This is a genomic window from Actinoplanes lutulentus, assembly GCF_003259845.1.
Classification (GTDB): domain Bacteria; phylum Actinomycetota; class Actinomycetes; order Mycobacteriales; family Micromonosporaceae; genus Actinoplanes; species Actinoplanes lutulentus.
This window is the reverse complement of the sequence record NZ_QLMJ01000018.1, coordinates 57,672-115,342: the sequence shown is the minus strand read 5'-3', so window position 1 is coordinate 115,342 and position 57,671 is coordinate 57,672. Positions and strand designations below refer to the sequence as shown.

Here is a 57,671-nt window from a genome sequence, read left to right as displayed (position 1 = left end):
GGCTTCGCGTGGCGTCACGGCTTCTCGTGGCGTTGGGGCTTTTCGTGGCTTCAGGGTGCGCGTTTTGCGGCGGGTTGTTCTGTGGCTGCTCGTCGAGTCCTTTGAGCAACCATTCGCGCACCGTGGCCATGGGTTTGTCCTTCCGATTTCCTCCTCAAGATCCTTCATCGGGAAGGGCGGTAATGCTCGCCGCCAGGCGTTAATAAAACGTGAAAGTAGTGCTGGGGCTGGGGCTGGGGCTGGGGCTGGGGCTGGTGGTGCTGGGGTTTAGGTCACTCGGTAGCCGACTCCCGGGAGCGTGGTTATCAGCGGCGGGTTGCCGAGTTTGCGCCGCACCCGGCCGATCGTCACGGCGACCGTGTTGGTGAATTGGTCGGCGTGCTCGTCCCAGACCTTTTCGAGCAGAGTCTCGGCGCTGATGAACCCGGGGCTGGCCCGCATCAGCTCCTCCAGCAGCGCGAACTCCTTGACCGATAACCCGAGGTGCCGCCCGTCGCGAACCGCCGTCCGGCGCACCGGATCCAGCTCGATCCCGGCGACGCACAGCACCCGTGGACGCGCGTCCGGCCGGCGTCGGGCGAGCGCCTGGATCCGCAGGATCAGCTCGGGGAAGTGGAACGGTTTCGACAGGTAGTCGTCAGCACCCAGCGTGAGCCCACTGACCCGGTCGCCGGGCGCGCTCGCGGCGGTGAGCATCAGCACCATCGGCCGGTCCGCCCGCTCGGTGATCTGGAGGCAGAGCGTGTCGCCGTGCAGCCCGGGCAGGTCTCGATCCAGGACGACGACGTCATAGGGCGCGAGGCCGACCTTTGTCGCGGCGGCCAGTCCGTCGTGCGCCACGTCGACGGCCATGCCGCTGTCGGTGAGGCCTTCGACGACCACCTCGGCCAGAGCGTGGTCGTCCTCGACGACGAGCACTCTCATGACGCCGCCAGAGTGACCGCGACCCGAAGCCCGCCGGTGGGCCGGGCGGTCAGGTTGAGCCGGCCGCCGTGCGCGGCGGCCACGGCAGCCACGATGGACAGACCGAGGCCGGAGGAGCCGCTGCTCCTGATCGCGTGGATGTTGGACCCGCCTGCCCGGTTGGAGCCTGCTTGGTTGGAGCCTGCCCGGTTGGGGACCTCTTGATCGGGACCGTCTTGGTGCGGGCCCTGTCGGTTGGGGCCTTCTCTGCTGTGGGCGGCTGGTTGCGGGGGGACTGTTTGGTTCGGGCTCAGGCGTTCGAAGGGCTGGGCCAGGCGGTCGACGTCGCGCTGGTCGAGGGCTGGGCCGCCGGTCTCGACGATCAGGGTCACCGTGCCGGTGTCGTGCACCCCGGAGGCCCTGATCCACCCGTGCTCCTCGTTGTGGCGGACGGCGTTGTCGATCACGTTCTCCACCAGGCGGGCGAGTAGTGCGGGGCTCCCGTGTGCGGCTGTTTCCGGCGGAACCTCCATGGTGATCATCAGCTGCTTCGCGCGTACCTCTGAAGCTCGCTGGCGCAACGCGGCCGCGACCAATTCGCCGAGGTCGACGGTTTCGGCGTCCGCAAGGACGCCGTGCTGTGCCCGCGCGAGCACGAGGAAACCGTCGAGCAGGTGATCGACCCGGTCGAGCTGGCTGCGGAGGCGGGCGGCGAGCGCCACGGTCGCCGGAGGCGGGTCGGGCTTGGCTGCGGCGACGTCGAGCGAGGCGCGCATGGTCGCGAGGGGAGTGCGGAGCTCGTGGGAGGCGTTGGCGACGAACCGGCGCTGCGCGGCGAAGGAGGCCTCGAGGCGTTCCAGCAGGTCGTCGATGGTGTCGGCGAGGTCCTTCACCTCGTCAGCCGGGCCGGCGACCGCGAGCCGGCGGTCGAGGCTGTCAGCGGTGATGCGGCGCGTGGCGACGGTGATGGAACGCAGTGGCCGCAGCACACGCCCGGCCAGGATGCGGCCCATCACCAGAGAGACCGCCGCCATCATGAGCAGCGCGGTCGCCGAGCTGGTCATCAGCTGGCGGTCCTGCTGGACGGACGGTAGCGGCCCGCCGGCGCCGGTGGGTGCAACGCTGGTGACCTCCACGCCCGAGAGAAGGAAGGCCAGCGCCAGAAGCGTGGCGCCGGAGCCGAGGAACACGCTGGCGTAAAGAACGGTGAACCGTGCGCTCACGGTCCTGCGGCGAAGCCTGCACATGGCAACAGCATGCCTGCGAGGACCTAACAGGGGCATGACAGGTTCGCTTCGGCTGGTGTCATGTCGGGGTGCGTAGAACCGACGGCATGAGAAAGAGGAGCATCGTCGCACTGGTCGCCGCGGTCCTCGCCGTCGTCGTGCCGGGTCTGCTGCTTGCTGGCGGTCCAGGGAGTCCTGGTAGAGAAGGCGCCGGCCCCGGTGTCGCCGACCAGTTCTGGTTTCTGCATCGCGATCTCGGCACCGAGGGAAGCCTCACGGTGCGACTGACCGCGATGACCGGCACGATCACCTATCCGCCTCCGGACCACGACGAGATCGTGTCCGGGCTGGTTCCCTGGGCCAAAGTGGGTCTCATCCTGAAAGACGGGCTGCGACAAGGGTCGCCTTACGCGGCCGTGATGATGACCGGTGACCACGGAGTCCGGTTCCAGCACAACTATCGGCACGACGTCGCGGGCAGACCCGGCGGCGTTTCCGAGCAGGCACCGCGCTGGCTTCGGCTGACCCGCTCAGGTGCGACCGTCACCGGCTCGGAGTCGGTCGACGGGAAGATCTGGGAGACCGTGGGGACTGCGCGCCTCGACGGGCTCCCGGACACCGTCCAGATCGGACTCTTCGCCACGTCACCCGGCGATCTCACGCTGCGCCGGGTCGCTCTTGGCGGGTCCGTCGAGGAGGTCCGCTTCACCCAGGCGGTCGGTGTCTTCGACAACGTGAGTCCCGGTGGCGCCTGGGCGAGTGACCCGGTCGGCGAGATGAACCGGACTGACTGGGAGCGGCTGCGCCATGCTTCCGGTGCGGTCGAGCAGGCCGGTGTCGTCACGGTCAGCGGAGCAGGTGACATCGGGCCGTTCGGCGATGAACCTCTGATCACGGCCCGCCTGGCTCTGATGGGGCTGCCGATCGCGCTGATCATCGTGTTGGTGGTCGGCACGTCGGTGGTGTCGTCGTCCGCCACGGGCGCGGTGGGCCGTCGTCCGCTGCTTGCGATGGCGGCCGCGAGTTTCCTTACCGGACTGATCGCGGTGGGCGTCGTCGTCCCGGTGCCACGAGTGGCGATCGGACTCGGGGTGGCGTTCGCACTGTGCGCGATCCTTGCCGGCCAGCTTCGTGAGCTCTTCGGGCGTCGATGGGCGGCCGTCGTGGTCTCGACGCTGCTGGTTTTCGTGCCCTACGTCGTCACGACGGTTGCCCTGCTGCCGGACCCCGTCGCTCAGTGGCTGCTGCGGGTCACTCCGGCGGCGGGGTTCGCGGCTGGTCAGACGCTCGTTGAGTACCCGCAGGTGACGGCGCACTATGCCCCGTCGGCAGGGTACTTTCCGTTGTCCTGGTGGGCGGGGTTGCTGGTGCTTGGCGCGTACCCCGCTGTCCTTGCCCTGATCGTTCGCCGGCGCCGGGCGGGCCGGTGGGAGCAGCCCCGGATGCCCAGATCCGACCGTTCGCCGAGACGCCATGCGGGTGTGTGACGACCCCTGACGATCGGCCGGCGGCCGGTTGTGATCACCACTCGCCAACTCCTGGACCCCACCAGTACGCCGATATCGGCGCGGGCGGCGTTGCCGGGCGGCCGCGGGGACGCCCCGGTTCGCTCGGCACGTTGCCGCCAGAGCATTGCCGCCAACAGAGCAGGTTTGCAGAGCGGCCTGCAGAGCGGTCCGTATTTTTCCGGACATCGACGAACGTTAAGTGTTGTTGTCAACGCGGGGTGAGCATGGGCAAGGACTTCACATCGGTGGTGGTTGATGGCAGCGTGTCCACATGAGAAGGAGAAGCCCGTTCGTCATAGTGCTCGTCGCGGCTCTCGTGGCGGCCTCGGCGGGACCCGCCGGCGCCCACTCGAAGCCGAGCCTTTCCTACCTGAACCCCGGTGGGCAGGCGCGTCTGGTCGAGAAGGTCCCGGTCAACGTGGTCTTCGTCGGATATGAGCCGTCACAGGTCGCCAAGAGCGATTTCCTCGCCGAGCTGGCGCCGTCCTACGAGCCGGTGGTGCGGTCCCGGCTGTCCTACGGGGTGACCGAGAAGCTCGGCATCACCTACAAGTACGACTACAAACTTAACTACGCCGATACGTCATACGAGAACAAGTTCTTCGGGCAGCTCAGCAAACTGGGCAAGGCAGCGCCGCTGACCGCGTACCAGCAGGCCTACAACGATCAGGCCGGCAACGTGCTGGACATTCCGAACAACACCACGATCGACGCGCCCAGCGTGGAGAAGTGGCTGGCGTTCAACCCGCCCCGGGGCGTGGACACGCGTCGCAACACGGTCTTCTTCGTGAACTGGTACGGGCGTTCCGACTTCAAGCACCACGTCTACACGAAGGCCGGCGAGCCGGACCCGGACACCGGTTACGACTTCGGCGCGAACCGTGACTCCCGCAAGATGATCGCCTGGGGTGGCACGACGGCCGACGACGAGGAGACCGGCCTGGGCGCGACCCGGCGGGTCTGGTTCCACGACCTGTCGGCCGGTCCGGAGTCGTGGACCAGCAACTACGACGTCGACAACCCGGACCTCGACGGTGACGGCGTCGTCGACTACCGGATGCCGCCGACCTGGGAGTACGCGGCCAACGGCTTCCGCTCCCCGGCCGCGCTCGCCGGCGACCTCGGCAAGATCACCCGGTACGTGGCGCTGAACCTGCTCTTCACCACGTCGCCGCTCTACCCGGTGGAGCTGCCGACGCCGGAGCTGCCGAAGTCGCTGAACATCGACGACAACACGTACGAGGGCTGGCCCGGTGTCGACGCCTCCGAGCAGTACGTGACGCCGAGCCTGCTCAAGGCGGAGCTGGCCGAGCTGCGCTGGCGTAACAAGCTCAGCTACGACTCGCAGGATCTGCCCTACGACGCCCAGGCCGAACAGTGTTACCTCGGGCTGCTGACGGACGAGTCCTGCTACCCGGAGAGCGGCTACCCGGCGTTCGCAAACCTGTACCTCTACAACAAGGAGAACCTGGACCGGGCCCTCGACGACCAGGGCAAGGTCGACTACGAGATTCCGCTGTTCAACTACGCGGTCGCCGAGGGCGTCGGGGTGCCGGCGCTCGGGTTCGCCGACGACGACTACACGACCGGTGACCAGTCGTATGTCTTCTCGTTCATCTCCCCGGAGGTGGTCGCCAGCGGATACGGCCTCACCACCACCCAGATCCACGAGGTCGGCCACCACCTGGGCATGAGCCACCCGCACGACGGTTACGACAGCACGACCGGCGTCGATTACGGCCCGGGCGGGGAGTTCTACTTCGTCAACGCCGGCGACGAGAACAACTCGATGATGAGCTACATCGACGTGAACTGGGACTTCAGCCAGTTCGACCGGGACAACAGCGACCGGTTCCTCACGGCCGCCTACTGGGAGGCCGCGAACCGCCTGGCCGCCACGGTGCCTTCCGGCAAGGGCAAGACCTCCTTGCGTACGGCGGACGGCCTGCTCGGATTGTCGTCGAAGGCGTTCGCCGCGCATGAGTACCGGGCGGCATACGCGCTGGCGGAGAAGGCCTACAACACGGTGTCGTCGATTCCGGGCGCGGACCGGGCGTCGGTGGCGAGCACGTTGAAGGCACAGGCCGACGAGGCGCGACGCACCACCGAGCTGCACGACCCGCACGAGTTCATCGACACGCTGGCCCCGGAGAGCCCCCGAAGCCAGCCGTAAGAGCGAGGTCGGCTGTTAGAGCGGGCCAGACGGAAGGCTGGGCCAGCTCTTAGGGCCGGCCAGTCGGAGGGCTGGGCCAGCTCTTAGGGCGGGCCAGTCGGTAAGGGCGCAGGCCAGCCGTTAGAGCGGAGCGAGCGCGGCGAATAGCGATGTTCGCCGCGCCGTTCTCGTTGCCCAAGCCCCAAACGTCGTGATCGTGGTGTGCAAGAGCCACATCTCGGCCGCTCGGCTTCGCCATGTTTGTGGTGGGCGGCCCTGGTCGGGACCCTTTCGACAGGAACCCTTGGGTTCTGCCCGGTGACGTGGTGCCCACGTTTCTCGCCGGCGGTGTCCGGGTGGTCTGCCGGTGTCACTCGTCTCGCCGAACGATCACCGAGGGTGAGCGCCTGGCAAGGGGCGCTGCCGGTTCCGGCCTGATGTTTGGAGACCTGTAGGTGCTCTGGCCCCCACAGGTTTCCACAAAGCCAGATCTCGCCACTGTTGTGGTGGCAGCGCGTGACTACAGAGGCCGCGGATCACCCGAAATCGACACGCCACGGTGGCGGCCACCCGGCTATTCGTGCGTTCGCGGTCGATCGGACGGCCGAACTGCACAAGATCTGAACAACACCTTCCGCCGAGAGCCGGCGCTACCTATCCACAGAATGGCGAAACTCGAGCAGCCGAACGTTGCCAAGATTGCGGACGGAGGGCTTGCGCTGACGTTGCCGCCGGCCGTCGGGGCGGTGCGGGTCCGTCGCTCGCGCGCAGTGGTTGGCGTTGGGGACGGTCTGGCGGAGCGGCTACGCGGAGAGTGGCTGCGCGGAGAGTGGCTGCGCGGAGAGTGGCTGCGCGGAGAGTGGCTGGGCGCGGAAATGATCACAGGGGCCGGTGGGGTCACCGGTTCGCTTCCCATATGGCAAGATCCGTGCCCATGCTCGTCCCCGGTTCCCCATGGCGTTGATCGTTCGGCGCGCTGCCGCCGCCAAAGGTCTGCTGGCTGCCGGAGCGGCGGTCATGTTCATCGCTGCTGTGCTGCTGGCCGGTTTGACCGCTTATGCGGGTGCCGCTGCGGAGGCCGGTGTGCAGGCTGCCGTTGTCGCCGCCGCGCCTGCCGAGCGGTCGGTGCTGGTTCGCGGGGCGGCCGCTGAGGGGCGGGCCGAGAAGATTCGGGCAGCCTACGAAGAGGGTGCGGCCCAGGAACGGGCCGCCCACGGCGAGGCCGACAGCTCGACCGGCAGGCCCGCCTCCGCTGGCACGCCCGCCGTCGACTCGGCCGGCACGCCTTCCGCCAACTCGGCTGGTAGCCCCGGCTCGGCTGGGAAGCCCGGCTCCGCTGGTGTGGCCGGCGGGGGGTGGCGGGTCAGTAGTGCCTCGTACGCGTCGGGTTGGGCTGTTGACGGGGCTGGGGCTGGGGCTACCCCGGATTCGAACGGCCTCGTTTACGCCGACGTGGTCGTGCTTGAGGAACTGCCCGAGCATGCTGATCTGGCCTCGGGGGACTGGCCGGCAGACCAGCCGGGCAAACGAACCGCCGCCCTCGCCGAGCCGGTCGCGGAGCTGCTCGGGCTGACGACCGGCGATACGATGCGGCTGCTGGATCGGCGTACTGATGAGATCGTTCCGGTCACGGTCTCCGGGTTGTGGCGGCCTCGGGACGCTACCGATCCGTACTGGCTGCTGTTGCCGGACGTCTTCTCCGGGCGGCTGCCGCAGACTGCCACGCACGGTCCGATAGTGGTCTCCGGGAAGACGTTTGCCGCTGACTTCGCCGAAGGCGCCTCCGCCGGCTGGCTGGTGCAACCCGAGCTGTTCGGCGCAACCCAAACCGGCGGAACTCAAACCCCTGGAACCCCGACCGGCGCAACCCCGGCCTCCGGAAACCCCGCCGCGACTCTCTCTGGCATGACTATCGAGCGCGTTGGGCGTACCGCAGAGATTGTCGCGGCTGTAGGCGCGCGACTGCCTGAAGTGACCGGTCTGGCCGCGTCCGCGACCATCACCACCGGCATTCCGGTGCTGGCCGAGCGGCTTGATCGCGCCGACCTGGTACGCCGATCCGCCCTGGTCACCCCCGTCCTCCTGCTCGCCGTCCTCGGCGGTTATGCCCTGACCCTGGTCGCGCTCCTGCTGGGTGAGGCCCGGCGTGGGGAGACCGCGCTGCTGCGGGCGCGGGGTGCGTCCCGGAGGCAGCTGGCCGGGTACGCGGCGGCCGAGGCGTTCGTGCTCGTTCTGCCGGCCGCTCTGCTCGCGCCGCCCCTCGCGGTGGCGCTGGTGAGAATCGTCCCGCTGCCGGGAGCGCTGCGTCTGGAACCCGTGCTGACCGGGTCGGTCTGGCTGATCGCGGCGCTCGCGGCGGCCGGCGGCATCCTGGCGCTGACCGTGCCGGCGCTGCGCAAGGCACGTACCTATGTGGCGGAGACCGCGGGGCGTGCCCGGCTGCCGATCTTCCGCCGGGCCGGGATCGACCTGGTCGTGGTCGCTCTGGCGGTCCTCGGCTGGATCCAGCTGCGCCAGTACTCATCCCCGATAGCCGGAGGAACCGGGACAACAGGAGGAACCGGGACAACGGGAGGAGCCATCGCCGGCGTCGACCCGCTTCTTGCCGCCGCACCCACCCTCGGAGTCCTGACCGGCGCGGTTCTCGCCATCCGGCTGTTGCCGCCGATCGCCCGGTTCGCCGCGGCCCGGCTGAACCGGGGCGTGAGCCGTTCCCCGCTGCTCGGCACCTGGCAGGCGGGCCGCCGTGCGCACGCCGGCCCGATGGTCATGCTGGCTCTCGCGGTCGCCGCGGCCACCGTGTCGTGGGCGCTCGCCGACACCGCCCGCGCCTCCATCGACGATCAGGCCGAGCAGACCGTCGGCGCGGACCTGCGGCTCGTGGAGGAGGGCGGCGTCGCGCCGGACAACCGCCTCGCCGAGCTGACCGCGTTGCCGGGGGTGCGTACGGTCGTGCCCGGCTGGCGGGAGTCGATGCCGTTGTCCGCGGGCAGCGACCCGGCGGAGCTGATCGCGCTGGACACGAAAGCGGGCGCCGGGGTGATGCTGGGCCGCGACGACGCGATGGGCGGCCCACCGGCCGAGGTGCTCGCCTGGCTCGCTGCCGAGCGCAAGTCGGAAATCACCGGCAGGACGCTTAAATCGGGGAAAATCGTCACCACGGGCGGGCCGGTCCGCACACTGGCGGTCTTCACCGACGGCCACCGTGTGGACTTGGGCACCAGCGACGACGGCAAACCAGCGACATTCAACGCCGACACAGCCACCGCAACGAGCTCCGGCCCGGCCACCTCTGACCCGGCCACCTCCGACCCGGCCACCCCGAGCCTCGCCGGCTTCCTCGTCGAACCGTTCGCCTCCTCCGACCTGCTCGGCAACCCGATCACCACCACCTGGCGCATCACCGGCCAGGAGGGCGAGTGGCAGTCGGTCACCCGCAGCGGCGGCGGCGCCGCCCCCGACGACGACGGAACCCTGACCGCCACCAGCCGCTTCGCCGTCACCCCGGTGGTGATCCGCGAACCGGTCCCGGTAGCCATGACCCGCGAAGCCATGACCGACCTCAACGCCACCCAGGGCGCCACCGCGTTCCTGTCGATCAACAGCGCCAGCGTCCCGGTCACGGTCGTAGCCGTCGTCGACCGCATCCCCGGCACCACCGGCGGCCCGGCGATCCTCGCCGACCGACCGGCCCTCGACGCCACCCTCTTCACCGCGTACGGCATCGCTCCGCGAACCACCGAATGGTGGATCAAGGGAAATCCCACCGTCGCCGCCAGCGGCCTGGACGTCCTCGACCGCGCCGAGATCGCCGGCTCCGCGGCCCGGGACCCGTTCGGTGCCGGCGCCCGGGTGGCCCTCTTCCTCGCCGCCTTCGGCGCCGTCCTGCTCGCCGCCGCGGGCATCGCCGCCGACTCCCGCGCCACCGCCGGACGCCGCGCCGGTGAACTCGCCGTCCTGCACACCCTCGGCGCCGGCCCGCGCCTGCTCGCCCGATCCCTCGTGGTCGAACAGGCATTCCTCGCCGGCGTCGGCTCCCTCGCCGGCCTCGCCGTCGGACTCCTGGTCGCCGGCGCGATGGCCCCGCTGCTCGTACTCACCCCGACCGCGGTGCGCCCGGTCCCGGAACCGGTTCTGCAGGTCGGCTGGCTGCCCACCGCGGGCAGCGTCGCCCTTCTGGTGGGCGTCGCACTCGCGCTCAGCGCGCTGACCGCGGCCGCCGCGGCGCGCAAGCTGCCTGCCGCGCGATTGCGCTTGGGAGCAGAGCGATGATCATGCAGAGGGTACGCGCGTTCGCCGGCCAATTAGGCCTGCTGGCGGCGCTGGTAGGGCTGGCGGCGTTCCTCTCCGCAGGCCCCGGGCGTCTCGCCAACGGCACCACCGACGAGGGCCTGCGCGCCGACATCGGCGCGTTGATGTCCAGCTCCCGGGACCTGACGTTCACCCTGGCCCGTGACTTCGGGTCGGTGGCCGCGGAAGACCGGGCGTCGCAGCTCGACCCGATCCGCGAGCAGCTGCCGGCCCCGCTGCCCGGGCTGCTCACGCAGAGCTGGTTCGTCACCGAGATCGGCCCGGTCGACGCCACGGTGGGTGGCGAGTACCTCAGAGCCTGCCCGTCGCTGGTCGGCATCCGCCGCCAGACCGGCTCCGACCAGGCCACCCGGATCGTCGAGGGCCGCGCGCCCCGATCCGCCGGCTCGAACGCCGAAGCGATGATCGGCACCGACGAGGCGAAAGCCCTCGGACTCAAGGTGGGCGACGCGGTCACCCTGCACGCCCGGGTCGACGACGCGACGGTACGCATCGTCGGCCGCTACGAGCCCGTCGACGCGACAGCGCCGTTCTGGGCCGACCAGAAACTCGCCCGGGTCGCCTGCCCGTCGATCCTCGAGGACACCCGGTACCGGGCCACCCTGCTCACCGACCCGATCGGCGCCCAGGTGACCGCCGAGAAGGCCGGCGAGTTCAAGCAGCGCTGGCGGTACCGCCTCGACGACCAGCTGCTCACCGCCGACCAGGTCACCGGCCTCACCACGGCCGTCGCCGAGGCCCGCCGGCGCCCGCCCGTCCAGACCGCCCTGCAGAGCGGCGTCGACACCACCCTCGCCGATTTCGACAAGCAGCTGCGTGCCGTCCAGGCCGTTCTCGCCGTGGTCCAGGCCGGCATCCTCGCCACCGTGGCCGGCCTGATCCTGCTCGCCGCGCGTCTGGCCGCCGACCGCCGCCGCACCGAGTACGCGCTGATCCGGGCCCGTGGCGGCTCGGTCGCTGCGATCGCCGGCCGCGCCGCCGCCGAGGCCGCCCTCGTCGTCCTGCCGGCCGCCGCGATCGGCTGGCTGGCCGGTGCCCTGGTGCCGAGCCTGCTGATATCCGGCCGTCCCGACCCGGAGGAACCACTGCTGGTTCTCGGGTTCACGCTGCTCGCGCTTCTCAGCCCGGCGGCACTGGCGGCCGCCGCCGCTCACCGGCCCGACTTCACCGGGCACCGGCAGGACCTGGCCGGCAGCAAGCCGTCGCCCCGGCGGATCACCGGCGAGCTCTTCCTGATCGCCCTCGCCGCCGGCGGCGCCTATCTGGTACGCCGCCGCGGTATCGACGCGGGCGCGGGCGTCGACCCGTACCTGATCGCCGTGCCCGTCCTCCTGTCCGTCGCGGCCTCCCTGATCGCGCTGCGGCTCGTGCCGTTCCCGTTGCGCGCCGCCGGCCGGCTCACCGCCCGGGCCCGCGGCGCGATCGCGTTCCTCGGCCTGGCCGGCGCCGGCCGTGGCGCGCCGATGCGGTCCTGGCCGCTCAGCGTGCTGGTCGTCGCGATCGCCACCGGCATCTTCGCCGGAACCGTCGCCACCACCGTCGGGCACGGCCGGGACCGGGCCGCTGACCTGGCCGTACCCGCCGACGCCGTGGTCACCGGCTTCTCGTTCGCCGTGGACACCCCGGCACGGATCGCCGAGATCGACGGCGTCACCCGGGCCACGCCGCTGCTGCTCGCGTCGGCCGCCGAGGTGCGCAGCGACTCCAGCCCGCTGATCTCGCAGATCCAGGCGATGGTGGTCGACGCGGCCACCTCCGGCCTCGACCTGCCCGCGGAGCTGGTGAACGCGGGCCCCTCCGAGGTCGTCCCGGCGGTCGCCTCCCCGAAGGTCGCCGAGCGGATCGGCGCGGGCGGCAAGATCGACATCCAGGGCCGGCGGTACGTGTTCCGGGTGGCCGCCGTCCGCGACACCGTCCCGGGTCTCGGCACCGGCGTCCGCGAGTTCCTGGTCCTGCCCAGTCAGGCCATGCTGATCCCGGACTTCCAGCCGCTCGTCCCCAACCGCATCCTGGTGGACGGGGACGGCTGGGATCCCGCCGCCGTGCGACGGGTCGCCGACGACGGACAGCGGGCCCAGACGCTGAAGTCCACCGGCAAGGCCGTGGAGGACTTCGAGCTGAACATGCCGGCGACCGTCATGACCCGGGCCGCGTACCGGGAAAGCCTCGACGAACGTGGTGTCGACGGGGTGCTGAGCTTCACGTTCGCCGCCGGGCTGGTCGCCTCGGCCGCGCTCGCCCTGCTCGCCGTCGCGCTCACCGTCCTCGCCGGCGCTCCGGCCCGCGGCCGGACCCTGTCCCGCCTGCGCACCCTCGGGTTGTCCACGGGCCAGGGCCGCGGACTGCTGGTGTTCGAACTCGTACCCCTGCTCGGTGTTGCCGTGCTCGCCGGCGCACTCACCGGTGCCGCGCTGCCGGCGTTGATCGCACCCGCGCTCGGCCTCGACGATTTCACCGCCGGGGTGCCGGCCGAGATCAGCGCCGACCCGTACCTCGCCGCCGGGGTCCTGGTCGTCACGGTTCTCGCCGTGATCGCCGCCCTCGTCGTCGAGGACATCGCCAACCGCCGCCTGCGCCTCGGCACGGTACTGCGGCTCGGAGAGGAGCAGTCCTGATGGACTCTGGCCTGATGGATCTGGCTGAACTGGAGATCAAGGCGGCCGAGAAAGCCGCGGCCCGCGCCGGCGGACAGGACCGGCTCAGCGGGCACATCGTCTGCGACGGGCTGGTGCGCATCTTCCGTACCGAAGGTGTTGAGGTTGTCGCTCTTCAAGGTTTGGATCTTGTCGTCGACCGGGGTGAGTTGCTCGCGGTCGTCGGCGCGTCCGGATCCGGGAAGTCGACAATGCTGAACATCCTGTCCGGCCTCGACGAACCCACCGCCGGGGTGGCGCGGGTTGCCGGATTCGACCTGCTGGGCCTCTCCGCGAAGCGACGCCTCGAATACCGGCGGAAGATCGTCGGGTTCGTCTGGCAGCAGACCGCGCGCAACCTGCTGCCGTATCTCTCCGCCCAGGAGAACGTCTCGCTGCCGATGAAACTGGCCGGGTCGGTCAAGCGGGACCGCGCTCTCGAACTGCTCGACATGGTCGGGCTCGCCGACAAGGCCGGCCGCCGTCCCGATCAGATGAGCGGTGGTGAGCAGCAGCGGTGCGCGGTCGCGGTGGCGCTCGCCAACGACCCCGAGGTGCTCTTCGCCGACGAGCCGACCGGTGAGCTCGACGAGGCCACCGCCGACGAGGTGTTCGGCGCGCTGCGCACCGTCAACGCCGAACTCGGCGTCACCGTCGTGGTGGTCACCCACGACATGAACGTGGCCGGCCAGGTCCGCCGAGCGGTCGCCATCCGGGACGGAAAAACCGCTTCCGAGGTACGCCGATCGGCCCGGATCGCCGCCGACGGCACCGAGGAACACGTGACCGAGGAGTACGCCGTCCTCGACCGGGCCGGTCGCCTGCAACTGCCGGCGGCGTTCGTCGAGGCCCTGAGCCTCCGCGACCGCGTCCGCCTCAACCTGGAACCGGACCACGTCGAAGTCAGACCCAGTGCCTCGGGGGAGCAGGACCGATGAGCGTCGTCGAAGTATCCGGGGTCGGCCGTGCCTTCGGTTCCGGTGACCGGACCGTGCACGCTTTGAGCGACGTCTCCTTCGCCGTCGCGAAGGGTGAGCTCATCGCTGTCCGCGGCCGCTCCGGCGCCGGCAAGACCACCCTGCTGAACCTGATCGGCGGCCTCGATCGCCCGACTGCGGGAACCATCACGGTCGCCGGTCGCCCGGTCACCGGCGCCGGCGAGCAGGAACTGCTCGAACTGCGCCGCGACGTGATCGGTTTCGTCTTCCAGTCGTTCGGCCTGATCCCGATCCTGACCGCCGCCGAGAACGTCAGCATCCCGATGCGCCTGTCCAAACGCCGCCCCGCCGAACGCGACGAGCGGGTGTCGGTCCTCCTCGAACTCGTCGGCCTCGGTGGCCAGGCCGCCCAGCGCCCCGGCGAGCTCTCCGGCGGTCAGCAGCAGCGGGTCGCGGTGGCGCGCGCCCTGGCCAACGACCCCGACCTGCTGATCGCCGACGAACCCACCGGCCAGCTCGACTCGGACACCGGCCGCGCCATCATGGATCTGCTCCGGGCCGTCGTCGACGCTCGTGGCATGACCGCCCTGGTCGCCACCCACGACCCGGCGCTGATGGACCGGGCCGACCGCGTGATCACCCTTCGAGACGGTCGCCTGGCGTAACGCCCTGCGCCCCGCCGCCAGCTCACGATCTCTGAGTGCCGAGCCCAGGACAGACCACGGCCCACGGTGAGCGTTCATCCAGGGGGGATGGGGGCACACGGTGGCGTTGTGTACGGCCTGAACCCACGCCGTGAGCACTCCGCCCGGTGTGTGTCGAGTTGAGGTGCGTATCGAACCTGAAATCGACACGGGCGGGCGGTTCGCTGGGTGTGTGTCGAGTTTGGGGGCGTAGTGAACCCGAAGTCGACACGCGCGTCGGGCCTGCGCGATCTTGGGCCGTTGTTCCTGTCGGGGTGTGGTTCGGGGACCACGATCGCCGCGGGGGCGGGGCGAAGAGGCGATCAGGGCCGAGCGGCCACTGCCAGCGGGATTTCCACTAGCCAGCAGGGCCATCTTGGTCCCGGCGGCTCCGGGCTCCGGGCGCCGGGCTCCGGGCACCGGGTACGGCGCTATGGCGAATGAGGAGAGGCCGCGAAAAGGCGTACCGAAGGAGGAAGGGTGAGGGGCGCGCCTGGCTGGGGCTGGGTGTGACGAAGGCCGCGACCCGTGGAACGGGGCGCGGCCTTCGAGGGGTTTTGCGTCTTGTCAGCCCTTGACGCTGCCGGCGAGGAGGCCTCGCACGAAGTAGCGCTGGAGCAGCAGGAACACCGTCACGGGGACGATGATGGAGACGAAGGCGCCTGCGGAGAGCAGGTGCCAGGCGGTGCCGCGGGTGCCGCTCAGGTTGGACAGCTGGACGGTGATCGGGGAGATCTCCGGGGAGCCGGCGAACGTGAGGGAGACCAGCAGGTCGTTCCACACCCAGAGGAACTGGAAGATGCCGAACGCGGCCAGCGCCGGGGTGAGCAGCGGCAGCAGCACCCGGAAGAAGATCGCCACGTGGCCGGCGCCGTCCATCCGGGCCGCCTCGATCAGGCTGGACGGCACCTCTTTGATGAAGTTGTGCAGGATGTAGATCGCCAGCGGCAGGGCGAACGCCGAGTGGGACAGCCAGAGCGTCCAGAAGGTGTTCGCGATGCCCATGTCGACGTAGAGCGACAGCAGCGGGATCAGGGTGACCTGCAGCGGCACGATCTGCAGAGCGAAGATCGCGATGAACAGGAAGTTCTTACCCTTGAAGTTCATCCACGCGAACGCGTAGGCCGCGAGCGACGCCAGGCACAGCGGGATGATGACCGCCGGCAGGGTGATGACGATCGAGTTCAGGAAGAAGTCGGCCAGGTTGATGTTGTCCGGGTCGAAGACGGCCTGGTAGTTCTCGAACGTGACCTTCGGGTCGGAGAAGAACGTCCACCAGCCGGTCGTCTTGATCGCGCGCTCCGGGCGGAACGAGGAGACCAGCAGACCGAACGTCGGGAGCGTCCAGAGGACCGCGATGATCAGTGCGGCCAGCGACGCCCACGGCGAGGTGAGCTTCTTCTTCGCCGTCGACGCCGCGGAGACCTTCTCCGGGGTGAGCGGTGGCGTGGTGGTGACTGGAGTGACGGTGCTCATCACGCCTCCGAACGGCGAAGCTGCCGGATGTTGTAGACGATGATCGGGATCACGAGGATGAACAGCACGACCGCGAGCGCGGCGCCGAGACCCTGGTTGGCGCTGCGGAAACTCTGGCTGTAGAACTCGTTGGCGATCACGCTCGTGTCGAAACGGCCACCGGTCATCGTCTGCACGATGTCGAAGACCTTGAGCGTACCGATCGCGATGGTCGTCAGGACGACGATCACCGCCGGCCGGATCGCGGGCAGCGTGACGAAGCGGAACATGCCCCACGGTGTGACGCCGTCGAGGCGGGCGGCCTCCACGATGTCGTCCGGGATCGCCTTGATGGCCGCCGAGAGCAGCGTCATCGCGAAACCGGCCTGGATCCAGATCATCACGAGGATGAGCAGGAACGTGTTCAGCGGCGAGTCGATCAGCAGCTGGACCGGCTTGCCGCCGAGCCAGACGATGACCTGGTTGACCAGGCCGATCTGCTTCACGTTGCCCTGGTCGGGGCGGTACTCGTACATGAACTTCCAGATCACCGACGCCGCGACGAACGAGATCGACATCGGCAGGAAGACCAGCGCCTTGGCGACCGACTCGATCCGCGCCTTGTCGACCAGGATGGCGTAGAGCAGGCCCACGCCGGTCGCCAGGAACGGCGTGAAGAGAACCCAGAACGCCGTGTTCCGGAGCACGACCAGCTGCTCCGAGTCGGTGAGGATGAGCTTGTAGTTGTCGATCCCGATGAACGCATCACCTGCGGCGTTGAAGAACGACTCGTAGATGGTGCGAAGACCGGGGTAGAGGAGGCCCACGCTGAGCATCAGCACGACGGGGGCCAGGTACAGGTACGCCACGAAGCTGTCGCGCTTACCCGCGACACGACTGGCGATGAACAGGATCACACCGACGACAGCGGCGAACAGCAGGATCGCCGCGAACATCTGGAACAGCTTGTCGGCGGTAGTGGAGGCGGTGGTGAACACGCGGCCCGTTCCTCCTTGGGCGGTAAACCAAATAAGAGGCTAGCGAAATGTACGGTATTTCGAGACTGCTAGGGCCGGTCGGGATTATGCCCGACCGGCCCCGTGCATTTCAGCTAACTCACTACTGCGGCCAAGCCTTCTCGATGTTGTCCACCGTCGTCTTGGTGTCCTGACCGGTGATCCAGTTGGTCGACTGCTTCCAGAACGCGTTCGAGCCGACTGCGGCGGGCATCATGTCCGAGCCGTCGAAGCGGAAGGTCGCGTTCGGGTCGAGCAGAATGGTCGCCGACAGCTTGTCGATCGGGTTCTTCAGGTTGTTCGTGTCGAGACCCTTGTTGGCGCTGACCCAGCCGGACGAAAGCTTCGCCTTGGCGTTGGCCCAGACATCGCTCGCCAGGTACGTCTGGAAGGCCTTGACCTCCGGACGGTCCGCGAACGCCAGGACGAACTCGCCGCCGCCGAGAACCGGCTTGGAGGAGGCGTCCTGACCCGGGAGGTAGAAGGCGTAGACGTCGCCGTCCTCAGCGACCGTCGTCTCCTTCGGGAAGTTCGCGGCGTAGAAGCTCGCCTGGCGGTGCAGGGAGCACTGGCCGTCCAGGATCGGGAGACCCGCGTCCTGGAAGGTGGTGCTGGCGATGCTCTTGACGTCGCCGAGGCCACCGTTGACGTACTTGTCGTTCTTCAGGTAACCGCCGACCGCGTCGAACGCGGTGACGATCGCCGGGTCGTTGAAGGGGATCTCGTGCTTGACCCACTTGTCGTAGGTCTCCGGGCCCGCGGTGCGGAGCACGAAGTCCTCAACCCAGTCGGTGAGCGGCCAGCCGGTCGCCTCACCCGAGCTGATGCCGGCACACCACGGCTTGCCGCCGTCGGTGACGATCTTGTCGGTCAGGGTCTGCAGGTCCGCCAGGGTGGTGGGGACCGTGTAGCCCTTGTCCTTGAACTCCTGGGGCGAGTACCACACCAGGGACTTCACGTTGGCACCCAGCGGCGCGGCGTAGAACTTGCCGTCGACAGTGCCGTACGCCTTCCAGTCCTCGCCGAACCACTTGTCGACGTTGGCGGACGTCTCGGCCGGGGCCTCGACCGCCTTGCCGGTGGCGACGAGCTGCTGGAGCAGACCCGGCTGGGGCACGAACGCGAGGTCCGGCGGGTTGCCGGCCTTGGCGCGGACCAGGATCTGAGTCTCGAAGGCCTTGTCGCCCTCGTACTTGATGGTGGCGCCGGTGCACTGCTCGAAGGGCTTGTAGGACTCCTTGTGCGGGGTGTCCTCCGGGGTCACGATGCCCGTGTAGATCGTGACCGTCTTACCCTTGATGTCGCCGAACGCCGCGTAGGGCGAGCAGTCGATTGCTGCTGCCGAACTGTCGGTGGTACCGCTATCGGAATCGTCGCTGTCGCCGCAGGCGGCCAGGCTGAAAGCCAGGCCCACGCTGAGGGCACCGGCGAGCGCGACCCGGGATCGCGAACTCCCACGTTGACCGAACATACCGCTCCCTATGTCATATAGCGCCTCCGGCGTCACCGGCCAATTCTGGTGGCGACGCCGCCGTCCGAAGCGCTTCTTGACCAACAGTCAAGAGGTAACCAGCAAGTTGCGCAATGATTTCGTCGTGATCGAGTCGGTAACGATATCGCTGCGACGCCCTGGCACCTTAACCGGTTAAGAAGATTGGCGGAAGAGCCTATCTCTCGACGGTGCTTACATGGACCTTTACCCTGATTTATACCCCACAAACACGGCGGTGAGTCGGTTTTGTTGGAGTTCGGGACTAGGTGCTTAAGCCGCAAAAGAGAACCGCCGCGGAGCCTTCTCGGCTACCGCGGCGGTTCGGGCGTTCTTAGTCGGGGTCAGCCCGCGACGGCCAGGTACTTGTAACCGAGGCGGCGCATGCGGTCGGCGTCGAGCACGTGGCGGCCGTCGAGCAGGATCGGGGAGCGCATCAGGCCGACGAACTTCGACCAGTCCAGTTCGAGGTACTGCGCCCACTCGGTCACCAGCACGACGGCGTCGCAGTCGGCGAACAGCTCGTCGATCGTCGGGCTCAGATACGGCGCCAGCTCCGGCTGCTCGACGCGGAACCGGTCGGTCGCCACCGGGTCGTGCAGCTTCACCCGGGCGCCGCGGGCCAGCAGCGAGTTCGCGATGTCCAGCGCCGGCGCGTCACGCAGGTCGTCGGTGTTCGGCTTGAACGCCAGGCCCAGCAGGCCGATCTTGCGGCCCTTCAGGATGCGCAGCTCGTCCTGGAGGCGCTCCACCGCGATGGCGCGCTGCCGCTGGTTGACGTCGCGGGCCGCCTTCACGATCGGCATCTCGAGGTTGTACTCGGAGGCGGTCGCGATCAGGGCCTTGGTGTCCTTGCCGAAGCAGGAGCCACCCCAGCCGACGCCGGGCTGCAGGAAGCGCGAGCCGATCCGCTGGTCGAGGCCCATGCCGCGGGCCACCTCGGTGATGTCGGCGCCGACCTTCGCGGCGAGCTGGCCGATCTCGTTCGCGTAGCTGATCTTCAGGGCCAGGAACGCGTTGGCGGCGTACTTGATCAGCTCGGCGGAGGCCAGGTCGGTGGAGACCAGCGGGACCGCGTTGACGTCCTCGGGGCGGGACAGGAACGTCGGCGGCGTGAAGGTCTGGTTGATGATCGGGCGGTAGAGGCGGTTGAGCACCTCGAGGCTGCGCGGGTTGTCCGAGCCGATGACGATCCGGTCCGGGTAGAGGGTGTCGGCGATCGCGTTGCCCTCGCGGAGGAACTCCGGGTTGGAGGCGACCGCGAACTCGGTGCCCTCAGGCCGGTTCTCGCCCTGCTCTTTTTGGCGCTGCTTGAACGAGTCGCGCAGGATCGCGTCGACCCAGTTGCCGCTGCCGATCGGGACTGTCGACTTGTTCACCACGACGGTGAAGTCGTGGTCGAGCGCCTGGGCCACGCTCTCGGCCGCGCTGCGCAGGTACCGCAGGTCCGGGCTGCCGTCGGCGGCCGACGGCGTCTGCACCGCCACGAAGACCACGTCGGCGCCGGGGACCCCGTCGGCGTAGGAGGTGGTGAACGTCAGGTTCTGTGCGGCCTCGGCGAGCAGATCCTCCATGCCGGGCTCGTAGATCGGGCACCGGCCGGCGGTGAGCATGTCGACCTTGGCCTGGTCGAGGTCGACACAGGTCACCTCGTGCCCGAGGAAGGCGAGACTCACACCGGTGGTCAAGCCGACATAGCCGGTACCGACAACACAAACCTTCATGCGATCTCCTCCGCCGCTTCTCCGGCCTGCCGCGGCTGAGTCCGGCCCTTATTGGGGGCCGGCCCGTGACCAGGGCCGTCCCGCGGTTACGCCACGTACGCGGGCCGTGGCCCGCCGTCTGGATATCCGGCGGGCCGGCCGGCGTCCTGGACGGTGCCGGCCTGCGTGTTCCGCCGAATGATACACAGGAGAAATCCCGGCGGTTTGTCCACTTGTGAGCCGTAGATCCCACCGAATGTGCGACCCGGAACGGGGGAGTTCCCGAATGTTCGTCCGGCCAACCCGCGGTGGTCGCTGGATGAAGATCAATGGTCACGCTGTGTAGTGATTACGTCTCTGGCTGAGGCGTTCGGCGGGCTTTTCGGCGCTGTCGTCTTTTCGCGCCATGTCAACGCGAGGTTTCCGGCTCTTGACGCGAGGATGACATCGAACGACGCTGCTGGGAGCGCTCCCACATGAACGTCCATCGATGGGTTGGTTTAACTGACGGGTTTGTTTGACCCGCGGGCTCTCGACTTATGGAAGGTCTCGCATGCGAAGGTCCCCCGGCGGAGCAGTGCTCGCCGCCCTCGCGCTCGTGGCCACGGCGGTCACCGTCGTCGTGTCCGGTCCCCCCTTCACCCCCGCCGTTGCGGCTCCCGCCGAGCCTTACACCTGGAAGAACGTCCGGATCGACGGCGGTGGCTTCGTTCCCGGCATCGTCTTCAACCCTGGCGAGCAGAACCTCATCTACGCGCGTACCGACATCGGTGGCGCGTACCGATGGAATCAGTCCGCGCAGAGCTGGACCCCGCTGCTCGACTGGGTCGGTCAGAAGGACTGGGGATACAACGGTGTCCTCAGCATCGCCACCGACCCGGTCGACACCCGCCGTGTCTACGCAGCCGCCGGGATGTACACGAACAGCTGGGACCCGAACAACGGCGCCATCCTGCGCTCCACCGACAAGGGCGCCACCTGGCAGAAGACCGTCCTGCCGTTCAAGGTCGGCGGCAACATGCCCGGCCGGGGCATGGGGGAGCGGCTCGCCGTCGACCCGCGGAACAACCGCAACGTCTACTTCGCGGCCGAAGGCGGCAACGGGCTGTGGCGCAGCACCGATTACGGCGTGACCTGGGCCAAGGTCAGCGCCTTCCCGAACGCCGGTAACTACGTGGCCGACCCGTCGGACACCAGCGGGTACCAGAGCCAGAACCAGGGGCTGAGCTGGGTGACGTTCGACCCGGCCTCCACCAGGGTCTACGTCGGGGTCGCTGACAAGGAGAACCCGGTCTACCGGTCGCTGGACTCCGGCGCCACCTGGGAACGGATCGCCGGCCAGCCCACCGGATATCTCGCGCACAAGGGCGTCGTCCAGGGCAAATACCTGTTCATCGCGACCAGCGACACCGGCGGGCCCTACGACGGCGGCGCGGGACAGGTCGCCCGGCTCGACACCGAGACCGGCGTCTGGACCGACATCTCGCCCACCCCGGTCGCCGACCGGTACTACGGATACTCCGGGCTCACCGTCGACCGGCAGAAGCCCGGAACCCTGATGGTCGCCACCCAGATCTCCTGGTGGCCCGACGCGATCTTCTTCCGCAGCACCGATTACGGCGCCACCTGGACGCGCGTCTGGGACTGGAGCAGCTATCCCAGCCGCACCAAGCGCTACACCCTGGACATCTCCGCGAACCCGTGGCTCGACTTCAACAGCACCAGCCAGGCGCCCGAGGAGAGCCCGAAGCTCGGCTGGATGAACGAGTCCCTGGAGATCGACCCGTTCGACTCCGGCCGGATGCTCTACGGCACCGGCGCGACGCTGTACGGCACCACCCAGCTGACGAACTGGGACGCCGGATCCACCTTCACGATCAAGCCGTTCGCCAAGGGCATCGAGGAGACCGCGGTCCAGGACCTGGCCAGCCCGCCGACCGGTGCACCGCTGGTCAGCGCGCTGTATGACGTCGGCGGCTTCCACCACGCGGACCTCGACGCGGTGCCGGCGAACTTCCACGACACCCCGTCGCTCGGTAGCAACACCGGCCTTGATTTCGCCGAGCTCAGCCCGTCGTTCTTCGTGCGGGTCGGTAATGCTGACGCCGCACCGCACATCGGTATCTCCAACGACGGCGGCAAGAACTGGTACCAGGGCCAGGAACCGTCCGGCGTCACCGGCGGCGGCACGGTCGCGGTCGGCGCTGACGCCAACGCGGTGGTCTGGTCGCCGGCCGGCGTCGGCGTGCACTACTCGACCACGCGAGGCAGCACCTGGTCCGCGTCGACCGGCATCCCCGCCGGCGCCAAGGTCGAGTCCGACCGGGTCAACCCCAAGACCTTCTATGGGTACGCGGCCGGAAAGTTCTATTTCAGCGTGGACGGAGGGGCGACGTTCACGACGTCGGCCGCTGCCATGCCTGCCGAGGGCCGGGTCAACCTGAAGGCCGTGCCGGGAGTCGCCGGTGAGGTGTGGCTGGCCGGTTCGACCGGGTTGCTGCGGTCCACCGACTCGGGGCGGACGTTCACGGCGGTCTCGACGGTGACGTCGGGCATCAACGTGGCGTTCGGCAAGGCCGCTCCGGGCGCTGTCTCCCCGGCGGTGTTCCTGGTCGGGACGGTTGACGGGGTTGACGGGGTGTTCCGCTCCGATAACAGCGGGTCGGCCTGGGTGCGGATCAACGACGATGCCCACCAGTACGGCAACGCCGGGGATGCCCTGGCCGGTGATCCGCGGATCTACGGCCGGGTCTATCTGGGGACGAACGGGCGCGGGATCTTGTACGCGGACCGTAACGGTGGGCCTTCATCGCCTACGCCCTCGGCTTCGTCCTCGTCGTCCTCGCCTTCGCCGTCCACGTCGGTTTCGGTCTCTCCATCGGCCTCTGTTTCGCCGTCGGCTTCGGTCTCCCCGTCTTCTTCCCCGTCGACCGGGTCCGGCTGCACTGCCACATATCGGGTCACCGGGCAGTGGACCGGCGGCTTCCAGGGTGAGGTGACCGTCAAGAACAACGGGACGGCTGCCACCAACGGCTGGACCGTCACGTGGGCCTACACCGGCGGCCAGGCCGTCACTCAGAGCTGGGGCGGCACCGCGACCCAATCCGGGACCGCCGTGACCGTCGTCAACGCCGGATACAACGGCGCGCTCTCGTCCGGGGCATCCACGACCTTCGGATTCCTCGGCAGCACCACCGGCACCACCAACCCCGTCCCTTCCCCCGTCGCCTGCACCACCACCCCGTAGCCGGGATGACCGTGGCGTCCGGGCCTGCTCTCCCGCTTCCCGGGCTCCGGATGCCACGGCTCTCGGCGCAGAAAGGATCCCCGTGAGGTTCAAACCACCCGGATCACCGGGCACTTTCCGTCGCAGAGTGGCTGTCACCGGCGTCGCCGTCCTCGGCGCCGGCGCGGTCCTCGCAGCCGGCGCCCCGGCGTACGCCGCGGCCGGCTGCACCGTCGTCTACAAGGTGCAGAGCCAATGGACCGGCGGCTTCACCGGCGACATCCAGATCAAGAACACCGGCGACCCGCTGACCAGCTGGAATCTGCAGTTCGACTTCCCCGACGCCGGGCAGAAGGCCGGCCAGGGCTGGAGCGGCGTCTACAGCCAGAGCGGCCAGCACGTCACCGTCACCAACGCCGCGTGGAACGGTTCCCTCGCCACCGGGGCGACCGTCGGTACCGGCTTCAACGGCACGTTCACCAGCGCCAACCCGGTGCCCACCTCGTTCACCCTGAACGGGACCGCCTGCAACCAGACCGCGGCCGTGCCGACCGTGCAGATCAGCAGCCCGGCGGCGAACACCCGGTACACCGCGCCGGCGTCCATCCCGATCACCGCCAACGCCACCGCGGCGGCCGGGCAGACGATCAGCCGGGTCGAGTTCTACCACGACGGGCTGCTGCTCGGCAGCGACACCACAGCGCCGTACGCGTACACCTGGAGCGGGGTTCCCGCCCAAGCTGCCGCGTACCATCTGCAAGCCGTCGCGTTCGACGGCGCCGGCACCCGGAGCACCACCGCCGACGTGCCGGTCTTCGTCGACGCGGCCACCACCCCGGCGATCGTCGCCGACGCCACCTCGCTGACCCTGGCGGCCGGTGCGAGCGGCAGCCTCAAGCTGGCACTCAGCAAGGCGCCGGCCGCGAACGTCAGTGTCGCGGTGGCCCGTAGCGCCGGCACCACCGCGGTCACCGCCACCCCGGCGACGCTCACCTTCACGCCGTCGAACTGGAGCACCGGCCAGAGCGTGACGATCGCGGCGGCCACCTCGGCCACCGCCGGATCCACCGCCACGATCTCGGCCACCGCTTCCGGGCACACCGCGGCGCAGGTCGCCGTCACGATCGTCGACGAGGGCTCGGTCGACGCCCGGTTCACCCAGCTCTACAACGACCTGAAGAACCCGGCCAACGGGTATTTCAGCCCGGAGGGTGTGCCGTACCACTCGATCGAGACGCTGATCGACGAGGCGCCCGACCACGGCCACGAGACCACCAGCGAGGCGTTCAGCTACTGGCTGTGGCTGGAAGCCGAGCACGGGCAGGTCACCGGTGACTGGGCGGCGTTCAACAGCGCCTGGGCGACGATGGAGAAGTACATCATCCCGTCGCACGCCGACCAGCCGACGAACGCGAACTACAACGCGCAGAAGCCGGCCACGTACGCGGCCGAGTACCCGCTGCCGTCGCAGTACCCGTCCCAGCTCGACACCGGCGTCTCGGTCGGCACCGACCCGCTCGCGGCCGAGCTGAAGGCGGCGTACGGCACCGACGACATCTACGGCATGCACTGGCTGCTGGACGTCGACAACACGTACGGATTCGGGCACTGCGGTGACGGGACCAGCCGGGTCACGTACATCAACACGTTCCAGCGCGGCCCGCAGGAGTCGACGTTCGAGACCGTGCCGCAGCCGTCCTGCGACACGTTCGCCCACGGCGGCCCGAACGGATACCTCGACCTGTTCACCAAGGACGCGTCGTACGCCAAGCAGTGGAAGTACACCAACGCCCCGGACGCGGACTCGCGCGCGGTGCAGGTGGCGTACTGGGCGTACACATGGGCGACCGAGCAGGGCAAGGCCTCGCAGATCTCCGACGCGGTGGCGAAAGCCGCCAAGATGGGTGACTACCTGCGGTACTCGTTCTACGACAAGTACTTCAAGAACCCCGGCTGCGCCTCCACGTCGTGCACCGCCGGGACCGGCAAGAGCAGCTCCAACAACCTGATGTCGTGGTACTACGCCTGGGGCGGGGCCTACGACACCAACGCCGGATGGGCCTGGCGGATCGGGTCCAGCACCAGCCACTTCGGTTACCAGAACCCGATGGCGGCCTACATCCTGTCCAACGTCAGCGCGTTCAACCCGAAGTCGCCGACGGCCAAGGCGGACTGGCAGAACAGCCTGAACCGCCAGCTGGAGTTCTACCAGTGGCTCCAGTCGTCCGAGGGTGCCATCGCCGGTGGCGCCACCAACAGCTGGAACGGCAACTACTCGGCACGGCCCGCGGGCACGCCGACCTTCTACGGTCTCGCGTACGTCGAGGCGCCGGTCTACGAGGACCCGCCGTCCAACCGCTGGTTCGGCATGCAGACCTGGTCGCTGGAACGGCTGGCCGAGTACTACTACGCGACCGGTGACACCAAGGCCAAGTCGGTGCTCGACAAGTGGGTGCCGTGGGCGCTGGCGAACACCACGATCGAGGACGACACCTTCGCGATCCCGTCCGACCTGGCCTGGTCGGGTACGCCCAACACCTGGAACCCGTCGAGCCCGCAGGCCAACACCGGCCTGCACGTGACGGTCACCAGCCGGGGACAGGACCTCGGCGTGGCAGGCTCGTACGCCAAGCTGCTCACCTACTACGCCGCCAAGTCCGGCAACGCGCAGGCGAAGACCGCGGCCAAGGGGCTGCTCGACGCGATCTGGGCGTTCAAGGACAGCAAGGGCGTCTCGGTCACCGAGACCCGGGCCGACTACAACCGGATGGACGACGTCTACAACGCCTCCACCGGCCAGGGCCTCTACATCCCGCCGGGCTGGTCCGGCGAGATGCCGAACGGTGACGTCATCAAGCCGGGTGTCTCGTTCCTGGACATCCGCAGCTTCTACCGCAACGACCCGGACTTCCCGAAGGTCGAGGCGTACCTGAACGGCGGTCCCGCGCCGACGTTCAACTACCACCGTTTCTGGGCTCAGGTCGACGTGGCAACCGGCTACGCCGATTACGCCCGGTTGTTCCCGGAGGGCTGACATGAGACTTCCCAGAATGGCCCGATTGCTGAAGATGGCGGCGGTGGTCGTGTTCGCCGCCGCGGCCGGGATCCTGGCGCTGCCCGCGACGGCCGCCCAGGCACACGGCGCCCTGCAGGTTCCCGGCAGCCGGACCTGGTTCTGCTACCAGGACGGCCGCAACCCGCAGACCGGCGCGATCGAGCCGAAGAACGCCGCCTGCGCCGCCGCGGTGGCGCAGAGCGGGGTCAACTCGCTCTACAACTGGTTCGCCGTGCTTCGCTCGGACGGCGCCGGACGGGTCAACGGGTTCCTCCCCGACGGCCAGCTGTGCAGCGGCGGGACCGGTGGGCCGTACAACTTCACCGGATTCAACCTGGCCCGCAACGACTGGCCGCTCACCCACCTGACGGCCGGCGCGAACGTGCAGTTCAAGTACAACGACTGGGCCAAGCACCCGGGCACGTTCTCCCTCTACATCACCAAGGACGGGTACGACCCGACGAAGCCGCTCGCCTGGAGCGACCTGGAGCCGACACCGTTCGACCAGGTCACCAATCCGCCGGCGAACGGTGGGCCGGGCACCGACGACGGCCACTACTACTGGAACGGCAACCTTCCCGCGGGGAAGACCGGCAAGCACCTGATCTATTCGGTGTGGGCGCGCTCGGACAGCCAGGAGACGTTCTACGGCTGCTCGGACGTGGTCTTCGACGGCGGCAACGGTGAGGTCACCGGCGTGGGAACGGGCGGCACACCGTCGCCCTCGCCCAGCACCTCGGTGTCACCCAGCACGTCGCCCTCACCCAGTACATCTCCCTCGCCCAGCACACCGGCTTCGCCCAGCACGTCGCCCAGCACGTCCAACCCGCCGGGTTCGACGGGTGGCTGCACCGCGATGTACTCCGTGGTGTCCGCCTGGACCGGCGGGTTCCAGGGTGAGGTGATGGTGCACGCCGGCACCACGCCGGTGAACGGCTGGACGGTGTCCTGGACGTTCCCCGGAAGCCAGACCCTGGCGCAGACGTGGAGTGGAAAGGCCACGTCGAGCGGATCCCTGGTATCGGTCACGAACGAGACGTGGAACGCCACGGTCCCGGCCAGCGGTTACGTCACGTTCGGGTTCCTCGCCTCGGGAACGGCGGCGGCGCAGGTACAGAATTTGACCTGTTCCACCGCTACCTGAGAGTTAGCCGGCTGAGAGTTGGCCAGCTGAGAGTTGTTTGCCGGCTGAGAGTTGGCCGGCTGAGAATCGCTGCCGGAAAGACGACTCATTGAACGACCGCCACTCGGTGGTGTGACAACTGTCGCACTGCCGGGTGGCGGTACCGCGTTCGGCAGCTTGACGAGGCCTTGGGGAGTTATTTAGCTTACCGGCATAAAGCGGAAAAATTTTCTCCTCGACACGGCCCTGGGCAGGACTGCCCGGGCTGCCAGCCGCCGCGCCCTGCTGCTCGGCGGCGCCGGCGCGGTGGCTCTCGCGGCCACCCCCGGAACGGCAGGTCAGCGCGCTCCCACGGTGCGCGTGCCGACCCGGGCCGGCACCTGGGCTGCCCCGGTCACCGCCCAGCCGGTGAGTCACATCTACACCCTCGCGGACCAGACCGTACGACAGGTCGTCCACACCAGCGCCGGAGGGGACCGGCCACAGGTGCGCTTCAGTAACGAGTTCGGCACCCATTCCGTACGCATCGGAGTTGCCCGTCTCGCGTTGCGCGCAGGAAACGGCGCGACCGCCTCCATCGTGCCCGGCACCGGGCAGCAGCTCACCTTCGCCGGCCGCACCGAAGCGGTCATCCCGGCCGGTGGCACCCTGCTCAGCGACGCCGCCGGCCTGGTCGTGCCGCCCGGCGCCGACCTGGTGATCAGCGTCTACCTGCCGGAGAAGACCGAGGTCGGCACGATCACCCCGCGCGCCTTCCAGACCAACCAGGTCGGCCCCGGCGACCTCACCGAGGCTGTCGACCTGGCCGGCAAGCCGTTCGCGACGTACGTGTTCCTCTCCGGCGTCAGCGTCCGCGTTCGCCGCTCCACCTCGACGATCGTCGCGTTCGGCGACTCGATCACCCGGGGCGTCAACACGGTGGAGAACGCCAACCACCGCTGGCCGGACCTGCTGGCGGCGCGGATGCGGGCCGACAACCTGGACCGGGGCGTGCTCAACGCCGGCCTCAGCGGCAATCGGCTGCTCACCGGGCCGATCGGGCGTACCGGGCGTGCCGGCAACAACGCCGCGGTCGGCGAGGCCGGCCTGCGCCGTTTCAACCGTGACGTCCTTGCCCAGCCCGGCGTCAGCCACGTGATCGTCCTGCTCGGCGTGAACGACCTCGGTCTCAACCCGCCGGCCACCGCCGAGGAGCTGATCGCCGGTCATCGCGAGCTGATCGCCAAGGGCCGGGCCGCCGGCGTCACGATGATCGGCGGGACGTTGCTCCCGTTCGGCGAGTACCACGGACGTCTCAACAACACGGTGAGCAGGGCCAAGCGCGACGCGTTCAACCGGTGGGTGCGTACCTCAGGCGAGTACGACGCCGTGATCGACTTCGACCAGGCCGTGCGAGATCCGGCCGTCCCGCACCGGATAGCGGCTGCCTACGACTGCGGCGACCATCTGCATCCGAGTGACGCCGGCATGGCGGCCATGGCCGAGGCTGTGCCGCTGGAGCTCTTCAAGTAGGAGCCGGGCCCAGGTCATATAGGAGCCGGGCCCAGGGGCTGGTTACTCCGAGAACCTGCTCGGGTCGCCGGCGCCGACCCGCAGGATCTCCGGGACGCCCTCGGAGAGGTCTACGACAGTGGTCGGCTCGGTGCCGCACTCACCCGAGTCGACGACCGCGTCCACGCTGTGGTCCAGTGCTTCCTTGATCTCCCAGCCCTGGGTCATCGGCTCCGCCTCGCCGGGCAGCAGCAGGGTGCTGGAGACGAGCGGCTCACCCAGTTCGGCAAGGATCGCCTGGGCGGTGACGTGGCTGGTGATGCGTACCCCGACGGTCTTCTTCTTCGGGTGAAGCAGGCGCCGCGGCACTTCCTTGGTCGCGGGCAGGATGAACGTGTACGGCCCCGGCGTGGACGCCTTCACGGCCCTGAACAGCGCGTTGTTGATCTGCACGAACTGGCCGAGCTGCGCGAAGTCGTGGCACATCAACGTGAAATGGTGCCGGTCGTCCAGATGCCGAATTGATCGGATCCGGTCCAGGCCGTCCTTGTTGCCCATCCGGCAGCCCAGCGCGAAGCAGGAGTCGGTCGGATAGGCGATCAGCCCGTCACCGCGGATCACGTCGACGATCTGGTGGATGCTGCGCTGCTGCGGGTTGTCTGGATGCACGTCGAAGTACTTGGCCACTCCGACAACCCTAGTCGTCGACCTTGGCCGAAATCTCCGGTCGGCCGGTCTCGGCAAGCGGGTCTGGGCGGCCCAGTTTGAGCGGCCCAGTTTGAGCGGCCCAGTCTGAGCGGGCCAGTCTGAGCGGGTCAGTCTGGCTAGAGTCCGATCATGGAGAGCGTGTACCGCCCCGCCGTCCGTGTGATCTGTTTCGACGCCGACGGCCGAATTCTGCTCCTGCACTGGGAGGATCCGACCAACGGACACCGCCTCTGGGAGCCGCCCGGCGGCGGCATCGAACCGGGGGAGAGCCCGCTCGACGCAGCCCGCCGCGAGCTCACCGAGGAGACCGGCCTGGACGCGAGCGCGATCCTCCCCGACTTCATCGACGTCCACCGTGACATCTGGTGGAAAGGCCGGCGATTCGCCGGCCCCGAACAATTCTTCGCGGCCTTCTTCCTGACGTCACGGCCGGTGGTGGTCCGGGACGGTCTCCTTGAGTACGAGCAACGCGAACTCCTCGGCCACACCTGGGCCGACCCGGCCGCACTGGAGCCGGGCGACGCCCGAAAGGTGCCGAATCCGCTGCCGGACCGCATCGAACCCCCGAACCTCGCCGATGTCATCCGCGAGTTGAGTGCCCGACCTCGTTGACGCGGGTCGACGGGAACTCACGTCCGCCGGTGGTACCTCTCGCCACCATCCCCCTGAACTTGCCTGTATCCCCGAGCTTGCCCGTACCGCTGAGCTTTCCCGTACCCCCGAACTCGCCGGTGTCGTTGCCCCTGCCCGCGCCGTTGAACTCGCTTTTCACCTCCACTACCGCCCTTGTCGCGGTGATGATCCGAGCCGCGCCGGTGGTACAGATTGCGGCGCGGTGCCCGGTCCGGGTCGAGGGACGCCGGTGGCAGGAACTCGGGGCCTCCATCGGGCCCGGGCCGGATCTGCCAGCCGGAGTCCCCGTGAATGACCTGATGGTGGTACCCGCACAGCAACGCCAGATCGCGCAGATCGGTCTTGCCGCCCTCTGACCACGGCTTCATGTGGTGCGCCTCGCACCACTGGGCCGGCCGGTCACAGCCGGGGAACGTGCATCCCCGGTCCCGCACCACCAGCGCCCTCCGCTGCACGCCGCTGACCAGCCGCCGGGTACGGCCGGCGTCGAGCACCTGGCTCTCCCCACTGAAGATCAGCGGCAGCACCTGGGCGTCGCAGGCGATCCGGCGGACCGTCTCGGCCGAGACCGGCTCCCCGTCGGCCAGCACACCCGGCCCGAGATCACGGAGCAGCGTGTCGTAGGAAGCGGTGATCGCCAGTTGTGGCCGCGCGCCGCCCTGTTCCGGCAGACGGCCGCCGGAGAGGACGAGCCGGCACACGTCGACCAGCGCGTCCGCGCGTCGCTGCCCCGGTGTCCGGGTCTCACCGGTCTCCGCCAGCTCAGATTCGGTCGCGGCGGGCCGGCACAGCGGGTCCAGCGCTGCCGTCACCACGGCGGCGGCCTCGCTGTCGAGAAGGCCACGCAACCGTACGCGTCCGTCGCCCGCCGAGGTCAGCGTGAGGAACCGTTGCTCCCGTGCTTCGCGCTCGGCCCGGCGCAGCCGGGCTTCTTCCTCGGCCTCGCCGGCCTCCGGGGCGACGTGTTCGAGGATCCGGCGCGCCGCGATCCGCAGCCTTCGCGGGTCGAGCACCTGCGCCCACTCGATCAGAACCTGCCGCGCCCGCTCGTGGGTCTCGGCGTCCAGGTCTTTGGGTAGCTGCGCCAGCTCCGTGGTGATGACGGCCATCTGCTCGGCGTTGATCGCGCCGGCGACGGCGGCCGCGTCCAGATCGGGATAGGTGTCCAGGACTCGTGCCTGGGCCAGCCACATGCCGGCCGTCGACGAGGAGATCCGTAGCCGCTCTCGCAACCACATGTTCGCCGTCGCCGCCTGTTGCGACCCGGGAATTCCGCGGCCGTCCACCTCGCGCACCGCGTGCAGCAACGCTGCCTGGAGCAGCTGCTGAGCGTGGAAGACCTGGTCGAGGAAGTCCAGGAGGTCCGCCTCGGACAGCCCGAACATCGGTGCGCGGGCGCACTCACCCGCCACCGCCACCAACCGCTCCGCCGCCTCCAACACACGACAATCTTCGAACATGCGTACGACAAAAACCCCTCCCATTGCCCAGCCAGAGACGCCATCAAGGATTTGCGACAACCCAGAAAAATCGACCGGCTCTAGAGCAGCGGGGTTCCGGAACGCCCGGGTTCCACCACGTCATGGTTCTCCAGGACCCACGTGACCGGCGGGTGCCGCAGCAACTCCTCACCCGCCTCTCACCGCGCGCCGGCACTCCACGGAGCGACCAGGAACCCGGACGCGAACGCCTGATGCAGCCGATCCGGCCCGATGAATCGAGCCGCCCGGGCCGGCTCCATGTCGACCTCGCCGATCAGGACGCGCGGCGGGTCGTACCCGTCGGCGATCTCCCGCCAGCGACGGAACACCCGGTCGAACCAGAACCGGATCACATTGTCGAAGAACGGCGCGGTCCGTGGATCACACCAGTTCCAGTCGGGCTGTGACGGCGCGTAAAGATGCAGGTACCCCGACCGGGCCGCCGAACACGCTAGGCCAGTTGTTGGGCGTAGAGCTGAAGTAAAAGCGTTCCCGCGCCGACTCACCTCCCGCCCGCGCCGCCTGGAAGATCGGATGCTCCGAGGAGCACTGATGGGGGACGATGTCGATGATCACGCGCAGCCCGAGCTCGTGCGCCCGCGCGAGCAGAGCGTCGAAATCAGCGAGATCACCGAAGATCGGGTCTAGGCGCTCACGTCGTACCCATGATCGTTTTGGGGTGAGGCCTGGAACGGTGTGAGCCAGAGCGCGTCGCATCCCAGACCCGCGAGGCCGCCGATCCCGTCCCCGTTGGCATCTGAGAATGATCTTGGATAAACCTGATGGACGACGCCGTCTCGCCATCACACACCCGCCACGCACCAAGTGTCCAGGGAAGCATGGCGAGGCGCAGCGATCGGTAGCAAGCTAAGGCCGAGTACGGCGACGCGAGGAAATGAGGAGCGCAGTGGAAACCGAACTGTTCATCGGCGGCAAATGGGTGCCGGCCTCCTCGGGGAGCCGCTTCGACGTCCTCGACCCGGCGACCGGCGACACCATCGCCTCGGTCGCGGACGGCACGGAGACGGACGCGATCGCCGCGGTGGACGCGGCTGCTGCCGCGGGTCCCGCTTGGGCCAAGACACCACCGAGGGTACGCGCGGAGGTGCTGCGCAAAGCGTTCGAGCTGATGACCGAACGCGCCGCCGACCTGGCGAAACTCATCAGCCTGGAGAACGGCAAGGCTCTCGTGGACGCGAAGGGCGAGGTCACGTACGCGGCCGAGTTCTTCCGCTGGTTCGCGGAGGAGGCGGTCCGCGGCGAGGGTTCGATCGCGACCGCTCCGTCCGGCGCCAACAAGCTTCTCGTGGTGCGCCAGCCGGTCGGCGTGTGTGTGCTGGTCACGCCGTGGAACTTCCCGGCCGCCATGGCCACCCGCAAGATCGGTCCGGCGCTCGCGGCCGGCTGCACGGTGATCCTGAAGCCGGCCAGTGACACCCCGCTGACCGCGCTCGCGATGGCCGCGATCCTGGCCGAGGCGGGCGTGCCCGAGGGAGTGGTGAACGTGCTGCCGTCCCGCAGCTCCGGCAAGGTCGTGTCGGCGATGTTGCACGACCCGCGGGTCCGCAAGCTGTCGTTCACCGGCTCGACCGAGGTGGGCCGGATCCTGCTCGCGCAGGCCGCCGAGAACGTGGTGAACACGTCGATGGAGCTGGGCGGCAACGCGCCGTTCCTGGTCTTCGCGGACGCCGACCTGGACGCCGCGGTCGACGGCGCGATGATCGCGAAGATGCGCAACGGCGGCGAGGCGTGCACCGCGGCGAACCGGTTCTTCGTCGAGACGACGGTCGCCGACGACTTCTCCCGCCGGCTCGCGCAGCGCATGTCCGCGCTGGTCGTCGGCCCGGGCACGGACGAGAAGACGCAGGTGGGCCCGCTCGTCAACGAGGACACCGTGGCGAAGGTGGACAGTCTGGTCCGCTCCGCACTCGACGCCGGCGCCGAGGCGATCACCGGCGGCAGCCGTCCGGGCGGTCCCGGCTTCTACTACCCGCCGACCGTGCTGACCGGCGTCGGCCCGGACTCGGCGATCCTCCGCGAGGAGATCTTCGGCCCGGTCGCGCCGATCGTGACGTTCACCAGCGAGGACGAGGCCATCGCGCTGGCCAACGACACCGAGTACGGCCTCGTGGCCTACGTCTACACCGGCGACCTCTCCCGCGGCCTGCGGGTGAGCGAGGCGATCGAGGCCGGCATGGTCGGCGTGAACCGCGGCCTGGTCAGCGACCCGGCCGCACCGTTCGGCGGCGTCAAGCAGAGCGGCATCGGCCGCGAGGGCGGCCACGAGGGCCTCCTCGAATACCTCGAGTCGAAGTACATCGCCGTGAGCTGGTAGAAGACCAGCTTGTGGTTGCGCTCAGACGATTTCCTTGCGCATGCGAACCAGAGGCACGGGTACGCCCGAACGAGCGTCCGTGAGCTCCTCGACGACCCCGTAACCGTTGGCTGCGTAGAGCGGCTGTCCCGAGAGAGTTCCCATCAGTTCCAGGGTGGTGAACCCCTCCGCGGCGGCCGCTCGTTCGCACTCGGCCAGGATCATCCGGCCGACTCCTCGCCGTGCGTGCCGCGGATGCGTGAACATGGCCCGTACCCTTGCCGGGTCCCGTCCCGGATCCAGCAGCGCGGCATCCCGCCCGGCGCTGTGGTCGCCGCCGTACAGCGTTGCCCGCCGGCTCCACCCGCCACACCCGCAGATGGTCGCGTTCTCCTCGACCACGAAGTACGTCCCGTCGACGACGAGCTGCGTGTCCAGCCCCATGATCGCGTGGCTCGCGGCGATCTGGTCGTCGTCGAGAAACCCCCGCTGCAGCTCGGCGATCGACGCCGCCATCACCTCCCGCAGTGCGGGCAGGTCGTCTTCGGTCGCGACTCGGATCCGCAGGCTCATGACATCCCATTGTGGTGGCCGCTCGATTCGCGCCGGCACCGGCACGGGCTTACCGTCGGAAATGTTCGTCGTTATCGATGCGTAACGGGGTGGACATCATGGGTTTCGACAGACCGGCAGTCCGGGTACGAGCGGCTGCCGCACTCCTCCTGGTGGGTGCTCTGGTGGGTGCGCTGGGAGCGTGCGGAAGCGACGAGGGCGACTCCGGAGGGACGCTCACTGTCTGGAGCCTGGAGAACCTGACCGATCGGGTTCAGGCCACCCAGAAGATCGCCGACGAGTTCACCAAGTCCACCGGCATCCCGGTGAAGATCGTGGCCACCGACGAGAACCAGTTCAGCAGCCTGATCACCTCGGCCGCCGCGGCCGGGACGCTGCCGGACGTGGTGGGTGCGCTCCCGCTCGCCGCCGTGGCGCAGATGGCCACCAACGAACTGCTCGACACCGCGGCCGCCAAGTCGGTCGTGGATGAACTCGGCGCCGCAACGTTCGCCGCCCCGGCACTGGCGCTGACCAACCAGGACGGCAAGCCAGCCGGACCAGCGCAGTGGGCGGTGCCTTCGGACGGCTGGGCGCAGCTGCTCTTCTACCGTAAGGACCTGTTCGCAGCGGCCGGTCTGCCGGCGCCGGACACCTATGCCGCGATCCGCGCCGCCGCCGAGAAGCTCACCACGAACCAGGTCGCCGGCATCACTGTCGCGACCGTCGGGAACGACGCGTTCACCCAGCAGACCTTCGAGAACCTCGCGCTCGGCAACAACTGCCAGCTCGTCGACGACGCGAAGACGGTGCTGCTCGACTCACCGCAGTGCGTGGAGACGTTCCAGCTCTACGCCGACCTGGTGAAGAACTGGTCGGTGCCGGGCGCGCAGGACGTCGACACCACCCGCGCCACGTACTTCGCCGGCAAGGCCGCCATGGTCGTCTGGTCGTCGTTCCTGCTCGACGAGCTGGCCGGCCTGCGCAACGACGCCCTGCCCACCTGCGCCGAGTGCAAGAACGACCCGGCCTGGCTGGCGAAGAACACCGGTGTCGTCACCGCCGTGAGCGGCCCGCAGGGACAACCCGCCCAGTTCGGCGAGATCACCAGCTGGGCCATCACCCAGACCGAAGGAAACCAGGGCGAAGGAAACCAGACCGAGTCTGCGAAGCGCTTCGTCAGCTACATGATGAACGAGGGATACACCGACTGGCTCGGTATCGCTCCCGAGGGCAAAATTCCCGTGCGCAAGGGTACGGCCGACGACGCCACGAAATTCGTCAAGGCCTGGAACAGCCTGCCGGCCGGTGTGGACACCAAGAAACCGCTCGCCGAGGTCTATCCGGAGGACTTCCTCACCGCGCTCCAGAAGAGCCCTGACACGTTCCAGCGCTGGGGCTTCCCCCAGAAGCAGGGCGCCCTGGTCGGCGCCACCCTCGGCGAACTGCCGGTGCCGAAGGCGATCAACAGCCTGACGACCGGCGAGCTGGACGCGGCGGGCGCGGCGCAACGAGCGGCGGAGGACGTCACGGCGATCCAGAAGTCCCTCGAGTGAGAGTGAAGCAACCCCGGACGCTTCGCCAGCAGGAGAACCGTGCGGGCCTCGCCTATCTCTCACCCACGCTCGTCGTGGTCCTGGTCGTGGTGATCCTGCCGATCCTCTGGACGATCATGCTGGCCTTCCAGCGGATCCGGCTGATCAACCTGCGCCGGGCCGGCGTCTTCGGCGACTACAGCCTCGCCAACATCGAGGTGGTCCTGACCTCGCCCGGATTCTGGTCGTCGCTCTGGACAACCGTGGTCTACACGGTCGGCTCGACCCTCGGATCGATAACGATCGGCCTGATCGCGGCTCTGGCTCTCCGGGCCCGCTTCCGGGCCCGGACACTGGTCCGGGCCTCGGTCCTTCTTCCGTACGTAGCGCCCGTGGTGGCCGTGACATTCGTCTGGACCGTGCTGCTCAGCCCACAGTTCGGCCTCCTGAACGACTGGGGGATGAGGTTCCTCGGCTGGGACCGGCCGATCGCGTTCCTCAGCCAGCGTGAGTACGCCCTGAACGTCCTGGGCTGGCACGTCGACATCCCGATCGCTCTGCTCACCGTGATCGCGTTCGAGTCGTGGCGGTACTTCCCGTTCGCGTTCCTGTTCCTGCTCGCCCGTCTCCAGGCGGTGCCGCAGGAGCTGGAGGAGGCGGCCCGGGTCGACGGCGCCGCGCCCACCCAGGTCTTCCGGCACATCCTGCTGCCGCAGCTCTCCGCCGTGATCGCGCTGCTCTGCGTGCTGCGCTTCATCATGACGTTCAACAAGTTCGACGACGTTTACCTGCTGACCGGCGGCGGTGCCGGCACCGAGGTGGTGAGCGTGCGCGTCTTCGAGTTCCTCACCGCCCGCTTCGACATCGGTGCCGCGGCCGCGCAGGCCCTGGTTCTCGCCGCCGGCCTGGTCGTGCTGCTGGTGATCTATCTGCGCTTCCTGGCGCCCCGCGTCGAAGGGGAGGGGTAGACCGTGAAAGGGACCAGGAGAGATCGCGCCCAGATCGAGACCCGGGTGCTCAACGTCCTGCGCCCACTGGTGATCACCGTACTGCTGGTCACGACGCTGTTCCCGTTCCTCTACATGCTGCTGCTCTCGGTACGCCCGATCGAGCAGCTCCTCCAGAACCCGGGACAGTTCTGGGCGCCGCCCTCCGCATGGACCGTCAGCACGTACCAGGAGGTGCTGACCTCGGTGGCCGACGGCGGGCAGGGCTTCCTGCGTCTGCTGACGAACTCCGCGATCGTCTCGGTGGCCGCCACGGTCCTGACGCTGCTGGTGTCGATCCCCGGCGCGTACGCGGTCAGCCGTCTGCGGTTCACCGGTCGCCGTCAGGTGCACTTCCTGTTCCTGTCGGTCTACCTGTTCCCGTCGATCCTGCTCGCGATCCCGCTCTTCGTGCTCTTCACCCGGCTCGGGCTGCGCGGCTCGCTGGCCGGGCTGACGTTCGTGTACATCGCCCAGACGGTCCCGGTCTCGATCTACATGCTGCGCAATTACCTCAGCACGATCCCGGAGAGCTTGGAGGAGGCGGCCGCGGTCGACGGGTACGGCCGGCTCCAGACGCTGGTCAAGATCGTCCTTCCGCTGGCAGCTCCGGCCGTGATGGCGAACGCCCTGTACGTCTTCATGATCGCGTGGAACGAATTCCTGTTCGCCCTGCTCTTCCTGGTGGAGGATCGCGCCGACTGGACCGTCTCGCTCGGCCTGGCGCAGCTCTCCGGTGGCATCGAGGTCAGCAAGACCGTCCTGATGGCCGGTTCCGTTGTGCTGACGCTGCCGATTGTGATCATATTCTTCGCGGCTGAGCGGCTGCTCACCGAAGGATTGACAGCAGGAGCCGAAAAAGCCTGACGTATGGGGGCCCGAACCCCCTGACGCTGGGAACAGAGGATCATGGAGCGGTTACTCCTAGTGATTGTTTGGCAGTAACCCGCAGGAAATGAATAATCTTGTTCCTCTGGCCCCCTCCCGATGTTGCTCCCCCGGCGCGCTGGCCGATACTAGGCGGGCCGTTCAGCGCCCCACCGCAGCTCGGGTCCCCCTGAGAGGACATATATCGCCATGCGCAAGTCTCTGCTCGCCCTGGTCGCCGCAGGCCTGTTGACCACGGTCACACTCACGGCTTGTGACGACGGCACCGACCCCGGTGACAACAGCGACAGCGGCTCGGCAACGACCAGCAACGGCGGCGAGTCGACCGGTTCGGGCGGCATCGGTGTGATCCTGCCCGACACCAAGAGCTCGCAGCGCTGGGGAACGGACGACCCGAAGTACCTGAAGGCCGCGTTCGAGGCCGGCAAGGTGCCCTACACGATCGAGAACGCTGAGGGCGACAAGGAGCAGTTCAAGCGCCTTGCCGACAAGATGCTGGACGAGGGCGCGAAGGTCCTGATCATCGCGAACCTGGACTCGGTGAGCGGTAAGGCCGTGATCGACGACGCTCACTCCCGCAGTGTCCCCGTCATCGATTACGACCGTCTTACCCTCAACGGCGGCGCTGACTACTACGTCAGCTTCGACAACGAGCGGGTCGGCGAGCTCCAGGCACAGGAACTGGTCAACTGCCTGAACGCCAAGAACGTGAACACCCCGATCGTCGCCGAGCTCAACGGCTCGCCGACGGACAACAACGCGACGCTGTTCAAGAACGGTTACGACCGGGTCCTCCAGACCCACTTCGATGACGCCACGTTCATGAAGGGCCCGGACCAGTTCGTGCAGGACTGGGACAACGACGAGGGTCGCGAGATCTTCGCTCAGATGCTGAAGCAGTACCCGAAGATCGGCGGCGTCCTCGCCGCCAACGACGGCCTCGGCAACGCGGCCATCGAGGTGCTCCGCGAGAAGAAGATGAACGGGGACGTCCCGGTCACCGGCCAGGACGCGACCGTGCAGGGTCTCCAGAACATCCTCATCGGCGACCAGTGCATGACCGTGTACAAGAACGTGAAGCTCGAGGCGGACGCCGCCGCGAAGCTGGCGATCAACCTGTACAAGAACGTCAAGTCGCCGGTCGACGACAAGCTGAAGGACCCGGAGTCGGGCGCCTATGTGCCGTTCGTGAAGCTGGAGCCGGAAGCCATCACCAAGGCCAACGTCAAGACGGTCGTGGACGGCGGCTACGTCACCGCGAAGGTGCTCTGCACCGCGAAGTTCAAGACCGCCTGCAACAAGGCCGGCATCAAGTAAAAGGCCGGCATCAAGTAAGCAGCGCCGCACCAGCAGATAGCTGAACCGAAAGGCCGGCCGGCCGCCATCAGGCGACTCGCCGGCCTTTCGCTTTCCCGAAATTGGCGCTGGCCGGAAACCGGCGCTCGCCGGGAACCGGCGTTAAGCCGCCAGCAGCTCCCGTACCCGCGGGATGACCTGCGTGCCGTACAGCTCCACGCACGTCATCAGCCGGTCGTGGGGCAGCGTCCCGTGCGAGTACTTCAGGTCGAACCGCTGGATCCCCAGCGCACCCACCGTCGCTGCGATCTTCTGCGCGACGGTCTCCGGGGACCCGACGTGCCAGGCGCCCTGGGTGATGTCCGCGACGAAGCGGTCCTTCGTCGTCCGCGGCCAGCCACGCTCGCGCCCGAGCCGGTCCAGCATCTTCCGGGCGTGCGGCCAGAGAACCTCGATCGCCTCCTCGTCGGTCTCCGCGACGAAACCGGGGCAGTGCGCCGCGACATGAGGTGTGACTTCAGGCTGCTCCGGATCCAGCTGCGCGAGCTCCTTGAGCGCGCGGTGGTACAGGTCGACGTACGGCGCGAACCGGGCCGGCTCGCCGCCGATGATCGCCAGTACCAGCGGCAGGCCGTACTGTGCGGCCCGCACCACCGACTCGGGGCTGCCGCCCACGCCGATCGAGGCGTGGATCCGGCCCGACTCGGTCTTCGGGTAGACCTGCTGGTCCTTCAGCGGCGGCCGCACCGAACCGGACCAGGTCACCGGCCCCTCGGTGAGCAGGTGCGAGACCAGGTCAAGCTTCTCCGAGAACAGCTGCTCGTAGTCCGACAGGTCGTACCCGAACAGCGGGAACGACTCGGTGAACGAACCCCGGCCCAGGATGATCTCGGAGCGGCCGCCCGAGATCGCGTCCAGGGTGGCGAAGCGCTCGAACACCCGTACCGGATCGTCGGAGCTCAGAACCGTGACCGCCGTGCCGAGCTTGATTCGCTCGGTCTTCGCGGCGATAGCCGCCAGCACGATCTCCGGCGCGGAGACCGCGTAGTCGTCACGGTGGTGCTCACCGACACCGAACGCGTCGACGCCGACCCGGTCCGCGAGGACCGCCTGCTCGATGACGTTCCGGATGACCTGCGCGTAAGGGATGGCCTTGCCGTCGTCGCCGACCGTGACGTCGCCGAACGTGTCCAGCCCGAATTCTACTTTTGGATCTTCCACCCGTAGATCCTAGCCGCGGTCAGGAACCCGGCTGCGGGAAGTCTCAGCGACGCCCACCTCCCGTCGCCGACCGGCCTTTCAGCCGGCGGCCGAACTCCTTGGCGATCTCTTTTTTCGCGTCGCGCTCGGCCATGACCTGCCGCTTGTCGTAGGACTTGAGGCCTCGCGCCAGCCCCAGCTCGACCTTGGCCCAGCCGTCCTTGAAGTAGAGCGACAGCGGCACCAGGGTGAGGCCGGACCCCTCGTTGAGCTTGTTCAAGATCTTGATGATCTCGTCCTTGTGCAGCAGCAGCTTGCGGGTCCGGCGCGGGGAATGGTTGGTCCAGCTGCCGAAGCCGTACTCCGCGATGTGCAGGCCGTAGAGCATCAGCTCGCCGTTGTGCTCCTGGGCGAACGTGTCCACGAGTGACACGCGGCCCAGGCGCAGCGATTTGACCTCGGTCCCGGCCAGCACCAGGCCCGCCTCATATGTCTTGAGGATCGCGTAGTCGTGACGCGCCTTCTTGTTGGAGGCGATCAGCTTGGTCCCGGTCTCCTTGGCCACGAAGAAACCCTAAGCCAAGCCACATGACACCGGCATAACAGCCTTACGAAACCCCGGGAACGGACGGCGGGTCGACCGGGAGCGGACGGCGCATCGAGTACGTCACGCTGCTCAGCCGGTGCGGCTCGTCCTTCACATGGATGACCGCGCGGTCGTAGGCCTGCCAACCGGCCAGCCCCGCCCGGTTGAGGTGCCGGATGTCGTCGAAACGTTCGTCGGTGCCCCAGCGCAGAAGGCCACCGGGATGGTGGAACGTCGCCGTCCAGTCCATGAACCGGTCGGATCCCAGCGTGCCCGCGGCGCGGTATTCGAGCCGCGCGTATTCCCAATTGTCCACCGGATGATTATGCCGTCCGGTTCGGACGGCTACACCCTCTCAGAGATCACCGTTTTACCGTTCAGGTGCTCGTAACCGGCCTTCACCAGCTCCCGCAGCACCTCTTGATCCACATCGGCGAGGCGTTTCAGGTACAGACAGGACTTCCCGGTGCGGTGCGGACCGAGACGTTCAAGCAGGCCAGGGTACGCGTCGAAGCCCGCCGAGATATACAACGTGAGCGCCTGTTTCCGGGGCGACAAGCCGACGGCCGGCCAGTCTCCCTCAGTGCCGGTGGCATATCGGTAGTGATAGACGCCGAACCCGACGATCGCCGTGCCCCACATGGTGGGCTCGGCCCCGGTGGCGTCCCGGATCAGTGCCAGCGCGGCCACGGCGTCGTCGCGGCGTTTCGGATCAGCGACGGCGGCCAGGAACTCGTCGACGCCTTGTTCGGTACGAACGGTCTTCGGCTCGGCCATGGCTCTCAGCCTAAGCCCGTGAACAGGACGCTGTCACAGTCCGAACGCGTGCTTCCCGGCCAAAATCGCCCGCCAAAAAACCGCCCGGCGCGTGACAGCGCCGGGCGGCAAAAGGCGTTCAGAGGGCTTCAAAGGGATTCAGAGGGCTTCCAAAGGTCGTCAGAGAACTGCTGCCAACGCCGGGTACCACTTGTCGGCGATCTTCACGTTGCCGGCGTCGTTCGGGTGGACGCCGTCGTACGTGTCGGTCGCCGTGTTGAATCCGGTCCACTGGTCGACCACGCTGATCGGCGACGCGGCCGTGCTCAGCGACGACGCCCAGGCCGGGATCGCCGCGTTCAGAGCCACCACCCGCTGCCCGCAATCCGTGCAGGTGGACGGGTTCAGCGGGATGATCTGAGCGACCAGGATCCTCATGTTCGGGTTGGACGCCCGCATCTGGCCGACCATCCTGGTGTACGCGTCCAGGATCGTGGTCGTCGACAGGTTGCTCCAGGCGTCGTTCGTGCCGAAGTGCATCAGCACGACGTCCGGATCGGTGGCCGAGAGCCAGCCCGGCAGCAGGTTCTGGTTCGCCACGTTGGTCGCCAGATAACCGCCGTGACCTTCGTTCTCGCCGTCGTAGGCGAAGCCGCATCCCTGCCCGGGCAGCGTCCCGACGAAGTCGACCCCGGTGGCCGGCAGCTTCTGCCAGAGCAGCGCCCGCCAGCACCCCGGCGACCCGGTGATCGAGTCACCCAACGCCATGATCTTGACCGGCGCCCCGGCAGGCGGCGACGAGGGCGAAACAGAAGGGGACACCGACGGCGAAACAGACGGGGACACCGAAGGTGAAACAGACGGCGACACGGACGGTGAAACAGACGGGGACACCGACGGTGACACGGATGACGACACGGACGGTGACGCCGAGGGTGAGCCGGAAGTCCCGCCCGTGCAGGCCACCCCGTTCAAACTGAACCCGCTCGGTGCCGGGTTCGACCCCGTCCACGACCCGTTGAAGCCGAACGAAGCGGTCCCGCCGGTGGCGACGGTTCCGTTCCAGGCAGCGTTGCGGACGGTCACCGCGGTCCCGGCCTGGGCGACCACGCCGCTCCACAGCTGGGTGATCGTCTGCCCGGCTGCGAACGACCAGGTCAGCGACCACGACGTGACCGGGTCGCCGAGGTTCGTGACGGTGACGTTGGCGCCGAATCCGCCCGGCCACTGGCTGGACACGGCATAGGAGACGGAACATCCGGCGGCGGCCTCGGCCCGGGACGCGAGCGGGACGGTGGCGAGCGAGACGGTGACGAGGCCGGCGGCGAGGACTGCCACTAACCGTGGGCGCATGGGGATCTCCAATCGGGGACATTGGGAGCGCTCCCATTAACCCACATCAATAGACTGGAGAGAACAACGAAGAAATTCAGAGCAACGCGGAAACCGGCAGACCCCGGATCGACGCGTCCAGCACCTGCACCGTGTGCGCCATCGCGATCGACCCGCCCCGCCGCCGCAGCGCCGCCGCCACCTGCATCAGGCACCCCGGATTCGCCGTCACCAGCAACGCCGCCCCGGTCGCCGCCACCGCTGATGCTTTCCGGTCACCGAGCTCGGCCGCCGGAACCGGGTTCAGCACGTTCCACACCCCGGCCGACCCGCAGCAGATCTCCGGGTCGGCGATCTCCCGCACCTCAAGACCCGGAATCCCGCGCAGCAGCGCCCGCGGCTGCGCCCGCACCCCTTGCGCGTGCCCGAGATGGCACGCGTCGTGATAAGCCGCCGTGACCTGCAACGGATGCCGCTCCGCCACCGGACCGAGCTCCACCAGTAGCTCGGCCAGATCCCGGACCTTCGCGGCGAAAGCGGCCGCCCGCGCGGCATATGCCGGATCGTCGGCGAGCAGTTCGCCGTACTCCTTCAGCGACGACCCGCACCCCGCCGCGTTCACGACGAAGTAATCCATTCCGGTCCGCTCGAACGTCGCGATCAGCTTCCGCGCGAACCGCTGCGCCTCCGCACGCCGCCCGTTGTGCACACTCAGCGCCCCACAACACCCCTGACCGGAAGGGATCAGCACGTCACAGCCTTCAGCCGCGAGAACGCGTACCGTCGCCGCATTGACCTCGGGAAAGAACGCGGACTGCACGCACCCGGTCAGCATGCCCACGACCGCGCGCCGGTCGCCGCGCGCGGCGACGCGCCGCGGCGGCTTCGGAACCTTACGCATCAATCGCGGCGCCAGACTTTCCAAGGTCGCGAGCCGGGGTGCCACTCGCTCCAGGACGCCGGCGCGGCCCACAAGCCGCTGCAAACCAGACCTTTGGTACGCCCACAGCGGCCCCCGCAGCAAGCGCAGTCGCCGTGGATAGGGGAAGAGCGCGAAGATCGCCGCCCGGAGAGCGCGGTCCCGGCCGGTCCGTTCGTGCCGCCGCTCGACCTGGGCGCGGGTGTCCTCGATCAGCCTGTCGTACTGCACGCCGGACGGGCACGCGGTCACGCACGCCATGCAGCCCAGACAGTTGTCGAAGTGGCCGACCATCGAGTCACTGAGCGGTTCACCGGAGAGCCCCTGCCCGATCAGGTGGATCCGGCCACGGGGTGAGTCCATCTCCTCGCCCCAGAGCGTGTACGTCGGGCAGGTGGTCAGGCAGAACCCGCAGTGCACACAGTCCGAGACAAGATCCGCACTGGGCCGATTCTGATCATCAAAGGCGGGCTTGTTCTGATCGTCAAAAGCGGCCTGGCCCGCGGGCGTGCCGGCGCTCTCGGCAGCGCGCAACGCGTCCACCGGGGGAGTGCCGGTGCCATGCGTGGCATCCACATCGGCCATCAGAAGCCTCCAAAGAACCCGTCAGATCCCGCCCACGAAACGGCCCGGTGCGAACCGATGCTCCGGGTCGAACTGGTCCTTCACCCGCCGCATCAGCGCCAGCCCCGGCACCGGACCCCACATGTCGAGGGTGTCCCGCACGCCCTCCGGCGCCGACTGGATCACGGCATGCCCGCCGGCCCGGATCGCGGCCGCCCGCATGAGTTCGACCCGCCCGTGCGGCTCGATCCCGTCGGTGGAGAAACCCGCGTAGAGCACCCCGGCACCCGCCGACCCGGTCACCGTCGCGCCCGCCCCGACAGCCGTCGCGACCATCGCCGGAACCTGGGACAGCAACCCGGTGAGCTTCACCGTGACATCACCCGGCGGCGTCACACCCCACCAGGGCGGCGGCTCGTCCGACACATCCACCCCGGAACCGCCTGCCCCGGACGAGCCTGCCCCGGACGAGCCCGCCCCGGAGGAGCCGAGCAACCGGGCGACCACGGCTGCCCGTTCCCGCACCCCGGTCGCGGTTCCTTCGAGGAGTACCGCGATCTCCGGGTCGGTGCCGGGTGCGGCGTGCACCTCCACGGCGCTCGGCGCGACCTGGGCCGCGAGGACTCGGGCGGCGTGGATCGAGGGGGCGTTCGCGCGTACGAAAGCGATCGCGGCCGGCGCCGGATGCAGCCGGAAGACGCACTCGGTGATCAGACCCAAGGTTCCGAAGGAACCGGTGTAGAGCTTGCCCAGGTCGTAGCCGGCGACGTTCTTCACGACCTTGCCGCCCGCGTGGGTGATCTTGCCGTCCGGCCGGACCACGGTGATGCCGATCAGCAGGTCCCGGGCCGTTCCGTAGCGCAGCCGGCGGGGACCGCTGGCGTTCGCCGCGACGGTGCCGCCCGCGGTCGCGGCCGGGGGAGCGTCCAGGGCGAGCTGCTGACCGGGCAGGGCGTGCAGTTCGGCCATCGGCGTGCCGGCCCGGACCACCGTGATCAGGTCGCCGGCCGCGTGCTCGACCACCCCGGTGAGCCGGCGCGTGTCGATGATCAGGTCGAGGTCGCGGGGCGGCGGCCCCTGCTGAATCTTGGTGCCGCCGCCCCGGATCACCACGTTCAGGCCCGAGGAGGCGGCGATCAGCGCCGCCGCCTCCTCGGCACTGGCCGGTGCCGCGACCAGCCGGGCCGGCACGGAGCCGACCACGTCATCGTCACCCGCTTTGATGGCGAGATCGTCCAGAGCGGACATGTCAGAAAACCTCCGCGCCTTCGAAAGTGATCTGAGCCTGATCGGAACGGCGTGCCGGACGCTCGCCGCACAGGCGTGGTGTCGGGAAGACCTTGCCGGGATTCGCCAGGTTGTCCGGGTCGAACGCGCACCTGACCAGGTGCATCGTCTCCAGGTCGACGTCGCTGAACATGCGCGGCATGTACCGGGCCTTGTCCACGCCGACGCCGTGCTCGCCGGTGATCGACCCGCCGTGCTCGATGCAGAGGTCGAGGATCGCGCCGGAGACCGCCTCGGCGCGTTCCGCCTCGCCGGGTACGCCGTCGTCGAAGAGCACGAGCGGGTGCAGGTTGCCGTCGCCGGCGTGGAAGACGTTCGCGACCCGCACGCCGTGCTCGGCGGCGACCTCGTTGATCCGGCGCAGCACCTCGGGCAGCGCGGTCCGCGGGATCACCCCGTCCTGGACGATGTAATCCGGGCTGATCCGGCCGACAGCGGCGAACGCCGACTTGCGCCCGCGCCAGATGAGCTGCCGCTCGGTGTCGTCGGCGGCCACCCGGATCTCGAACGCGGCGGCCTCCTCGCAGTGCCGGGTGACCTCGGCGAACTGCGCCTCGACCTCGGCGGCCGGTCCGTCCAGCTCGACGACGAGCACCGCGCCCGCGCCGGCCGGATAACCGCAGTGGACGGCGGACTCGGCGGCCTCGATGGAGAGCGCGTCCATCATCTCGATCGCCGCCGGCACGACGCCGGCCGCGATGATCGCCGAGGTGGCGGCACCGGCCTGATCGGTGGAGGCGAAGGCTGCCAGCAGGGTACGTACCGTCTCGGGCAGCCGGGTCAGCTTCACCGTGACCTCGGTGGCGATCCCGAGCGTGCCTTCCGAACCGACGAACGCGCCGAGCAGGTCGTACCCGGGGGTGTCCGGCGCCGCGCCGCCCAGCGGGACCACGGCGCCGTCCGGGGTGACCACCCGCAGCCCGGTCACGTGGTTCGTGGTGAAGCCGTACTTGAGGCAGTGCGCGCCGCCGGAGTTCTCCGCCACGTTGCCGCCGATCGAGCAGATCTGCTGGCTGGACGGGTCCGGCGCGTAGTAGTAGCCGTGCGGTGTCGCGGCCTTCGTGACCTGCAGGTTGATCACACCGGGCTGGACCACGGCACGTTCGTCCTCGGGCCGCATGGCGACGATCCCGCGCAGCTGCGACGTCACGATCAGCACCCCGTCGGCGTGCGGGAGCGCGCCACCGCTGAGCCCGGTCCCGGAGCCGCGCGCCACGAACGGCGTGCGGGTGTCCGCGCAGGCCTTCACCGCCGCGACGACGTCGTTCTCCGAGCGGGCGAGAACCACGATCGCTGGGATGACCTTGTAGTGGGCGAGCCCGTCGCACTCGTAGGTGCGCAGCTGCTGGCGGTCGGTGAGCACCTGATCCGCACTGATCGCGGCCCGCAGGCGGGCCGCGAGCGCATCGATACCCATGGTGGGCCTCCCGGGGCGGCGGGTCACCGATGACGCCGCCTACGGCCACGCTAACCGTGATCGCCATCACGCGCGACGGGTGAGCCCGCCCAGTGAGATCAAACATGGCCCTCGGTGGCCGGGCTATCACGCGCTGTCGATGCTTTTTCGCAGGTCGGGGTCGTCTGCCAAGATGGCCCGATGTTCGCGACTCTGCGCGTTGTTCTTGCCGCTACCTGCGCCCTGGCCGTGGTGGCCGGCTGCAGCTCGCCGGACGAGCCGGACCCGGGGCCCGACGGCGGTCTGGTCAGCGTGACCACCATGCGTGGCGCGTTCCTCCAGGCCTCCGAGGTCGGCCCGACCTGGGCCGCCCCGGAGGAGAGCGCCGCGCCCACCCAGCTCGTCAGCTTCTGTGGTGGCGCCGGCGCGCCGCCCGAGGTGCCGCCCGGCGGCCAGCTGGTGTCGTCGTCGCTCGCCGACGAGGGGCAGACCGGTGCCCAGACGCTGCACCAGACCGCGCTCGTCTACCCGGACGCCGCCTCCGCCGCGGCCGGGCTGGCGTTGCTGCGCACGGTGGCCGACCAGTGCCCGCCGTCGTCCGACGTGCCGGCGACCGTCACGGCCGACCGCAACGAGCCGGCGTACGCCGAGACGACCGAGGTCCGTGATCTCGACGAGGGCGGCTGGTCCGGTTTCGTGATCGTGCGCCACAAGAAGTACGAAACCGCGCACCCGGGCACGGCCGACACTGCGGTGGCCGTGCTGAGCAGCCGCAACGTGGTGCTTGTCGACACGTACGCCCTGTATCGGCTGGACAACGCCAGCGCGTCACCCAACTTCGAGGCCGACTGGCAGAAGCTCGTGGGGTCCGTGGTGCAACGCGTGGGATAGACAGCGTGACCTCAGTGGTCTATTGTTCGCGGTGCGCCGTTGCGAGTTCTTCCCCCGTGGAATTCGCAGCGGCGCCCTTATTTTCCGGGCATGGCCGGTCGGTCCAATGCGGACTCATCCGACTGTCCGATGCGGACTCAGCCGTCTCGGTGAACTTTCTTGAGCGTTGTTCGACAGTCGCCTAGGCTTCTCATCAACCTCAGTTTACGGTCGGCCTGCATCGGGGGATGTGCATCGGTCTCGCGTCGCTTCATGGCGCGTTGTCGCTGCTCATGGTGACCAGAGGTGAAGTAACAGGTCCAGCAGCGGGCCGGTGGGAGTGGTGCCCAGTAGGAGTGGTGCGGGGTGTCCGGTACTGAGGGGGCCTTCTCGATCGCCGGGAAGCTGGACCGGCTCTTCCGCGCCACCGGCCGCCCGGAGCCGAGCTACATGGTGATCGCCGAGGCGATCCGGGCCGGCCAGGGCGTGGCGATCTCGCACACCTACATCTGGCAGCTGCGCACCGGCCGCCGCGACAACCCGACGGTTGCGCATCTGACGGCCCTGGCCCGATATTTCGGTGTGCCGGTGGCGTATTTCCTCGACGACGAGATGGCCCGCCGGGTCGACGGTCAGCTCGCGTTGCTGCGGTCGCTGCGCGATGCCGGGGTCACCGAGATAGCGCTGCGCGCCGCCGACGTGTCACCGGAGGGCCGGGAAGCGATCACCGAGGCGATCCGGCAGGTCTGGGAGTCCGAACACCCGGACCGGTGACGGAACGCCTGGCTCACCCGGGACAACCACGCGATCTCGTCAGCCATCTCCGGCCCGACGTGAGCCCATCGCCCGGGCGCGGCTGCGGGTGGCTCGCCGTCCGCACGCCGCCGCAGCGCGCCGGCGATCCGCCGAGCCTCCGCCGCCGCCGGGTCCGTGCACCCGTCAGCGTCCGGAAGAACAAGATCCGGAAGAACAAGATAGGGACGCAGCGCCAGCAGCCCGTCGCGGATCTCGATCACCCGGCGATAGAGCCGCAGCCGCACCCCGGCCTCCCCGGTCATCTCCAGCGCCGCACGCGCCGGCCGCATCAGGACCACCTCCGGGAAAGCGTCGCGCATCGCGCTCCAGAGGGGCCTCAAGATCAACAGCATGCGGTACGCACGAAGCACGGTCCCGAGTCGTGCGGCGGCCGGAACCGCTCCACCGGCCACGTAGAGCACCGCCCCGGCACTGCGCAGGCCGACGAGCCACGGCTCCCACGCCGCCGACTGCCACGGTGCTGTCGCCACCAGGATCGCCTTCGTTGAGGCGTACCCAAAAATGAGCAGGATGCCGGCGGCCATGGTCAGAAGCCCGCGCCGCAGCAGGCCGGCGGGCGCAGCCCGGCCGATGATCACGCAGGCGCGGGCACCGAGAAGGAGCACGACGGCGAGGTACGCCTCGAAGGTCACCCAGTAGGCGGTGTTCTCGGTGATGCGCGGCGCGGCGGACAGGACGCGGCCGGACGCCTCGATCGTCAGGAGGACGAGGACCCCGCCGGTGAGCGCTGACTGAAAACGACCATGGCCGGTCGCGGTGATCAGGGAGACGAACCGGAGCAGCAGATGCGCGGCGACGATGGCGAGCAGATGGGCGGCGACCGGTGCGGGCCGGCCGGCGGCGACCGCCGGCAGCGCGACGGTGATGGCGAGGGCACAGGCCAGCAGGTTCGCACAGAGGACGCGCCGGCGGGGATCGAGCAGGCTGGGCAGGCGAGCCAGGACGGCCACCCAGAAGAGCGCGGCGACCGAAGCGGCGGCGATCACCGGCCCGTGGCACCCAGATTATTGGCACCCAGACCATTGGCACCCAGAGCGTCGGTGATCCGGGTCAGCGTGGTCTCGGAGCCCGCGCTCAACCGGGCGTTGCGGATCATCGAGGCCAGCAGCTCGGCCTCGCGCTCCTGGTCCGTGGTGTAACCGGCGCGGCCCAGCACGTGACCGATAAGGGCCGGGTCGAGGTCCGGGAAGAGCAACGCCGACAGATCGCCTTTCGGCTGGTGATCACACAGCATGTGGGCGATCTCGTGCAGCACGATGTGCTCGGCGTGCAGCGGCGACGTCTCGGGGTCGTAGAAGACGTAATCGGCCGAGGGCAGCCCGAGCCAGAGCCCGCAGGGCGCTCCCGGGCCGAGGCCGGACAGCGGGCGTCGCTGGAGCGGTTTCCCGCGGGACGCGGACACCTCGGCGCAGAACTGATCGAGGTCGAAGGGGTCCGGAACTCTCAGCCCGCGCAGCCGTTCGGCGCAGCGCTGCCGGAGTCCACCCATTGCCGAAACGCTACCCCGGGTCCGCCAGTGCGCATAACTGCGCGGAGATGGCGTGATCCGATCAGGGTTCTCCGTATGGGTGTGGAAAAAGCCACGGGCTGTTAACTATTCGCTTGCCTCGTGCTTAGCCTTACGAATCGCGGGGCAGGAAGTTACTTCGGCCGCGATTTCTTAACCGGAGGTGGGTGCGGCATGAAGTTCGTCTACGACTTCCATGAGGGAAACAAGGACCTCAAAGATCTGCTCGGTGGCAAGGGCGCCAATCTCGCGGAGATGACGAACCTGGGCCTGCCCGTTCCTCCCGGTTTCACGATCACCACTGAAGCGTGCAAGGAGTTCCTGCGCGAGGGCACCCACGTCGAGGGTCTGGATTCCCAGATCGACGCGCACCTCGCCACCCTGGAGCGCGACATGGGCCGGCGGCTCGGCGACCCGGCCGACCCGCTGCTGGTCTCGGTGCGTTCCGGGGCCAAGTTCTCGATGCCCGGCATGATGGAGACCGTTCTCAACGTCGGGCTCAACGACGAGTCCGTCGACGGGCTGTCCCGGCAGGCCGGCGGCAACGACCGGTTCGCCTGGGACTCGTACCGGCGGCTCATCCAGATGTTCGGCAAGACCGTCTGCGAGGTGCCCGGCCACGAGTTCGAGGACGCGCTGCACGAGGCGAAGGTGGCCAAGGGCGTCAAGGACGACGTCCAGCTCGACGCCGACGACCTGCGGGCGCTGGTCACGGCGTACAAGAAGGTGTTCGCGAAGCACACCGGCCACGACTTCCCGCAGGACCCGCGCGAGCAGCTCGACCTGGCGATCGCGGCCGTCTTCCGGTCGTGGAACGCCGACCGTGCCGTCCTCTACCGCCGCCAGGAGCGCATCCCGGCCGAGCTCGGCACCGCGGTCAACGTGGTCGCCATGGTCTTCGGCAACCTGGGCTCCGACTCCGGCACCGGCGTCGCCTTCACCCGCGACCCCGCCAACGGTGAGCAGGGCGTCTACGGCGATTACCTGTCGAACGCCCAGGGCGAGGACGTCGTCGCCGGCATCCGCAACACGCTGTCGCTCAGCGATCTGGAACGGCTCGACAAGAAGTCCTACGACGAGCTGATGCAGATCATGGCGACGCTGGAGGGCCACTACCGGGACCTCTGCGACATCGAGTTCACCATCGAGCGCGGCAAGCTCTGGATGCTCCAGACCCGGGTCGGCAAGCGCACCGCGGCCGCCGCGTTCACGATCGCCAGCCAGCTCGTCGACGAGGGCGTGATCGACCTCGACGAGGCGCTCATCCGGGTCACCGGCGCCCAGCTCGGGCAGCTGATGTTCCCGCGGTTCGACCTGGCCTCCGACCCGTCGTCGTTGACGCGTGGCGTCGGCGCGTCGCCCGGCGCGGCCTTCGGTGAGGTGGTCTTCACCGCGGCCCGCGCCGTCGAGGTGGCCGCCACCGGCAAGTCCGTGATCCTGGTCCGGCGCGAGACCAACCCGGACGACCTGCCCGGCATGATCGCCGCGCAGGGCATCCTGACCAGCCGTGGCGGCAAGACCTCGCACGCCGCCGTGGTGGCCCGGGGGATGGGCAAGACGTGCGTCTGCGGCGCCGACGAGATGGAGGTGGGTTCGTCCTCCTTCACGATCGGCTCGCACACCGTCAACGAGGGCGACGTCATCTCGATCGACGGCACCACCGGCCGGGTCTACCTCGGCGAGGTGCCGGTCCGGCCGAGCGAGGTCGTGCAGTACTTCGAGGGTGACCTCGACCCGGCCCAGGCCAACGACCCGCTGGTCTTCGCGGTGCACCGGATCATCTCGCACGCCGACAGCAAGCGCCGTCTCTACGTGCGGACCAACGCGGACACCGGCGCGGACGCTGCCCGGGCGCGGCGGTTCGGTGCTCAGGGCATCGGCCTGTGCCGCACCGAGCACATGTTCCTCGGCGATCGGCGTGAGCTGGTCGAACGGCTTATTCTCGCGCGTACCGAAACGGATCGTGACGCCGCGCTGGCCGCGCTGCAGCCGCTGCAGCGCGCCGACTTCCTGGACATCTTCCGGGAGATGAACGGCCTGCCGGTCACCATCCGGCTGATCGACCCGCCGCTGCACGAGTTCCTGCCGTCCCTGGAGGAGCTCGCCGTCAAGGTGGCCGTCGCGCACGAGCAGGGCCAGCGGGTCGAGCAGGACGAACTGATGCTCGCGGCAGTGCGCCGGATGCACGAGCAGAACCCGATGCTGGGCCTGCGTGGCGTACGTCTGGGCCTGGTCATTCCCGGTCTTTTCGCGATGCAGGTGCGTGCCATCGCCGAAGCGGCGGTCGCGCTCGCCGCCGAAGGCGGCAAGCCGCGACCCGAGATCATGGTCCCTCTGGTCGGTGCCGTCCAGGAGCTCGAGACGGTACGCGCGGAGGCCGAGAAGATCATCGCGTCGACCGTCGCCGACTCGGGTGTCGAGATCCTGATCGGCACGATGATCGAGGTGCCGCGTGCCGCTCTCACGGCGGGCCAGATCGCCGAGGCGGCCGAGTTCTTCTCCTTCGGCACCAACGACCTGACCCAGATGGCCTGGGGTTTCTCCCGCGACGACGTCGAGGGCGCGTTCTTCTGGCGGTACCTGGAGCTGGGCATCTTCGGTATCTCGCCGTTCGAGTCGATCGACGCCGACGGCGTCGGCCGGCTCGTCAGGATCGCCGCCGAGGAGGGCCGGGCCGCCCGCCCGGGCCTGAAGCTCGGCGTCTGCGGTGAGCACGGCGGTGACCCGGACTCGGTGCACTTCTTCCACGAGGTCGGGCTGGATTACGTGTCGTGCTCGCCGTTCCGGGTGCCGATCGCGCGCCTGGAAGCGGGCCGGGCGGCGGTCGAGTCGGTGGGTTCCGACCACCGCTGAGAATTCTTTTCATAGACCCGGGCGGCCCTCTCCACTACGCGGCGGATGGGGGCCGCCCGCTTTTCCGTTCGCTCTCTCCTATTGATCAACGCCTTTTGCTCTGTTGGCGCGCAAAATGGCGTGGTATCGCTCGGGTGGAGCCGCGTCGATGTGCGGAAAAGTGTCGGTGGGTCGGTCTAGCCTGCGGGGCATGACTTCGAAACTGAACCCGTACCTGACATTCGACGGCAACGCGCGTGAGGCGGTGGAGTTCTACCGCGACGTTTTCGGCGGCGAGCTGGCCATCTCGACGTTCGGCGAGTTCGGCGGACCGGACGAGTCCATCAAGGACAAGATCATGCACGCCCAGCTGGAGACCCCGCAGGGTTACACGCTGATGGCGTCGGACACCGCACCCGGCATGCCGTTCAGCCCGGGCGGCACCATCACGGTGAGCATCAGCGGTGACGGTGAGGACGGTCTGCGCGACTTCTGGGCCAAGCTGGCCGAGGGCGGCACCGTCAACGTGCCCCTGGAGAAGCAGATGTGGGGCGACGAGTTCGGTCAGCTCGTCGACCGGTTCGGCGTCCCCTGGATGGTGAACGTGGTCCAGCCCAAGTAGGACGATGGGTGATCGCCTCGATGCTGCGGGTGGCCGTTCCTGAGAGTTTAATGCAAATCTGAAGGAGATGCTGGTCACGTTTTTCGCTACGCAGAGTCGCCATCCTGACGGGTGTCGGAAGCTCGACACCACCGGTGCGGTCGGCTCGGCTGATCGGTGAGCGTAACTCTCCCCCTCGGCATTACCCCAGCTCAGGGCAATGTTGAGCGCTGATCTGGAACGTGGCCAAATCGGACCAAAGCCGGGATCAAGGGCGACGCGGGGCCTGTGCCGACGGACACGAAATGTATTCCTCGGGGGCGCGGTTTGATCAACGTGGAGCCTAGACTCGCGGCACATCCGTGGTTCCTGCGAGCTGGTGGGCTCGGGAGCCGCCGCGTCCGCGAGCCTCGTCGCAGGGGCCGCGACAACGCCGAGGGGGAGGGTTACGTGAACGTCGACCGGCCGATCCGGGAGTGGAACGGCCTGATCATTCCGGATCCTGGTGTCTACACACTGGACGATGCCCACAAGCGGATCGGGTTCGTTGCCCAGCACATGATGGTCAGCCCGATCCGTGGCGAGTTCGCCCAGGGCTCCGCCTCGATCCTGGTGGCCGAGGACCCGCTCCAGTCCCAGGTCAGCGCCAGCATCGTGGCCTCCAGCATCAACACGCACAACCCGGAACGGGACACGCATCTCGCCAGCGGCGACTTCCTGGACGTCGCGCGGTACCGGACCCTGGAGTTCCGCAGCACCGGGATCACCTGGGAAGCGGAGAGCGACCCGATCTTCCAGTGGGCGCGGCTGCGCAACAACCCGCTCGCCCGCCGGGGCGCCCAGGCGGATCTGCCGTCGGCGGCGACCCGCGCGTCCGGGCGGTTCGTGGTCGCCGGCATGCTGACGATCAAGGACGTGACCCGGCCGATCAAGCTGCACATGGAGTTCGGCGGGGCGCGCCGTGACCCGTACGGGCGGGACATCTTCGGGTTCAGCGCCAGCGCCGAGTTCGAGCGTGAGGACTACGGCCTGGTGTGGAACGTACTGCTGGAGAGCGGCGGCGTCCTGGTCGGCAAGAAGGTCCGCATCGAGATCGCCGGCGAGGCGATCCGGGGGAGCTGAGCGCTTCTGAAGAGGCCGCCGCTGTCCAGCGGCCTCTTCAGGCTTCGGCCCGGGTCACTTCCAGGACCTGGTCGCCGAACTTGGCCAGCTTGGACTGGCCGACCCCGGTCACCGTGCCGAGCTGCTCCAGGCTGACCGGCGCGAGCGTGGCGATGGCCCGCAACGTCGCGTCGTGGAAGATCACGTACGCCGGGACGCCCTGCTCCTTGGCGACCGCGCCACGCCAGGTCCGCAGCTTCTCGAACAGCGGCGCCGCCGACTCCGGGAAGTCCGCCGGCGCGGCGGCCGGCTGACGCGACGACCCGGACCCGGAACGGGACTTCGCCACCGCGAGCTCACGGCGCATCATCAGCTTCCGTTCGCCGCGCAGGACCTCGCTGCTGCGGTCGGTGAGCGCCAGGGTGCCGTACTCACCCTCGACGGCCAGGAACCCGCCGGCCAGCAGCTGCCGGACCACGCCGCGCCACTCGGCCTCCTTCAGATCGGTGCCGATGCCGAACACCGACAGGTCGTCGTGGCGGAACTGGCTGACCTTCTCGGTCCGCTTGCCCAGCAGGATGTCGATCGACTGCCCGGCGCCGAACTTCTGCCCGCGCTCCTTCTGCAGCCGGAACACCGTGGAGAGCAGTTTCTGCGCCGGCACGGTGCCGTCCCACGACTCCGGCGGCGAGAGGCAGGTGTCGCAGTTGCCACACGTCTCGGCGGCGGTTTCCTGACCGAAGTACTCCAGCACCTGCGCCCGGCGGCACGTCACGCTCTCGCACAGCGCCAGCATGGCGTCCAGGTGCCGGTTCGCGTTCCGCCGGAACTCGGCGGCCCCGTCCGAACTCTCGATCATCTTCCGCTGCTGCACCACGTCCTGCAGCCCGTACGCCAGCCAGGCCGTCGACGGCAGCCCGTCCCGCCCGGCCCGCCCGGTCTCCTGGTAGTACCCCTCCACCGATTTCGGCAGGTCCAGGTGCGCTACGAACCGGACGTCGGGCTTGTCGATCCCCATCCCGAACGCGATCGTCGCGACCATGACCAGGCCGTCCTCGCGCAGGAAGCGGCCCTGGTTCTGGAAGCGGGTCCGCGCGTCCAGCCCCGCGTGGTACGGCAGCGCCGGGATCCCGTTGTCCGACAGGAACTGGGCGTGCTTCTCCACCGACGCCCGGGACAGGCAGTAGACGATCCCGGAATGCCCGGCGTGCTCGGTCTTCAGCAGGTCGAGGAGCTGCTTGCTCGGCGAGTTCTTCGGCACGATCCGGTACTGGATGTTCGGCCGGTCGAAGCTGGCCGTGAAGTGCCGTGCCTCGGTGAGCCGCAGCCGGGACGCGATCTCGTCGCGGGTGGCCGGGGTCGCGGTCGCGGTCAGCGCGATCCGCGGCACGTCCGGCCAGCGCTCGTGCAGCATCGACAGGTTCAGGTAGTCGGGCCGGAAGTCGTGACCCCACTGCGCCACACAGTGTGCCTCGTCGATCGCGAACAGCGAGATCTTGCCGCGGTCGAGGAGCCGCTGCACACCGGCCGTGCCGAGGCCTTCCGGCGCGACGTAGAGCAGGTCCAGCTCACCGGCGACGAACTCGGCCTCGACGATCCGGCGCTCGTCGAAGTCCTGCGACGAGTTCAGGAAGTTCGCCCGCACGCCGACGGTGCGCAGCGCGTCCACCTGGTCCTGCATGAGCGCGATCAGCGGCGAGATCACCACGCCGGTGCCGGGCCGGACCAGGGCCGGGATCTGGTAACAGAGCGACTTCCCGCCACCGGTCGGCATCAGCACCAGGGCGTCGCCGCCGTTGATCACGTGGTCGACGATGTCGCCCTGCTCCCCCCGGAACGAGGGGTAGCCGAAGATCCGGTTGAGGGCGTCGGTGGCATCTGACACGGAGTGCGGGGAAGTCACCCCGCGATAGTAGAGAGGTTCTCAGAAGATCGGCGCATGCCTGTGGATAACTATGGGGTGACCCCGGACAGCCCCACCAGGTCGAGAATCTGCCGTGCCGGGCTGCCCGGCAGCGCCACCAGCGTGAGCGGCGCGTCGTCGTGATGGCTCTCCGCGACCAGGTGCAGGGCGGAGACACCCGCGCTGGCCAGATGCGTCACCCCGGACAGGTCCACGGTCATCGGCACGGTCCCGCCCCGGCTGCGGCGCAGCAGATCCTGCCGGACCTGGGCGGCGGACGCGGCATCGATCGGGCCGTCGAGGCGTACCCGGGCCTCGTCGCCGCCGGGCAGCTCGCTGATCACCAGCTCGGCCGGCGGCGGCACCGGCGTCACCACGTCGGCGAAACCGGTCAGCAGCCTGGCCGGCCGGGTCAGCGGGTGCCGCACTGTCGCCACCGTGCCGGTCGGGCCCGGTTCCACCCGCAGGCTCTGCACCAGCTGGGCGGTCAGCGCCAGACCCCGGCCGCGGGTCGGCTGCCGTTCCGGAACCCGCCAGCCGCCATGGTCGGTGACTGTCGCCTCGACGTGTCCGTTCGTGGTCAGCGTTGCGCGTACCTCGATGATGTCCTTGCCGAAGTCGCCCCCGAAAGCGTGCTCGATCGCGTTGGTCGCGAGCTCGCCGAGCGAGTGCTGCAGCACGAAGACGTCCGTCTCG

The 57,671-nt window shown here is 68.8% G+C and carries 42 protein-coding genes and 2 pseudogenes (1 of these 44 only partly in view); 21 read left to right on the top strand and 23 right to left on the bottom strand.

Going from position 1 to position 57,671, the window contains the following annotated elements:
- Positions 1-267 precede the first annotated feature (267 nt).
- Both B0I29_RS32770 and B0I29_RS32760 read right to left on the bottom strand, forming a co-directional pair.
- A complete protein-coding gene (locus B0I29_RS32770) occupies positions 268-924 on the bottom strand; it encodes a response regulator transcription factor (protein WP_111652998.1) in 657 nt (218 codons plus the stop codon).
- On the bottom strand, positions 921-2,126 hold the full coding sequence (locus tag B0I29_RS32760; RefSeq protein WP_281270929.1) for a sensor histidine kinase: 1,206 nt from the start codon (positions 2,124-2,126) through the stop codon (positions 921-923). Before B0I29_RS32760 ends, B0I29_RS32770 begins: the two co-directional genes overlap by 4 nt.
- A gap of 110 nt (positions 2,127-2,236) precedes the next feature.
- Here B0I29_RS32760 and B0I29_RS32755 point away from each other — a divergent pair, with 110 nt between their 5' ends.
- From B0I29_RS32755 to B0I29_RS32725, 6 genes are all read left to right on the top strand, one after another.
- The gene (locus B0I29_RS32755; protein WP_181558081.1) at positions 2,237-3,616 is read left to right on the top strand and encodes a DUF1349 domain-containing protein; all 1,380 of its coding nucleotides are present in this window, start codon (positions 2,237-2,239) and stop codon (positions 3,614-3,616) included.
- A 292-nt stretch (positions 3,617-3,908) separates the two neighbouring features.
- Positions 3,909-5,810 (top strand): zinc metalloprotease, encoded by a 1,902-nt coding sequence (locus B0I29_RS32750; protein ID WP_146616956.1) that lies wholly within the window; start codon positions 3,909-3,911, stop codon positions 5,808-5,810.
- 933 nt (positions 5,811-6,743) lie between these two features.
- Positions 6,744-10,061 carry an FtsX-like permease family protein gene (locus B0I29_RS32740; protein ID WP_146616955.1) on the top strand — a complete coding sequence of 1,106 codons (3,318 nt, stop codon included), beginning with the start codon at positions 6,744-6,746 and terminating at the stop codon, positions 10,059-10,061.
- Positions 10,058-12,715 carry an FtsX-like permease family protein gene (locus B0I29_RS32735; RefSeq protein WP_111652995.1) on the top strand — a complete coding sequence of 886 codons (2,658 nt, stop codon included), beginning with the start codon at positions 10,058-10,060 and terminating at the stop codon, positions 12,713-12,715. Before B0I29_RS32740 ends, B0I29_RS32735 begins: the two co-directional genes overlap by 4 nt.
- A complete protein-coding gene (locus B0I29_RS32730; protein ID WP_245972911.1) occupies positions 12,715-13,671 on the top strand; it encodes an ABC transporter ATP-binding protein in 957 nt (318 codons plus the stop codon). Before B0I29_RS32735 ends, B0I29_RS32730 begins: the two co-directional genes overlap by 1 nt.
- Entirely contained in the window at positions 13,668-14,336 is a 669-nt protein-coding gene (locus B0I29_RS32725) for an ABC transporter ATP-binding protein (protein WP_111652993.1), read from the top strand. The genes B0I29_RS32730 and B0I29_RS32725 overlap by 4 nt, the downstream gene beginning before the upstream one ends.
- Positions 14,337-14,921: 585 nt before the next feature.
- Here the strand turns inward: B0I29_RS32725 and B0I29_RS32720 are convergent.
- The 4 genes from B0I29_RS32720 to B0I29_RS32705 form a co-directional block, all read right to left on the bottom strand.
- Positions 14,922-15,830: a carbohydrate ABC transporter permease gene (locus tag B0I29_RS32720; protein ID WP_111653124.1), complete on the bottom strand. Its 909-nt coding sequence runs from the start codon at positions 15,828-15,830 to the stop codon at positions 14,922-14,924.
- Positions 15,830-16,765 (bottom strand): carbohydrate ABC transporter permease, encoded by a 936-nt coding sequence (locus B0I29_RS32715; RefSeq protein ID WP_220091480.1) that lies wholly within the window; start codon positions 16,763-16,765, stop codon positions 15,830-15,832. The genes B0I29_RS32720 and B0I29_RS32715 overlap by 1 nt, the downstream gene beginning before the upstream one ends.
- Before the next feature lie 163 nt (positions 16,766-16,928).
- On the bottom strand, positions 16,929-18,296 hold the full coding sequence (locus B0I29_RS32710; RefSeq protein WP_111652991.1) for an ABC transporter substrate-binding protein: 1,368 nt from the start codon (positions 18,294-18,296) through the stop codon (positions 16,929-16,931).
- Positions 18,297-18,658: 362 nt separating this feature from the next.
- Entirely contained in the window at positions 18,659-20,038 is a 1,380-nt protein-coding gene (locus B0I29_RS32705; protein ID WP_111652990.1) for a UDP-glucose dehydrogenase family protein, read from the bottom strand.
- Positions 20,039-20,570: 532 nt separating this feature from the next.
- Here B0I29_RS32705 and B0I29_RS32700 point away from each other — a divergent pair.
- From B0I29_RS32700 to B0I29_RS32685, 4 genes are all read left to right on the top strand, one after another.
- On the top strand, positions 20,571-23,264 hold the full coding sequence (locus B0I29_RS32700; protein ID WP_111652989.1) for a cellulose binding domain-containing protein: 2,694 nt from the start codon (positions 20,571-20,573) through the stop codon (positions 23,262-23,264).
- Positions 23,265-23,391: 127 nt separating this feature from the next.
- Entirely contained in the window at positions 23,392-26,277 is a 2,886-nt protein-coding gene (locus tag B0I29_RS32695) for a glycoside hydrolase family 48 protein (RefSeq protein WP_111652988.1), read from the top strand.
- A 1-nt stretch (position 26,278) separates the two neighbouring features.
- Positions 26,279-27,442, top strand: a complete 1,164-nt coding sequence (locus B0I29_RS32690; RefSeq protein ID WP_111652987.1) for a lytic polysaccharide monooxygenase auxiliary activity family 9 protein — start codon at positions 26,279-26,281, stop codon at positions 27,440-27,442.
- Between the two features lie 333 nt (positions 27,443-27,775).
- Complete coding sequence (locus B0I29_RS32685; protein ID WP_245972910.1) at positions 27,776-28,933, top strand: SGNH/GDSL hydrolase family protein; 1,158 nt, start codon at positions 27,776-27,778, stop codon at positions 28,931-28,933.
- A gap of 42 nt (positions 28,934-28,975) precedes the next feature.
- On the opposite strand, the gene B0I29_RS32680 is transcribed toward B0I29_RS32685, so the two are convergent.
- Positions 28,976-29,599 (bottom strand): L-threonylcarbamoyladenylate synthase, encoded by a 624-nt coding sequence (locus B0I29_RS32680; protein WP_111652985.1) that lies wholly within the window; start codon positions 29,597-29,599, stop codon positions 28,976-28,978.
- A gap of 150 nt (positions 29,600-29,749) precedes the next feature.
- Here B0I29_RS32680 and B0I29_RS32675 point away from each other — a divergent pair, with 150 nt between their 5' ends.
- Positions 29,750-30,232, top strand: coding sequence for an NUDIX hydrolase (locus B0I29_RS32675; protein WP_111652984.1), 483 nt, complete (start codon positions 29,750-29,752; stop codon positions 30,230-30,232).
- 17 nt (positions 30,233-30,249) lie between these two features.
- Here the strand turns inward: B0I29_RS32675 and B0I29_RS32670 are convergent, their stop codons facing one another.
- From B0I29_RS32670 to B0I29_RS47055, 3 genes and pseudogenes are all read right to left on the bottom strand, one after another.
- Positions 30,250-31,695: an HNH endonuclease signature motif containing protein gene (locus tag B0I29_RS32670; protein ID WP_245972909.1), complete on the bottom strand. Its 1,446-nt coding sequence runs from the start codon at positions 31,693-31,695 to the stop codon at positions 30,250-30,252.
- Between the two features lie 197 nt (positions 31,696-31,892).
- Positions 31,893-32,087, bottom strand: a complete 195-nt coding sequence (locus tag B0I29_RS47060; protein ID WP_245972907.1) for a hypothetical protein — start codon at positions 32,085-32,087, stop codon at positions 31,893-31,895.
- Positions 32,088-32,115: 28 nt separating this feature from the next.
- Positions 32,116-32,456, bottom strand: a pseudogene (locus B0I29_RS47055) (alpha-amylase family glycosyl hydrolase).
- 173 nt (positions 32,457-32,629) lie between these two features.
- Here B0I29_RS47055 and B0I29_RS32660 point away from each other — a divergent pair.
- On the top strand, positions 32,630-34,069 hold the full coding sequence (locus B0I29_RS32660) for an NAD-dependent succinate-semialdehyde dehydrogenase (RefSeq protein ID WP_111652982.1): 1,440 nt from the start codon (positions 32,630-32,632) through the stop codon (positions 34,067-34,069).
- A gap of 21 nt (positions 34,070-34,090) precedes the next feature.
- Here the strand turns inward: B0I29_RS32660 and B0I29_RS32655 are convergent, their stop codons facing one another.
- Positions 34,091-34,621 carry a GNAT family N-acetyltransferase gene (locus B0I29_RS32655; RefSeq protein WP_111652981.1) on the bottom strand — a complete coding sequence of 177 codons (531 nt, stop codon included), beginning with the start codon at positions 34,619-34,621 and terminating at the stop codon, positions 34,091-34,093.
- Between the two features lie 98 nt (positions 34,622-34,719).
- On the opposite strand from B0I29_RS32655, the gene B0I29_RS32650 reads away from it, so the two are divergent.
- The 4 genes from B0I29_RS32650 to B0I29_RS32635 all read left to right on the top strand — a co-directional run bounded on the left by B0I29_RS32650 (position 34,720) and on the right by B0I29_RS32635 (position 39,326).
- Positions 34,720-36,156, top strand: a complete 1,437-nt coding sequence (locus B0I29_RS32650) for an ABC transporter substrate-binding protein (protein WP_111653123.1) — start codon at positions 34,720-34,722, stop codon at positions 36,154-36,156.
- 2 nt (positions 36,157-36,158) lie between these two features.
- Positions 36,159-37,103, top strand: a complete 945-nt coding sequence (locus B0I29_RS32645; RefSeq protein WP_245972905.1) for a carbohydrate ABC transporter permease — start codon at positions 36,159-36,161, stop codon at positions 37,101-37,103.
- 3 nt (positions 37,104-37,106) lie between these two features.
- On the top strand, positions 37,107-37,988 hold the full coding sequence (locus B0I29_RS32640; RefSeq protein WP_111652979.1) for a carbohydrate ABC transporter permease: 882 nt from the start codon (positions 37,107-37,109) through the stop codon (positions 37,986-37,988).
- Between the two features lie 210 nt (positions 37,989-38,198).
- Positions 38,199-39,326, top strand: coding sequence for a sugar ABC transporter substrate-binding protein (locus B0I29_RS32635; protein WP_111652978.1), 1,128 nt, complete (start codon positions 38,199-38,201; stop codon positions 39,324-39,326).
- A 141-nt stretch (positions 39,327-39,467) separates the two neighbouring features.
- Here B0I29_RS32635 and B0I29_RS32630 read toward each other — a convergent pair whose 3' ends face one another.
- From B0I29_RS32630 to B0I29_RS32595, 8 genes are all read right to left on the bottom strand, one after another.
- Positions 39,468-40,526 carry an LLM class flavin-dependent oxidoreductase gene (locus tag B0I29_RS32630; protein ID WP_111652977.1) on the bottom strand — a complete coding sequence of 353 codons (1,059 nt, stop codon included), beginning with the start codon at positions 40,524-40,526 and terminating at the stop codon, positions 39,468-39,470.
- Positions 40,527-40,569: 43 nt separating this feature from the next.
- Positions 40,570-41,070, bottom strand: coding sequence for an SsrA-binding protein SmpB (smpB, locus tag B0I29_RS32625; protein WP_111652976.1), 501 nt, complete (start codon positions 41,068-41,070; stop codon positions 40,570-40,572).
- A 43-nt stretch (positions 41,071-41,113) separates the two neighbouring features.
- Positions 41,114-41,407 (bottom strand): hypothetical protein, encoded by a 294-nt coding sequence (locus tag B0I29_RS32620; RefSeq protein ID WP_111652975.1) that lies wholly within the window; start codon positions 41,405-41,407, stop codon positions 41,114-41,116.
- Between the two features lie 29 nt (positions 41,408-41,436).
- Positions 41,437-41,868, bottom strand: coding sequence for a DUF1801 domain-containing protein (locus tag B0I29_RS32615; RefSeq protein WP_111652974.1), 432 nt, complete (start codon positions 41,866-41,868; stop codon positions 41,437-41,439).
- 159 nt (positions 41,869-42,027) lie between these two features.
- A complete protein-coding gene (locus tag B0I29_RS32610) occupies positions 42,028-43,200 on the bottom strand; it encodes a cellulose binding domain-containing protein (protein ID WP_111653122.1) in 1,173 nt (390 codons plus the stop codon).
- 76 nt (positions 43,201-43,276) lie between these two features.
- Positions 43,277-44,683: a (Fe-S)-binding protein gene (locus tag B0I29_RS32605; protein ID WP_111652973.1), complete on the bottom strand. Its 1,407-nt coding sequence runs from the start codon at positions 44,681-44,683 to the stop codon at positions 43,277-43,279.
- Between the two features lie 21 nt (positions 44,684-44,704).
- Positions 44,705-45,910, bottom strand: a complete 1,206-nt coding sequence (locus B0I29_RS32600) for an FAD-binding oxidoreductase (protein WP_111652972.1) — start codon at positions 45,908-45,910, stop codon at positions 44,705-44,707.
- 1 nt (position 45,911) lies between these two features.
- Complete coding sequence (locus tag B0I29_RS32595; protein ID WP_111652971.1) at positions 45,912-47,366, bottom strand: FAD-linked oxidase C-terminal domain-containing protein; 1,455 nt, start codon at positions 47,364-47,366, stop codon at positions 45,912-45,914.
- Positions 47,367-47,546: 180 nt separating this feature from the next.
- Between B0I29_RS32595 and B0I29_RS32590 the strand changes: the two genes are divergently transcribed.
- Positions 47,547-48,236 carry a hypothetical protein gene (locus B0I29_RS32590; protein WP_111652970.1) on the top strand — a complete coding sequence of 230 codons (690 nt, stop codon included), beginning with the start codon at positions 47,547-47,549 and terminating at the stop codon, positions 48,234-48,236.
- A 345-nt stretch (positions 48,237-48,581) separates the two neighbouring features.
- Complete coding sequence (locus B0I29_RS32585; protein ID WP_111652969.1) at positions 48,582-48,989, top strand: helix-turn-helix domain-containing protein; 408 nt, start codon at positions 48,582-48,584, stop codon at positions 48,987-48,989.
- Between the two features lie 14 nt (positions 48,990-49,003).
- On the opposite strand, the pseudogene B0I29_RS47745 reads toward B0I29_RS32585, so the two are convergent.
- Positions 49,004-50,017: pseudogene (locus B0I29_RS47745) on the bottom strand (MAB_1171c family putative transporter); the annotation flags it as partial.
- Entirely contained in the window at positions 50,014-50,520 is a 507-nt protein-coding gene (locus tag B0I29_RS32580; protein WP_111652968.1) for a hypothetical protein, read from the bottom strand. The pseudogene B0I29_RS47745 and the gene B0I29_RS32580, both read right to left, overlap by 4 nt.
- Positions 50,521-50,712: 192 nt before the next feature.
- Between B0I29_RS32580 and ppdK the strand changes: the two genes are divergently transcribed.
- The 3 genes from ppdK to B0I29_RS32565 all read left to right on the top strand — a co-directional run bounded on the left by ppdK (position 50,713) and on the right by B0I29_RS32565 (position 55,093).
- Positions 50,713-53,391 (top strand): pyruvate, phosphate dikinase, encoded by a 2,679-nt coding sequence (ppdK, locus tag B0I29_RS32575; protein WP_111652967.1) that lies wholly within the window; start codon positions 50,713-50,715, stop codon positions 53,389-53,391.
- Positions 53,392-53,581: 190 nt separating this feature from the next.
- Complete coding sequence (locus B0I29_RS32570) at positions 53,582-53,992, top strand: VOC family protein (RefSeq protein WP_111652966.1); 411 nt, start codon at positions 53,582-53,584, stop codon at positions 53,990-53,992.
- A 429-nt stretch (positions 53,993-54,421) separates the two neighbouring features.
- Entirely contained in the window at positions 54,422-55,093 is a 672-nt protein-coding gene (locus B0I29_RS32565; RefSeq protein ID WP_111652965.1) for a YceI family protein, read from the top strand.
- A gap of 37 nt (positions 55,094-55,130) precedes the next feature.
- On the opposite strand, the gene recQ is transcribed toward B0I29_RS32565, so the two are convergent.
- A complete protein-coding gene (gene recQ / locus B0I29_RS32560) occupies positions 55,131-56,975 on the bottom strand; it encodes a DNA helicase RecQ (RefSeq protein ID WP_220091474.1) in 1,845 nt (614 codons plus the stop codon).
- Between the two features lie 50 nt (positions 56,976-57,025).
- On the bottom strand, positions 57,026-57,671 hold the 3' end of the coding sequence (locus B0I29_RS32555) for a SpoIIE family protein phosphatase (RefSeq protein WP_245972904.1). It continues 1,283 nt past the right edge of the window; 646 of the gene's 1,929 nt are visible here — the last part of the coding sequence; its start codon lies off the right edge, out of view; it ends in the stop codon at positions 57,026-57,028.

Bases quoted from the DNA above. Each gene is read 5' to 3' on its own strand.
- B0I29_RS32770 (WP_111652998.1), bottom strand. From the start codon at position 924: ATGAGAGTGCTCGTCGTCGAGGACGACCACGCTCTGGCCGAGGTGGTC.
- B0I29_RS32755 (WP_181558081.1), top strand. From the start codon at position 2,237: ATGAGAAAGAGGAGCATCGTCGCACTGGTCGCCGCGGTCCTCGCCGTC.
- B0I29_RS32750 (WP_146616956.1), top strand. From the start codon at position 3,909: ATGAGAAGGAGAAGCCCGTTCGTCATAGTGCTCGTCGCGGCTCTCGTG.
- B0I29_RS32740 (WP_146616955.1), top strand. From the start codon at position 6,744: ATGGCGTTGATCGTTCGGCGCGCTGCCGCCGCCAAAGGTCTGCTGGCT.
- B0I29_RS32735 (WP_111652995.1), top strand. From the start codon at position 10,058: ATGATCATGCAGAGGGTACGCGCGTTCGCCGGCCAATTAGGCCTGCTG.
- B0I29_RS32730 (WP_245972911.1), top strand. From the start codon at position 12,715: ATGGACTCTGGCCTGATGGATCTGGCTGAACTGGAGATCAAGGCGGCC.
- B0I29_RS32725 (WP_111652993.1), top strand. From the start codon at position 13,668: ATGAGCGTCGTCGAAGTATCCGGGGTCGGCCGTGCCTTCGGTTCCGGT.
- B0I29_RS32720 (WP_111653124.1), bottom strand. From the start codon at position 15,830: ATGAGCACCGTCACTCCAGTCACCACCACGCCACCGCTCACCCCGGAG.
- B0I29_RS32715 (WP_220091480.1), bottom strand. From the start codon at position 16,765: ATGTTCGCGGCGATCCTGCTGTTCGCCGCTGTCGTCGGTGTGATCCTG.
- B0I29_RS32710 (WP_111652991.1), bottom strand. From the start codon at position 18,296: ATGTTCGGTCAACGTGGGAGTTCGCGATCCCGGGTCGCGCTCGCCGGT.
- B0I29_RS32705 (WP_111652990.1), bottom strand. From the start codon at position 20,038: ATGAAGGTTTGTGTTGTCGGTACCGGCTATGTCGGCTTGACCACCGGT.
- B0I29_RS32700 (WP_111652989.1), top strand. From the start codon at position 20,571: ATGCGAAGGTCCCCCGGCGGAGCAGTGCTCGCCGCCCTCGCGCTCGTG.
- B0I29_RS32690 (WP_111652987.1), top strand. From the start codon at position 26,279: ATGAGACTTCCCAGAATGGCCCGATTGCTGAAGATGGCGGCGGTGGTC.
- B0I29_RS32675 (WP_111652984.1), top strand. From the start codon at position 29,750: ATGGAGAGCGTGTACCGCCCCGCCGTCCGTGTGATCTGTTTCGACGCC.
- B0I29_RS32660 (WP_111652982.1), top strand. From the start codon at position 32,630: ATGAGGAGCGCAGTGGAAACCGAACTGTTCATCGGCGGCAAATGGGTG.
- B0I29_RS32655 (WP_111652981.1), bottom strand. From the start codon at position 34,621: ATGAGCCTGCGGATCCGAGTCGCGACCGAAGACGACCTGCCCGCACTG.
- B0I29_RS32650 (WP_111653123.1), top strand. From the start codon at position 34,720: ATGGGTTTCGACAGACCGGCAGTCCGGGTACGAGCGGCTGCCGCACTC.
- B0I29_RS32635 (WP_111652978.1), top strand. From the start codon at position 38,199: ATGCGCAAGTCTCTGCTCGCCCTGGTCGCCGCAGGCCTGTTGACCACG.
- B0I29_RS32615 (WP_111652974.1), bottom strand. From the start codon at position 41,868: ATGGCCGAGCCGAAGACCGTTCGTACCGAACAAGGCGTCGACGAGTTC.
- B0I29_RS32610 (WP_111653122.1), bottom strand. From the start codon at position 43,200: ATGCGCCCACGGTTAGTGGCAGTCCTCGCCGCCGGCCTCGTCACCGTC.
- B0I29_RS32605 (WP_111652973.1), bottom strand. From the start codon at position 44,683: ATGGCCGATGTGGATGCCACGCATGGCACCGGCACTCCCCCGGTGGAC.
- B0I29_RS32600 (WP_111652972.1), bottom strand. From the start codon at position 45,910: ATGTCCGCTCTGGACGATCTCGCCATCAAAGCGGGTGACGATGACGTG.
- B0I29_RS32595 (WP_111652971.1), bottom strand. From the start codon at position 47,366: ATGGGTATCGATGCGCTCGCGGCCCGCCTGCGGGCCGCGATCAGTGCG.
- B0I29_RS32590 (WP_111652970.1), top strand. From the start codon at position 47,547: ATGTTCGCGACTCTGCGCGTTGTTCTTGCCGCTACCTGCGCCCTGGCC.
- B0I29_RS32580 (WP_111652968.1), bottom strand. From the start codon at position 50,520: ATGGGTGGACTCCGGCAGCGCTGCGCCGAACGGCTGCGCGGGCTGAGA.
- ppdK (WP_111652967.1), top strand. From the start codon at position 50,713: ATGAAGTTCGTCTACGACTTCCATGAGGGAAACAAGGACCTCAAAGAT.
- B0I29_RS32570 (WP_111652966.1), top strand. From the start codon at position 53,582: ATGACTTCGAAACTGAACCCGTACCTGACATTCGACGGCAACGCGCGT.